The sequence below is a fragment of the Phenylobacterium sp. genome, assembly GCF_036821595.1.
Taxonomy (GTDB): domain Bacteria; phylum Pseudomonadota; class Alphaproteobacteria; order Caulobacterales; family Caulobacteraceae; genus Phenylobacterium.
In genome coordinates this window covers 54,246-109,093 of the sequence record NZ_DAISJG010000008.1, presented here as the reverse complement: position 1 = coordinate 109,093, position 54,848 = coordinate 54,246, and the positions used below count along the sequence as shown (strand labels likewise).

Below are 54,848 nucleotides of genomic sequence, written 5' to 3'. Positions count from 1 at the left end.
CGACGTTCTTCAGCTCCTCCGGCGGCTTCAGCCGGATCATCCGGCCGAAGTCGATGCCGATGAAGGCCACGATGTCGGCGATGGTGATCCGGTCGCCGGCCAGCCACTCGCTCTCGGCCAGGCGGCGGTCGAGCACCTTCAGCGCCTTCAGGCCCTGCTCCTTGTTGTACTCGGCGATAGTCGGGTTCTGGGTCTCCAGGGCGGCCAGCGCCGGGTGGGAGTGGCGGACGCCGATCATGAACGGCGTGGCCACCAGCATCTCAGCCCGGCGGGTCCACATCTCGATCACCGCCGTCTCCTCCGGCGTGCGGCCGAACAGGTTGGGCTCTGGATACCGGCTCTCCAGGTAGCGGCAGATGGCGATGCTCTCGGTAACGCAGGTCCCGTCGTCCATCTCCAGCATCGGCACGTTCGGCAGGCCGGCCTTCTTCAGGTAGTCCGGCTGCTTGTGAGTCCCCTCCATGAGATTGAGGGTGACGATCTCGACGTCGTGAATCCCCTTCTCGGCCAGGAACCAGCGCACCCGGCGCGGATTGGGGGCGAGCGGCGTGTCGTAGAGCTTCATGGCGGACCTCCCTGTCGTGCAAAAAAGTGCACGACCGGTCACCTCAGTCAAGCCGGCTCAGCCGAACAGCGCCGGCGGCAGGAGGCCCACCACCGAGGCGGTGAGGCAGGTGGCGAGGAAGCCCGCGAACATCGCCTTCCAGACCATGCCGACGATCTCGTTGCGCCGCTCGGGCACCAGGACGGAATAGCCGGCCAGGTTGATGCCCACGGAGGCCACGTTGGCGAAGCCGCAGAGCGCATAGGTCATCAGCACCCGGGTGCGCTCGCTGATCTCGCCCACCGGCACGGCGCCCAGGTTGATGAAGGCGGTGAACTCGGTCAGCACCAGCTTCACGCCCAGCAGCGAGCCCGCCTTCATGGCGTCCTCCCACGGCACGCCGATGGCCCAGGCGAGCGGGGCGAACAGCACGCCCAGGATGCGCTCCACCGACAGCGGCGCGCCCATCACGTCGGGGGCGAGGCCGAGGATGCCGTTCACCATCGCCACCAGGGCCACGAAGACGATCAGGGTGGCGGCCACGTTGAGCACGATCTGCAGGCCGTCGCCGGTGCCCTTGATCAGGGCGTCCACCGAGCTCTCGTAGCGCTTGGCCTGGGCCGGATCGAGGTCCTGCGGCTGCTCGGCGGCCGCGTTGCGGGGCACGATGATGCGCGCCAGCAGCACGCCCGCCGGGGCCGAGACGATCGAGGCGGTGAGCACATGGGCCGCGGCGTTGGGCAGCACGTCGCGCAGGATGGTCGCATAGGCCACCATGGTGGAGCCCGAGACGCAGGCCATGCCGACAGCGATCAGCAGGAAGAGCTCGGAGCGCGACAGGCTCGGCAGGTAGCTGCGGATGAAGATCGGGCCCTCCACCTGGCCCATGAAGATGGTGGTGGCGGTGGCAAGCGCCGGGGCGCCGCGCAGGCCCATGGTGCGCTCGAAGACGAAGCCGAAGAGCTGGGTGATCCACTTCAGGATCCGCCAGTGCCAGAGCAGGGCGGCGAGCGCGCAGACCACCAGGATCACCGGCAGGACGCGGAAGGCGAAGACGAACAGCGAGCCCGGGTTCACCAGCTCATAGGGCTGCTGCGGGGTGCCGGCCAGGAAGCCGAAGACGAAGCTGACGCCGGCCTGGGTGGAGTTGGCGAGCCCGTCGACCACCGTGCCGACGCCCGCCAGCCCCGCGCGCAGCGCCGGCAGGCCGAACAGGGCGAGCACCAGGACCGCCTGCAGCAGGATCGCCCCCACCGCCAGTTTCCAGGGGAAGCGGCTGCGGTCCTCGGACAGCGCCCAGCAGGCGAGCAGCACCAGGGCGAGCCCCGCCAGGCTCTGGGCGTTTTCCGGACCGAACATGCGAAGCCCCCGCATCGCCGCCGAGTCAGGCGGCCCGAGCGGCTAAAGGGCGCCAGAAGCCCGGCGAGCGCAAGCGGGCGGCCGGCGCGCCGGCCGTGGCGCGAGGAGATCAGAAAAACTCAGGAACTCGCGAGCGGCGCGCGTCAGTGGACAGGTGTTCGGAGGAACACACCCCCACTCTGAACCTCACGTATACGGATACTTATCCAGATAACTTATGTAATGTTGCGTATTATACCGACCTGCAGGTGCGATCCTGCAGTAGTTGCACGGTATAGGAGAATTATCGAACACCGTTATTTAACGTCCGCCAGTGAAACTGCGTCGCAACATCCACGGAGAAGCCGATGTTTGCGCGCAGGAACCGGGTCGAGCGAAACGACCAGATGGCCGAGCTGGAAGCCAAGGTGGCCGCCATCCAGCGGTCGCAAGCCGTCATCGAGTTCGAACTCGACGGCACGATCATCACGGCCAACGAGAACTTCCTGAAGACCCTGGGCTACACGGCCGAGGAGGTGGTGGGCCGCCACCACAGCCTGTTCGTGGACCGCGACTATGCGGCCAGCCCCGAATACCAGGCGTTCTGGAGCCGGCTGAACCGCGGCGAGTTCTTCGCCGACAAATACCTGCGCTTCGGCAAGGGCGGCAAGGAGGTCTGGATCCAGGCCACCTACAACCCGATGCTCGATCGCGAGGGCAAGCCCTACAAGGTGATCAAGTTCGCCAATGACGTGACTGCGGTCGAACACGAACGGGCGCAGAACGAGAAGGAGCGCCGCGAGGCCGCCGAGCGCCAGGAAATGGCCATGGGGCGCCTGGCCGACGGCCTGTCGGCGCTGGCCGAGGGCGACCTCACCGCGCGGATCGATGGCGACTTCCCTACGGAGTACGCGCGCATCCAGTCCGACTTCAACGCCGCGATCCAGCGCCTCGCCGAGGTGATGGGCGTGATCATCGAGACGGCGGGCAGCATCGGCGCGGCGACCGGCGAGATCGGCCAGGCGGCCGATGACCTTTCCAAGCGCACCGAGCAGCAGGCCGCGAGCCTGGAGGAGACGGCGGCGGCGCTCGACGAGATCACCGCCACCGTCCGCAAGACCGCCGAGGGCGCCACCCACGCCCGCGACGTGGTCGCCACCGCCAAGTCCGACGCCGAGCGCTCGGGCGAGATCGTGCGCGACGCCGTCACCGCCATGACGGAGATCGAGAAGTCGGCCCAGCAGATCAGCCAGATCATCGGCGTGATCGACGAGATCGCCTTCCAGACCAACCTGCTGGCCCTGAACGCCGGGGTCGAAGCGGCCCGGGCCGGCGACGCCGGCCGCGGCTTCGCGGTCGTGGCCTCGGAAGTCCGGGCGCTCGCCCAGCGCTCCGCCGACGCCGCCAAGGAGATCAAGGCGCTGATCTCAGCCTCCACCCAGCAGGTGGGCGAGGGCGTGACCCTCGTGGGCCGCACCGGCGAGGCTCTGGAGCGGATCGTGGCGCAGGTGAGCGACATCACCGGCGTCGTCACCGAGATCGCCGCCTCCGCCGCAGAGCAGGCCACCGGCCTCGCCGAGGTGAACACGGCGGTCAACCAGATGGACCAGGTGACCCAGCAGAACGCCGCCATGGTCGAGCAGTCCACCGCCGCCAGCCACAACCTGGCGCAGGAGACCCACCAGCTCACCGAGCTGATCTCCCGGTTCAAGGTCGAGGGCGGGGCCCCTGCCCGGAACGTCCGCGCGCCGGCCGCCCCCTCCCGCGCCCCCGCCCGAGCGGGCGGGACCTCGCACGCCGAGCTCCGCCGGGCCACGGCGGGCGGCGCGGCCCTGAAGCTCGCGCCGGCCCAGCAGGCCGACACCTGGGAGGAGTTCTGATGGAGGGCGCCCTTACCTCGGGCGGGCCCGCCGAGCTGATCTCCGTCCGCATCGGCGAGCAGCTCTTCGCCCTCGACATCATGTCGGTGCGCGAGATCCGCGGCTGGACGGCCTCCACGCCCCTGCCCCACGCGCCGGAGTATGTGCTGGGGATGATCAACCTTCGCGGCGCGGTCCTGCCGGTGCTGGACCTGGCCGGCCTCCTGGGCCTGACACGGATCGACCCCGACGCCTCGTCGGTGGTGGTGGTCGCCGATCTGGGCGCCCGCGCCGTCGGCCTGCTGGTCGACGCCGTGTGCGACATCATCACCGTGCAGGAAGGCGAGATGAAGCCGCCGCCGGAGCTGGGCTCCGACTACGCGGGCTTCCTCAGCGGGGTGATCACCAACGAGGACGGGATCGTGACCGTGCTGCAGCTGGCCGGAGCCATTCCCGACTCGACGACGCTCGAAGCCGCCTGATCCCGCGGCCGGGACCTGCCCCGCGCAGCGTCCCGGCCGCGCTCGCGCCAGGGGATTACGAAGGTTTAATCCCGCCCCTCGCATCCGCCGGAACCTCCCGCGGCCTCCTTACAGTCGAGAACGGCGCCGTTTCAGGACGTCCCGCGGCCCCCCGGCTTACCGGGATTTAACTGGCCGCGGCCCCCGCCCCGGACGACACCGTTCGCCAACTCGAGGGGGTATCCATGTCGCTGGCCCTGGCCACGCTGCTCTACGAATGGCGCCGCTACACGGCCGCCATGGTCGCGCTGGCCTTCTCCGGCCTGCTGATCCTCGCCCAGGTCGGCATGTTCACCGGCATCGTGAAGGGGGCCACGGCCACCATCGACCGCAGCCGGGCGGACATCATGATCCTGCCGCCCAAGATGGAGAGCCTGATCAACTCCGGCGGCGGCAACCTGCCCGCCCGCCTGCAGCCGCAGATGTACCTGCATCCCGAGGTGGTCGAGGTGGCCAGCTGGGACGGCGACGGCGGCCGCTGGGTGAACTATCCCAAGGACGGCAAGAAGGCCGTCACCACCTTCGTCAACGTCAACATGGTGGACACCCGCCCGGGCGCGGTGAACCTGCCGACCGACTTCAGCGAGGACATCCGCAAGGCGCTGCTGGAGCCCTATTCGGTGGCGATCGACGAGACCCAGCTGAAGCGGCTGGGCGTGAACCTCGGCGACAGCGCCTCCCTGCGCGGCAAGACCGTCCACGTCCGGGCGATCCTCCACGGCTATCCGGACATGAACAACGCCAGCGTGACCATGTCGCGCGACACCTTCCGGCTGCTCGGCATGGCCTACAAGGACGGCAAGAGCGGCCCGCTGATGATCCGCGTGAAGGACCCGGCCCGCGCCGAGGCCGTGCGCGACGAACTGAACGCCAAGGCCAACGGCGCCTACCGCGCCTGGACCCGGCCCGAGCTCGCCAAGGCCAACGAAGGCGCGCTGATGAAGGAACAGATCATCGGCATCTTCCTGGGCTTCTCGGTGTTCCTCGGCTTCCTGATCGGCGTCGGCATCACCTCCCAGACGCTGCGCGGCGCGATCCTGTCGTCGATCAAGGAGTTCGCCAGCCTCAGGGCGCTGGGCGTCTCCATGGGCTCGCTCAGCCTGATCGTCATGGAGCTGTCGTTCTGGGTGGGCGTGGCGGGCCTGATGGCCACCGCCGTCCTGACCTTCGGCGTCTACCTGCTCGCCACCAACAACGGGCTGCCGATGGGCTTCCCGCCGGGCTGGGTGATCGGCGTCGCCATCCTGCTCCTCGTCATCTCCATCGCCTCGGGCCTGCTGGCCCTGGGCATCCTCAAGAAGAGCCAGCCTGCGGACCTCCTGAGATGAGCAAATCCGAACGCGCCATCGCGGCCAACGGCCTCTTCAAGCGGTTCAAGACCGGCCGCACCCACATCGAGGTGCTCAAGCGCGTCGACTTCGACGCCCTGCACGGCGACGTCACCATGGTCATGGGCCCCTCCGGCTCGGGCAAGTCGACCCTGGTGGCGGCGCTGTCGGGCCTGCTGAAGCCGGACGAGGGACAGGTGACCTCGCTGTCGCAGGAGATCTGGAAGCTGTCGGCCGGCAAGCGCGACCGCTTCCGCCTCGACCACTGCGGCTTCATCTTCCAGGGCTTCAACCTGTTCCCGGCGCTCACCGCCCTGCAGCAGGTCGAGATCATCCTGAAGTACCAGGGCTACTCCAAGACCGAGGCGCGCCGGAAGGCCGCCGACGCCCTCACCGAGGTGGGGCTGGAGATGCGCATGAACCAGCGGCCGTCCGAGCTCTCGGGCGGCGAGAAGCAGCGCGTGGCCATCGCCCGGGCGCTCGCCAAGGATCCGCGCCTGCTGTTCGCCGACGAGCCCACCAGCGCCCTCGACGGCGAGAACGGCCAGGTCGTCATCAAGCTCCTGCAGCGGGCGGCCAAGCAGCACGGCGCAGCCGTGATCTGCGTGACGCACGACCCGCGGCTGGAGATCTACGCCGACCGCATCATCCACCTCGAAGACGGCCGCATCCTCGATGACCGGCGCACCCGCCCGGCCGAGCCGGCCAAGTCCACCCCGCAACCCGAGCTCGTCGGAGCCTGACGTCCATGTTCGCCTTCATCCGCAACCGCATCGTCCTGATCATCCTGGCCCTCGTCGTCGCGGGCGGCGGCGTAGGCTTCGTCCTGAACAGCCAGGCCCAGGCCAGGAAGGCCGAGGCGGCCAAGGCCCAGGCCGCCGCCGCGCCCAAGAGCCCCTATGCCGCCGTGGCCAACGGCAAGGCGGACGTGGAGGGCGGAATCATCCAGGTGGCCGCCCGCCGCGCCGGCGTCGTCCGCGACGTGCTGGTCCAGGAGGGCGACATGGTCACCCGCGGCCAGGTCCTCGCGCGGCTGGAGGATGACGAGCCCCGGCTGGCCGCCGAGCGCGCCGCCGCCGAAGTCGCCCAGGCCCGCGCCTCGCTCGCCCTGCTGGAGGTCCAGCTCTCCTCGGCCCAGCGCGAGGAGCGCCGGCTGCAGGGCCTGGCGCCCAACAACTTCGTCGCCGCCCAGAAGCTCGACCAGGCCCGCGACGCGGTGCGCGAGGCCCAGGCCAAGATCCTCGCCCAGCAGGCCATCGTCGCCACGGCCCGGGCCCGCCACTCCGAGGCGCGCTACGACCAGGAGCTGTCGGTGATCCGCGCGCCGGCCGACGGCCGCATCGTTCGCCGCTACGCCAATCCCGGCGCCGGCGCCTCGACGCTCAACGTGTCCAACATGTTCGACCTGGAGCCGCAGGCCGGGCGGATCGTGCGCGCCGAGATCGCCGAGGGCGCCCTGCCCTATGTGGTGATCGGCCAGACCGTGCAGATGTCGCCCGAGGCCGACCCGACCAAGACCTACCCCGGCCGGGTGCTGCGCCGCGCCGCGGTCTTCGGCGCCCGCAAGCTGCAGTCGGACGATCCCACCGAGCGCACCGACGACCGGGTGGTCGAGGTGGTCGTCCAGGCCGACGGCGCCCCGTTCCTGATCGGCCAGCGGGTGCTGGTGAAGTTCATGGACCAGAAGCAGGCGAGCGTTCCGGCCACCCCGGCGGGCTGAGGCGCGCCGCCCTCCCCCGCGTCAACTTGACGGTCCCCGTTCCGCGCCGCACAAGGCGCCGACTTCGAACACCTGTTCCAGAGGGGATCAGCACATGGCGGACATCCGCTTCGACGGCAAAGTGGCCATCGTCACCGGCGCGGGCGGGGGCCTGGGCCGACAGCACGCCCTGGAGCTCGCCCGGCGCGGCGCCAAGGTGGTGGTCAACGACCTGGGCGGCTCGGTGGACGGCTCGGGCGGCGGCTCGGAAGCCGCCAACAAGGTGGTCGAGGAGATCAAGGCCGCCGGCGGCGAGGCCATCGCCAACGGCTCGTCGGTCACCGACGACGCCGGCGTGCAGCGGATGGTGAAGGACGCCATGGACGCCTGGGGCCGGATCGACATCCTCGTCGCCAACGCCGGCATCCTGCGCGACAAGACCTTCGCCAAGATGGAGTTCGGCGACTTCCAGGTGGTGGTGGACGTCCACCTGTTCGGCACGGTGAAGCCCGCCAAGGCGGTCTGGGAGATCATGCGCGAGCAGAACTACGGCCGGATCGTGGTGACCACCTCCTCGTCGGGCCTGTACGGCAACTTCGGCCAGTCCAACTACGGCGCGGCCAAGCTCGGGCTGATCGGCTTCATGAACACGCTGAAGCTCGAGGGCCAGAAGAACAACATCCACGTCAACGCCATCGCCCCGGTCGCTGCGACCCGGATGACCGAGAACCTGATGCCGCCGGCGATCCTCGAGCAGCTGAAGCCCGAGTACGTGACCCCGGGCGTCGTCTTCCTCTGCTCGGAAGAGGCCCCCACGGGGGCCATCCTGACCGCCGGCGCGGGCGCCTTCGCCCTGTCGCGCATCGTCGAGACCGAGGGCGTCTACCTCGGCCCCGACGCCTCGGTGGAAGCGGTCCGCGACAACTGGGCCAAGATCATCGACGAGGCGGGCGCCAAGGCCTACGTCAACGGCGGCGAGCAGACCCAGAAGTTCTTCCGCAAGATGCAGGGCGGCTGAGCGCTCCGTCGACGATCACTGCGCGCAACCTTGGCGGGCGGCCCTTCGGGGCCGCCCGTTTCGCATCTGCAATCCAAAACCGCTTGCCGAAGCCCAGGTGAACGCGCGTAACCTAGGTTTCAGCGTCCGTTGAGAGACGCGGTTGGAGGACGAATGCCGGTGGTCAAGGGCAACAAGGCCGCGCCCGATGGCGCACTCTCTCTGCCGGCTGTGCTGACCTTCGCCAGCGCCAGCATCCCCGTCGGCGCCCTGGTGCTGGCGGCCACGGTCCACCTGCCCCGCTACTTCGCCGCCGAGCTGGGCCTGTCCCTCGCCCTGGTGGGCACGGTCTTCGCCCTCGTCCGGTTCATCGACATCCCGGTGGACGCTGTGATGGGCCTGGCGATGGACCGGACGCGCACCCGCTTCGGCCGCTACCGGATCTGGATGGCGGTGGGCGCCCCGGTGCTGATGCTGGGCTTCTACATGCTGCTGATCTCGCCCGAGGGGGTGGGCGCCATCTACCTCGGAGCCTGGCTGCTGGTGATGTATGTCGGCTACTCCGGCATCTACCTCTCGCACCTCGCCTGGGCGGGGCGGCTCGCCGCCACCTACAAGGAACGCTCGCGGGTGTTCGGCGCGATCACCGGCCTGGGCGTCATCGGGGCGATCGCGGTCCTGCTGATCCCCGTGGTCATGACCCAGGCCGGCGCGACCGACGCCGAGGGCGTGCAGGCGATGATCTGGTTCATCATCGGCAGCACCGCGCTCACCTGCATCCTGGTGGTGGCGAGTTCGCCGGAGCGGATCGCCCGCGACCACGGCACGCACTTCGCCCTGAAGGACTACGCCGCCCTGTTCAGCCGCGGCAATGTCATCCGCCTGTTGGCCGCGGACCTGCTGGTGACCCTGGGGCCTGGCTGGATGGCCGCCCTCTACCTCTTCTACTTCAAGGACAGCCGCGGGTTCGACACCGCGGCGGCCAACCTCCTGCTCCTGATCTATGTGGTGGCCGGGTTCGCCGGCGCGCCGCTCGCCGCCTGGCTCGCCAACCGGCTCAGCAAGCACCGCGCGCTGATGGTGAACACCAGCGTCTATTCGCTCGGCCTGATCGTCGTCCCGTTCCTGCCGGCGGGCGACTTCCTGGCGTTCGCCCCCATCATGTTCCTGGTCGGCGCCATGGCCGCCGGCTTCACGGTGATGATCCGGGCGATCTGCGCCGACATCGCCGACGAGCTCCGCCTCGACAGCGGCCGGGAATGGATGGGACTGATGTACGCGGGCATCACCGCCACGTCCAAGCTCGCCACCGCCGGCGCCATCTTCCTGACCTTCAACGTCCTGGCCGCCGTGGGCTATGTGGCCCAGGCCGGATCGGTGAACACGCCGGAGGCGATCCGCGGCCTGGAGATCGCCTACATCGTCGGGCCGATCGTCTTCGTGATGGCCGCGGGCGCCTGCTTCATCGGCTACAAGCTGAGCGCCGATCGTCACGCCGAGATCCGCCGCAAGCTTGAAGAGCGCGACACCCTGCTCGATCCCGCCGCCAGCCTGGAGTCGCTGACCGGCGAGGACCTGGCCCCGGTGAACCGGCCGTCGTGACCCGCCCCGCAGGCGCCCCCACCACGAGCCGCCTGCCGCTGAGCACGGCGCTCGCCTTCGCCGCCACCAGCCTGCCGCTTTCCGCGCTTGGGCTGGCCGTGGCGGTGCACCTGCCGGCCTATTTCGCCGCCAACATCGGGGTGCCGCTGGCGGTCGTCGCCGCGGCCTTCGGCACGGTCCGGCTGATCGACGTTCCCATCGAGGTGGCCCTGGGGCTCGGCATGGACCGCACCCGCAGCCGGTTCGGGCGCTACCGCCTGTGGACCCTGCTTGGCGCGCCGTTCCTGATGCTCGGCCTCTACATGCTGCTGACCGCCGGGCGCGGGGTGGGCAGCGGCTACCTGATCACCTGGCTGCTGGTGATGTACCTGGGCGTCTCGATCCTGATGCTCTCCCACCACGCCTGGGCCGCGACGCTCGCCAAGTCCTACGACGACCGGGCGCGGCTGTTCGGCGTCATGGCCGCCGTGGGGGTCCTGGGCGCGGTCACCGTGCTGGCCATCCCGATCGTCATGGAGCAGCTGGGCTACGGGGAGGCCCAGGGCGTCCGGGCGATGGTCTGGTACCTGATCGTGCTGGCCCCCATCGCCGTCGCCGTCGTGGTCTGGCGCACGCCCGAGACGATCACCCGCGAGGTGCCCGGCCAGCGGTTCCGGCTGCGCGACTACCTGGAGATCGTCACCGACCGCAACATGTCGCGGATCCTGCTGGTGGACCTGATGGTCTCGCTGGGCCCCGGCTGGATGGCGGCGCTCTACATCCTCTACAGCCGCGACTACATGCAGTTCACGGCCGGTGAGGCGAACATCCTGCTGCTGGTCTACATCCTGGCCGGTATCGCCGGCGCCCCGTGCCTGGCCTGGCTGGCCACCAAGATCAGCAAGCACCGGACCGTGATGTTCATCGCGGCGGCCTATTCCCTGCTGCTGATCTCCCTGCCCTTCCTGCCCAAGGGCAGCGTCCTGGCTTCGCTGCCGACGCTGTTCTTCACCGGCTTCATGGCTCAGGGCTTCAACGTGCTCACCCGGGCCATGACCGCCGACGTCGCCGACGAGATGCGCCTGAAGCAGGGCAAGGAGCGCAGCGGCCTGCTCTACGCCATGACCACCCTGACCACGAAGATCGCCGCCGGCGTGTCGATCTTCCTCACCTTCGGCGTGCTCTCGCGGATGGGCTACGACCCGCAGCTCGGCCAGCGCAACTCGCCCGAGGCGATCCAGGCCCTCATGCTGTCGTTCGTGGTCGGCCCGGTGTTCTTCGTGATGCTGGGGGCCGCCTGCCTGATCGGCTATCGGCTGACCGCCGAGCGCGCTGCCGAGGTCCGCCGCCAGCTCGAGGCGCGCGACGCGGTGCTCGACCTCTCGGGCGCCCTGGTCAGCCTCACCGGCGAGGAGCGCGAGGCGCCACGCCCGCCCGGCCCGCCGCAGAGCCGCAAGCCCGGCCCCGCCAGCCTCGCCGAATAGAGACCCCTAGCGGGACGCCAGCCGCTCGGCCATCTGGAGGAAGGCCCGGGCCGCCGGGCACTCCGGCGCGGTGGCGACCAGCGGCCGGCCCTCGTCGCCGCCCTGTCGCAGGGCGATGTCGATGGGGATCTCCGCCAGCAGCGGCACGCCCAGCCGGTCGGCCTCCGCCTTGCCGCCGCCCTGGCCGAAGATCGGGATCGGGGCGCCGGTGGCCGGATCGGGGAAGAAGGCCATGTTCTCCACCACGCCCAGGATCTCGGCTCCGGTCTTGGAGAACATCGTGGCCGCCCGGCGAGCGTCGATCAGGGCGATCTCCTGCGGCGTGGAGACGATCACCACCCCGTCCAGCTTCAGCCGCTGCACCAGGGTGAGCTGGATGTCGCCGGTGCCGGGCGGCAGGTCGATGACCAGCACGTCCAGCGGCGCCTGTTCCGAGCCCCAGTTCGAACCCATGAGCGTCCGCAGCGCCGACGACGCCATCGGCCCGCGCCAGATGTTGGCCGTCCCCGGCTCGACGATGAAGCCGATGGACATCACCTGCAGGCCCCAGGCCTCCACCGGGTTCAGCTTCTTGTCGGCGTCGAAGGTCGGCTCGGCGTCCTCGATGCCCAGCATGGTGGGCGCGGAGGGCCCGTAGATGTCGGCGTCCAGCAGGCCCGCGCGATAGCCCAGCGCCGCGAAGGCGGCCGCCAGATTCACGGCGACGGTGGACTTGCCGACGCCGCCCTTGCCGCTGGCGACCGCGATGACCTTGCGGACGTGCGGCGGCTTCTCGGCCTCGGGCATGTTCCCGAGCCTGGCCTGCGGGTCGTCGGAAACGCGCGCGCGGCGCGGCGCGGTCTTCAGCTCCGGCGGCGGCCCTTCGGAGGTCAGGATCACCTGGGCGCGGTCCACCCCCGGCACGGCCGCCAGCGCCCGCTCGGCGGCGTCGCGCACCGGGGCGTAGAGCTCGATGTCGGCAGGGGCGACTTCCAGCATGAAGGCTGCGCGGTCGCCGCGGACCACCAGCCCGCGCACGAGGCCCGCCGCGGCCAGGCCCTGGCCGGATTTCGGGTCCCGCACATGATCCAGCGCCTCGAGGATCACGGCCCTTTGCGGACCGGCCGGTTCGCTCATGACGCCCCTTTGTCTTGCTTTGCCCGGGAAGGGGTCTCATATCCGGCTGACTGCGCCGGTTTACAAGCCCATGGGGGTTTGCCCGACACGGCCGCGCCTGGACACGAAAACAACAACCTTGACCAAGACGCGACCCGCCTGATGCCCTGGAACGATAACGCCAACCCCGGCCCCTGGGGCTCCCCCGGGGACGACGGCGACCGCCGAGACACCCCGCCCAAGCGTCCGCAAGGCGGCGGCCCCCGCGGGCCGCAACGGCCCGGCGGCCCCGACCTCAATGCGAGCTTCGAGCAGCTGCGCCGGCGCTTCGGCGGCTATTTCGGAGGCCCTGGCGGCGGCGTGCGGCCGGGGGCGATCGTGGCCATCGCCGGGGGCGCCTTCGCGCTCTGGGCGCTCTCCGGCATCTACGTCGTCCAACCCAACGAGGAGGCGGTGGTCACCACCTTCGGCGCCTACACCCGCAACGAGGCGCCCGGGCTGCGCTATCACCTTCCGTTCCCCGTCGAGCGCGTCGTGAAGGTGCCCGTCACCACCCTGCAGCGGGTGGACGTCGGCGGCGTGGGCGAGAGCAATGTCCCTCAGGAGAGCCTGATGCTCACCCGCGACGAGAACATCGTCGACCTGGACTTCAGCATCACCTGGCGCGTGTCGGACGCCGACCAGTTCGTCTTCCGCATCCGCGACCCCGAGGCCTCGGTGAAGGCCGTGGCCGAGAGCGCCATGCGGGAGATCGTCGGCCGCACCGACCTGGAGCCGATCCTGACCTCCGGCCGGGGGCAGGTGCAGCTCCAGACCGCAGCGCTGATGCAGCGGACCCTGGACTCCTGGGGCGCCGGCATAAGCGTCGTCGAAGTGCAGATCCGCGACGCCGGCCCTCCGCAGGAAGTGGTCGCCGCCTTCCGCGACGTGATCACCGCCGGGCAGGACGCCGAGCGCGCGATCAACGAGGGCCGCACCTACGCCAACCGGGTCGTCAACGAGGCGAAGGGTGACGCCGCGCGCATCACCCAGTCCGCCCAGGCCTACCGCGAGCAGTCCGTGCGCGAAGCGACGGGTGACGCCTCGCGCTTCAACGCGATCTATAACGAGTACCGCCGCGCGCCGGGCGCCACCCGGGACCGCCTCTACATCGAGACGATGCAGCGGGTCCTGGCGCGCTCCAACAAGGTGATCGTGGACGCCGAAGGCGCGTCCGCCCCGATCATACTGCCGCCCGACGTGTTCCGCCCGCGGAGCGCGACGCCGCCCGCGGCCGCCGCGCCCCCGGCTCCCGACGTCCGGGTCCAGCCGCAGACGAACGCCCGCGCGGGAGCCGCCCAATGATGCCTCGCCGCACGATCCTGTATGCGATCCTGGCGCTGGTCCTGGTGGTCCTGCTCGCCAACACCCTGTTCGTGGTCGACCAGCGCGAGCAGGCGCTCGTCCTGCGCTTCGGTGAACCTGTCCGGGTGATCAACCAGCCCGGCCGAACGGAAGCCGGCCTCAAGGCCAAGGTCCCGTTCCTGGAGAACGTCATCAAGTTCGACAAGCGCAACCTGGCGCTTGAAGCGCAGCAGGAGGAGGTCATCGTCGCCGCCCAGGAGCGGCTGGTGGTGGACGCCTTCGTGCGCTACCGGATCATCGACCCGCTGCAGTTCTACCGCACCCTGCGTGACGAACGGACGGCTGTGGACCGCATCGAACGGCTGCTCAGTTCGTCCCTGCGCCAGATCCTGGGCGCCGCGGCCCTCGAGGACGTCGTGGCCACCCGTCGGGCGCAGCTCACGCTGCAGATCCGCGACGACGTTGCGCGTCGCGCCGTCTCCTCCCGGTTCGGCATCGAGGTGATCGACGTCCGGATCCGCCGCGCCGATCTCCCGCCCCAGAACCAGGAAGCGGTGTTCCGGCGGATGGAGAGCCAGCGGCAGCAGCGCGCCGCCGAGATCCGCGCCGTGGGCGAACAGCAGAAGCGGGAACTGATCGCGTCCGCCGACCGCGAGGTGACCATCACGCTTTCCCAGGCGCAGGAACTGGGCGAGACCACCCGAGGCGAGGGCGACGCCCAGCGCACGCGGATCTTCGCCCAGGCCTACGGGAAGGACCCGAGCTTCGCCGCCTTCTATCGGTCCATGCAGGCCTATGAGGCCAGCCTCGGCCAGGGCGAGACCACCATGGTCCTGTCCCCCGACAGCGCCTTCTTCCGCTACTTCGAGCAGGGGCCCTCCGGCGGCCGCCGGTGACGTCCCCGCTCGTCCGGCCGGACCTGCGCTGGATGGCCTCCTACGTGGAGGCCATGCGCGAGGGCTATTCGCGCGACAACCTGCGCGTGGAGACGCCCGAGACGATCGCGGCCATCGCCGCGGAGCCGGAGGCGTTCGTGCGCCAGCTCCTCGCCCCGCCGACCACCATCGTCCTGCCGGACGGCTCGCTCGGCGAGCGCGTGCCGGAGACGCACTTCTGGGCTGTGGAGGGCGATCGGTTCCTCGGCTCGATCAGCGTGCGCCATCGCCTGAACCCGGTGCTGGAGAAGTGGGGCGGCCACATCGGCTACGCCGTAAGACCCTCGGAGCGCCGGCGCGGCGTGGCCGGCGCCATGCTCGCCGAGGCGCTGGCGTGGTGCCGCGAGACCCTGCCGCTGGATCGGGTGATGCTCACGGTCGCGGAGGACAACCCGGGGTCGCAGCGGGTCATTGAGAAGAACGGCGGCGTCCTCGAGGACACCATCCCGCACCTGTGGGTCGAGGGCGCGCTCGGCCGCCGCTACTGGATCATCCTGCGCTGACCGGTTGACGCTGGGGATTACAGGTGTAGTTTCGTCTCTGGATTACGAATGTAGTCTGGAGACCAAGCCATGCTGCGCCTGACCCTGGCCGCCCTCGCCTTCCTGGCCGCAACCCACGCCGCGGCCGCGGACGCGCCGCAGCCCGTCGAGATCCGCGTCTGGCGCGCCGACCTCGACCTGACGACGGAGGAGGGTGCGCGGATCCTGCTCCGCCGCCTCGCCGGCTCGGCCCGCGAGGCCTGCGCCCACGCCGAGAGTCCGCTGTTCCCGCGGGCAAGGGGCTACGCCCACCGCTGCCGCCGCAAGGTGATCGAGCAGGCCCTGGAGACGCTCGACGAGGCGGAGGTGACCCGCACCTACGCCGTCCTGATCGCGCGCGGCGGCCTGGCCGAACTGACCCGCTAGCCCTGGCGCCGCAGGAGGTCGTGGACCTCGTGCAGGTCGCGCGCGATGCGGACGCACAGCGCATGCATCTCCTCGGTGGGATGCAGCAGGTCCGGGACCATGATGGTCATCATTCCCGCCCCCGCCGCGGCGCGCACGCCGTTGTGGCTGTCCTCCAGCGCCAGGCAGTCCTCCGGCGCCACACCCAGCGCCTCGGCCGCCTTCAGATAGGGATCGGGATTGGGCTTCGGCCGCGGATAGTCGCCGTTGGCCAGGATGGCGTGGAACCGGTCGAGCAGGCCATGGGCGCTCATGTGGTGCTCCACGTCGTGCCGCCGCGAGGAGGTGGCGATAGCCCGCGGCAGGCCCTGGCGGTCCAACTCGTCCAGCACCTCGAGCACGCCCGCCTTCAGCGCCACCTCGGCCTGGACGATCCCATAGAACCGCTCCGTGGACAGCCGGCGGAGCTCGTCGGTGTCGAAGGCCTCGCCGAAGTGCTCGCGCAGGACCACCGCGCTGCCCATCCAGATGTGGCCGATCATCCGGTGGAGCACCGCCTCGGGCAGGTCATGGCCCATGTCGCGGCAGGTGAGCGTCAGCGCCTCGCAGTAGACCCGCTCGGTGTCCACCAGCAGCCCGTCCATGTCGAAGACGACGGCCTTGACCGGGCGTGGCAGGCTCATGGCGTCAGTCCGTGACGAACTCGTCGGCCGCGTAGCCCTGGAAGTAGAGCACGCTGGTCAGGTCCCCGTGGTCCACCTTGGCGTGGGCCTCGGCCGCGACGACGGGCTTGGCGCGGTAGGCGACGCCCAGGCCCGAGGCCTTGATCATCGCCAGGTCGTTGGCTCCGTCGCCGATGGCCAGGGTGTCGGAGAGGTCGATCCCCAGCGACGCGGCCTCCTCCTTCAGCGCCGCCAGCTTGGCCTCGCGGCCGAGGATCGGCTCGCCCACCGTGCCGGTCAGCGCGCCGGCGGCCTCGTTCAGGGTGTTGGCGCGGTCGGCGTGGAAGCCGGCGGCCTGCGCCACCCGGCGGGTGAAGAAGGTGAAGCCGCCGGAGACCAGCACGCAACGCGCGCCATTCGCGGCCATGGTGCGCACCAGGGTGCGCGCGCCCGGATTGAGCCGCACGCGTTCGTCATAGGCCTGCTGCAGCGCGGTGGTCGCCAGCCCCTTCAGCATCCCCACCCGCTCACGCAACGCGCCTTCGAACTCCAGTTCGCCGCGCATGGCCCGCTCGGTGATCTCGGCGATCTCGGCCTTGAGCCCGGCGTAGTCGGCGAGCTCGTCGAGGCACTCCACATTGATGATCGTGGAGTCCATGTCGGCCACCAGAAGCCGCTTGCGCCGGCCCGCGGCCCGCTGCACGCACCAGTCCACCGGAGCGACGGCGAGATCGTTGGCGACCTCGGTGCAGAAGGTCTCCAGATCGTCGACCTCCAGCAGGAAGTCCTCGGCGAAGGTCTCGTCCTCGGAGAGGATCCGCTGCTCGATGACGCTTGCCTTGGCCAGCGCTTTGAGATTGGCGGAATAGAGGCCCGTGGTGGGCGGAACGACGTAGGTGAAGGCGATCTGCATGGAGCCCCGCATCTGGCTGATCGCCGGCCCCACGGCAAGCGGCAAGTCGGCGCTGGCGCTGCGGCTGGCCGAGACCCTGGGCGGCGAGATCGTCAACGCCGACTCCATGCAGCTCTATGCGGGGCTGCGGGTGCTCACCGCCGGACCTTCGCCGGAGGATACGGCCCGCGCGCCTCACCATCTGTTCGGCATGGTCGACCCGGCGGAGGGATGGTCGGTGGGCCGCTGGCTGCGGGCGGCGACCGAGGTCCTCGCGGACATCAGCACGCGCGGACGCCACGCCATCGTGGTCGGCGGCACCGGACTCTACTTCCGGGCGCTCACCCGCGGCCTGGCCGAGGTGCCGGACGTGCCGGCCGAGGCCCGGCGCGCGGCGGGGGCCGACTTCGAGCGCCTGGGCGAAACCGGCTTCCGCGAGCGCCTGGCCGCCCACGACCCGGCCGCCGCGGCCCGCATCGCGCCGGGCGACCGTCAGCGCCTGGTCCGCGCCTGGGAGGTCTGGGCCGCCACGGGCACTCCGCTCACCGACTGGCAGCGCACCGGCGATCCGGCGATCCCTGAGGGAAGCTGGACCGCTGCGGCGCTCGAGCCGCCGCGCGCGGCGCTCTACGCCCGCTGCGACGCGCGCCTGGACGCCATGGTCGCCGCCGGCGCGGTGGACGAGGTGGCCGCGCTCGTGGCCCGCGACCTGGCTCCCGACCTGCCGGCCATGAAGGCGGTGGGGGTGCGGGAGTTCGCCGCGCACCTCCGCGGGGAGGCGACCCTTGCCGAGGCCGTCTCCCGAGCCCAGCAGGAGACCCGCCGGTACGCCAAGCGCCAGATGACCTGGATGCGCGGCCAGATGGCCGGCTGGCCGCGCATCACGGCCGAGGACACCGGGGCGCAGTGGAGGCAGTTTATTGCGCTGGAACCCGTCTTGACGCCCACCTAGGAGCATGCGAAAGCCCTGATCCCGCAGTTTGGAAGAACACCCGTGCGCGATATTCTTGTACTCGTAGGGCGACCGTAGACGGACTGACGAACGCGTCAGGACCGACCGGTCGCTCGTAACCAGGCCCCCCGCGGGCCTTTTTTATTGCTCGAAACGCCCCGAAGGCTCTCCGCCATGACCGCCCACCAGACCATCGAAGCCGACACCCAGACCATCTCCGGCGCCGAGATCGTCGTGCGCGCCCTCCTCGACCAGGGCGTGGAGGTCCTGTTCGGCTATCCCGGCGGCGCCGTGCTGCCGATCTACGACGCCCTGTTCGCGGAGCCGCGCCTGCAGCACGTCCTGGTCCGCCACGAGCAGGGGGCGACCCACGCCGCCGAGGGCTATGCCCGCTCCACCGGCAAATGCGGCGTGGTGCTGGTGACCTCGGGGCCGGGCGCGACCAACGCCGTCACCGGCATCGTCGACGCCCTGATGGACTCCATCCCGATGATCGTCATCACCGGCCAGGTGGCGACCCACCTGATCGGCACCGACGCCTTCCAGGAGTGCGACACCATCGGGATCACCCGGCCCTGCACCAAGCACAACTACCTGGTGAAGGATGTCGCCGACCTGCCGCGGATCATCCACGAGGCGTTCCACATCGCCACCTCCGGCCGCCCGGGCCCGGTGGTCATCGACATTCCCAAGGACGTGCAGTTCGCCAAGGGCGCCTACCAGGGCCCCGCCGAGGTGAAGCACAGCCACAACTACGCCCCGCGCGTGAAGGGCGACGCGGGCCGCATCGCCGAGGCCGCGGCGATGATCGCCAAGGCTCGCCGGCCGATCCTCTACACCGGCGGCGGCGTCATCAACGCCGGCCCGCGCGCCTCCGAGCTGCTGCGCGAGCTGGCCGAGCTGACCGGCGCGCCGGTGACGTCGACTCTGATGGGGCTCGGCGCCTTCCCCGCCTCCAGCCGCCAGTGGCTGGGCATGGTCGGCATGCACGGATCGTTCGAGGCGAACAACGCCATGCACGACTGCGACGTCATGGTCGCCATCGGCGCGCGGTTCGACGACAGGGTGACCGGCCGCCTCGACGCCTTCGCGCCCACCTCGCGCAAGATCCACATCGACATCGACGCCTCCTCCATCGGCAAGAACGTCCGCGCCGACATCGGCATCGTCGGCGACGCGGCCTCGGTGCTCGAGGACCTGATCGCCGTCTGGAAGCAGCGGAAACTGAAGATGGACCAGCAGGCGATGGCCGACTGGTGGAAGGAGGTCGAGGCGTGGCGCGCGCGGGACTCGTTCCGCTACCGGCCCGACGCCAAGCTGATCAAGCCGCAGCATGCCATCCAGCGGCTGTACGAGCTGACCAAGGACCGGGACGTCTACGTCACCACCGAGGTCGGGCAGCACCAGATGTGGGCGGCCCAGTTCTACCACTTCCAGGAGCCCAACCGCTGGATGACCTCCGGCGGACTGGGGACCATGGGCTACGGCCTGCCGGCCGCGGTCGGCGTGCAGATGGCCCATCCGAAAAGCCTGGTCATCGACATCGCCGGCGACGCCAGCGTGCTGATGACCATGCAGGAGATGTCGACGGCCGTGCAGTACGAGCTGCCGATCAAGATCTTCATCCTCAACAACGAGTGGATGGGGATGGTGCGCCAGTGGCAGCAACTGCTGCATGGCGAGCGCTACTCGCACTCCTACTCGTCTTCCCTGCCCGACTTCGTGAAGCTGGCGGAGGCCTATGGCTGCGTCGGCCTGCGGGCCGAACATCCCGACGAGCTGGACGACGCCATCCGCGAGATGATCAGCGTCGACCGGCCGGTGATCTTCGACTGCCGGGTGACCAAGGAAGAGAACTGCTTCCCCATGATCCCCTCGGGCAAGGCGCACAACGAGATGATCATGGCCGAGGAGGCCCGCGACCTGGGCTCGATCATCGACGACGCCGGCAAGCGGCTGGTCTGACGGCGGTCATTCAACTGACGTCGCCGCCGGTCTAGGATGGGCGCCTCAGCCAAGGAGGCGCCCATGTCCGACCACGGCCGTTTCATCTGGTGCGAGCTGATGACGCCCGACGTCGCGGCGGCCAAGGCCTTCTACGTCCAGCTGCTGGGCTGGAGCCTGGAGGAGATGACCGGCGGCGACATGACCTACACCCTCGCCGGCCCCGGCCCCGCCATCGCCGGGATGATGGAGCTGCCGGACGACCTGAAGGCGGCGGGCGTGCCGCCCAACTGGACCGGCTATGTGGACGTGGACGACGTGGACGCGGCGGCCGAGAAGGCGAAGCAGCTCGGCGGGTCCGTGCAGGTCCCGCCGACGGACATCCCGGACATCGGCCGCTTCGCGGTGATCGCCGACCCCGGCGGGGCGGTGATCTCGATCATGACCCCCGCGCCGATGGAGGGCGGAGCGCCGATGCCGACGCCGGGCAGCCCCGGTACGGCCGGCTGGCGCGAGCTCTACGCGGCCGACCTGGAGAGCGCCTTCAGCTTCTATTCGGCGCTCTTCGGCTGGCGGAAGGACGATGACGTCGACATGGGGCCGATGGGCGTCTACCGCCTCTTCGCCAACCAGGACGGACAGGTGGGCGGGATGATGACCAAGCCCGCCGACTTCCCGGTCCCGGCCTGGCTCTACTACTTCGTCGTCGACGACATCGACGCGGGCGCGACGCGGGTGAAGGCCGGCGGCGGCCAGGTGCTCAACGGCCCGATGGAGGTGCCCGGCGGGGACTGGATCGTCCAGGCCGCGGATCCGCAGGGGGCGATGTTCGCCCTCATGGGCAAGAAGACCGCCTAGGCGCCGCACGAGCATCCATGTCCAAGACCACGCCCGCGACCCTGGCGCTGGATCGCGCGGGCGTGACCTACACGCTCGCCACCTACGCCTATGACCCCGGCGCCGACCGGGTGGGCCTGCAGGCCGCCGAAGCCCTGGGCGTCCCGCCCGGGGAGGTGCTGAAGACCCTGATGGTCCGCGCCGACGGGAAGCCGGCCTGCGTGATCCTGGCCTCCGACTGCGAGGTGGCCATGAAGAAGCTGGCGACGGCGCTCGGCGCGAAGTCCGCCGAGATGATGAAGCCGGCCGACGCCGAGCGGCTCACCGGCTACCGGGTGGGCGGGGTGAGTCCGTTCGGCCAGAAGAAGCCCGTCCCGACCGTCCTCGACGCCGCCGCGGCGGGCCTGGCCGAGGTGTTCGTCAACGGCGGCCAGCGCGGGCTGCAGGTGCGCCTCGCGCCCGCCGGGATCGTCCGCGCCACGGGCGCCATCGTGGCGCCTGTGACCTAGGTCACAGGCCGGGCCCCCGACGCGCCTTACCCATTGACCTCGGCGCTCCTGGGGAGGGGCGCCTGACAGTCACGTCAGTTCCTGGCTTCAACCCGTGCGTCCCGCGCGGACCTCCACGCGCGTGCGCAGCATCCAATGGGGAAACGGATGACAACGGGCAGCTACTGCTATTTCCGCAATGGCTACGAGTATATCGAGCACCCGATTGGCGACCGCGGCCGGATGGGCTACCGGCGCGACCGCGCCGAGCCCGAGGTATGGACGCACGCCGGCGCGGGGCTCTCGCGGCTCTGGTTCATGCAGGACTACGGCCAGATCGAGGGCGGCCACCCCGCCCGGCGAATGGTCAGCCTCGCCGCGGTGGACACCGCCGTCCCGGGCATGCCGGAGAACCCGGACAAGTACGCCTACTGGGCGCACGCGCCGCTGCTGCTGGGCGCCTTCCACGACGGCGAGGTGCGCCTCACCGGAACCGGCCCCGATCTCGTCGACGAGGCCCACGTCTGCTGGATCGCCGAGACCCTGGTCCTGCCCCTGCCCAACGGCCGGGGGACGGGGCTGGCCATGCGCTTCGAGTCCTGGGCCTTCCGCGGACGCCGCCTGGGCCACGAGCGGACCAGCCCCCTGGCCGCCAACGCCAGCCCCGTCCGTGACGGGCGCCTGATGACCCATGCCGAGGACGCGCCGCAGGCCTCCCGCGACTCCCTGTGGTGGCTGGAGCCGGCGGAGGTCCCGCACTCGGCGGGCGATATCCGGGTGGTCTGAGCTAGCCGTCCCGACGCGGCCGGATCGCGCCCACCCGTCCCAGCACCTCCGCCGGGATGTGGTAGCGCGCGATCAGTTCGCGGTGGTCGCAGACATCGCAGGCCTCGTGCTGGACGATCAGCCGCCAGGCCGCGTCCGCCGCCTCGTCGAGCCTTCGACTTCGCTCGGCCCCTTCGCCCCCGGCCGCCAGGGCGGCCAGCGCCGCCTCGAGCCGCCGTTCGCAGCGGGCGAGCCCGCCGTCCAGCTCTTCCAGGAGTTCGAAACGAAGCACCGCTTCGCCGGTGTCCACGTGCTGTGGCTCACTGAGGCCCTGCGGCATGCGGAGTGGGGACATGGGTCAACCCCTCGTTCGAGGACTTTCCGACGATACCACCGTTCTTCCGCCGCCGCGCGGCCCTCGCGGCGATTTGAGCGCGGACGGCTCAGCGCGCCCCGATCCGGTTCAGCACCTCGCGGGGAATGGCGTACTGTTCCACGATGGCCTGGCGATCGCGCAGGCCCATCACCTCGCGCTGCACCAGGAAGCCCCACACCGCGTCGGCGGCGGCCTTCAGCGCCTCGGCGCGCCCCTCTCCGCCAGGATGGTCCCGCAGCGCGGCGAGCGCGGCCTCCACCTTGCGCCCCGAGCGGCCGAGCGCATGCGCCTGCTCCTCCAGGAGTTCGTAGCGCAGCACGGCGTCGCCGGTCTCGACGCCGAGGCGGCGGATCAGGCTCTGGGGCATGCGAAGCGAGGACATCGGCCCCATGTTGGCGGCCGATGTCCTCGTGGCAAGCGTCGCCGGTCAGTCGCCGAAGGCCTCGGCCATGACCTCCTCGGCGGGACGCAGGGCGTAGGTCCGGCCGACGTCGACGCTCAGCGCCCGGTCGAGCTCCCAGCCGCTGCGGCCCACGTGCACGCCCATCAGGGCGAGTTCGCCAGCGATCGCGTCGCGGACCGGCTCGGGCACAGCCGCGTTGTCGGCCAGGCGCGCCTCCTCCAGCCGCCAGCCGAAGATGTGGTCGCGGGTGACCTCCACCACGCCCGCCGGCGGGCCCTCCCACAGGTAGTAGGCGGACCAGCCGGTCGCCGCGTGCGGCACGCGGTCGGCCAGGCAGTTGCGGAACCGCCGGGCGACCGCGCGGAGCTCCGCCTTGCTGCCGAGCGGCCGGAGCCTCGGGGTGCCGGGGTGCGGCGGAGCCAGGGGCTCGGGCGAGAGGTCGTCGCGGACCGCCTCGAACATCGCCCGGGCCGAGCCGGTCCGCGCCCAGCGCGCCGCCGCCGCCGTGGCCGCGGCCTCGCCGGAGCGGAGCCGCAGGGCGCCGTAGGCTTCGCGCAGGGCGCCGACGCCGTCCTCGGTGAGCTCGAGCGCCAGGTGCGCCGCCTCCCCCATCGGCTCCGGCAGCGCCGCGAGGCGCCGGACGACCCCGGCCTCGACGACCGCGGCGTGGCGCAGGGCCTTGGCGGCGCGCGGCGCGGCGAGCAGCCGCAGCAGGACCCGGTAGTCCTCGGCGGACCAGGCGACTTCCCCCATGCGGCCGAGCGCGCGCTCCAGCCCCGCCGGGGCCTCGCCCACGGCGGCCGGGATGGCGCGCCGCAGGCGCTCGCCCAGCAGCCGCTCATGCAGCGCCGGGTCGCGCCGGCCGAGCGCCAGAGCCAGGCACACGAGGTGGCGCCGCGCCGCCGGGGCGGTCACGAAGGCCGTGTGCGGCGCCGGCCACAGCCGGTCGACGGCGGACGCGAAGTCGCCGGCCACGAGGGTCAGGAGGGACGTCGGTCCTGCCCTCACGAGGGCGGGGGCGGTCCCTTGAGTCCGGTTGAACATCGGAGGCTCCCGTCGGGAGGCGCGGACGCGCCTCGTTCGGGAGCGGCCGCAGGATCAGATCGAGTGGGCGGGGCGCGCGGCGGCCGGTGGGACGAGGCGCGCAAAGGCGGTTCCGCGGACGCGGTCCCAACCTGTATCTGCGTTGCGCATCGTCATTCGGCGAACTCTCGTATCTGGAGCCGGCCGTTTCCCACGATCCGCCGGAGCCGCGCAAGGTCAAGCCTGTAGCCCGCTAACCATCCGCGGCCGGATGTGGCGCGGAGGCAACGCTCCGGTTGCGGCCGGCCGGCTCCTGTGACACCTCCTGCGGCAAGAGGAACAGACCCATGACCGACGCCCAGCCTGCCTCCGTGTACGACCTGGCCCATGACGAGGAGCCGGAGAGCCTGGCCACCTTCGCGGTGCTGGTGGACAACGAGCCAGGGGTGCTGCACCGGCTGGTCGGGCTGTTCGCCGCGCGGGGCTACAACATCGAGAGCCTCACCGTCGCCGAGACGGACCGGAAGGCGCACACCAGCCGCGTCACCATCGTCACCCGCGGCACCCGCCAGGTGCTGGGCCAGATCGAGGCCCAGCTGGAGAAGATGGTCTCCACCCGCCACGTGCAGGACATCACCCGCGATCCGCACGGCCTGGAACGCGAGCTCGCCCTGGTGAAGGTGCGCGGCACGGGGCCGGACCGGGTCGAGGCGCTGCGCGTCGCCGACATCTTCCGGGCCCGGGTGATCGACACCACCCACGAAAGCTTCGTCTTCGAGGTCACCGGGGCGCCGTCGAAGATCGACAGTTTCATCGACCTCATGCGGCCGCTGGGCCTGGTGGAGGTCTCGCGCACCGGCGTGCTGTCGATCCAGCGCGGCGTCGAGGTCTTCTAGGGAACCGCCTCCCGGCGGTAGGATGTTTCGCGGGCGGGGGCCGGCTTCTTGAAGGAGACCGCCCGCGTGCGCGCCGCCTGCCTCGCCATCGCCCTCGTGACCGCCGCCACGGGCGCCCTGCCCGCCCAGGCGCAGCTGTTCGGCTTCCGCCGCACGCCGCAGGGCCAGGTCCCCGTCGCGCCCGCGCCGGAGAACCTGCCGCCGCACGAGGCCGCCATCTGGCCCTTCCCGCCGCCCGACCCGAAGACCTGGTGGGACGACAAGTGGCCGAAGGCCGCCGAGGCCGCCGATCCGCTGGGCGGTCGCCGCCTCGGCCGCGGCGAGCGGACCGTGGCCATCGACAACGGCGTCGACGCCTCCACCTACCGCCTGTGGGGACTGATGCCGCTGCAGTGGCAGGTCCTGCGCGGCCAGGAGATGATCCTGGAACTGTGGGTCCGCCCCTCCCAGAGCGTTCGCCAGAGCGTGGTGCGGGTGACGGTGCGGCGCGACGGCGACGCCTTCGTCCAGGCCCGCGCGGGCCTCGCCTGCTGCGAGGCCGGCATCGCCCGGCGGGTCGGCTTTGACCGCCAACTGCCCGAGGGTTCGGCCGAGCGGTTCCTGGCTCTGCGCCGGCATCCCATGTGGGCTTCCCGGCGCGAGGTGCGGGTTCAGGAGGGCGGCGGGGCCACGGAAGCGGTCTGCGTGGAGGGAACCTCCTACGACCTGACCCTGGTGGTGCCCGGCCGCTCGGTGGCGTTGCGCCGGGCCTGCGACAGCGCCGAGATCGGTCAGGTCGCCGACGCCATCGAGCCGGTGCTGGGCGCCGCCCTGGGCCACGAGCCCCGCTTCGACGTGATCTTCCCCGGCGGAGCCGACTATTCGTCCGCACGGCGGATGCACGAAGGCCTGCTGCGGGACGGTGGGACCCTGAAGCCCGATCCCGACGCCCGCCCGCAGGCTCCGGCCTTCGAGCCGCCGCCGGAGATCGCCGAGCCTACGTCGCCTGCGCCTGAGCCTGCGCCCCGGCCATGACCCGGCGGCGCACCACGGCCCGGACGGTGGCGTACTGGATGGCGAACAGGGCGAGCTTGGAGGCCATCGGGAAGGTGGCCTTGTAGAGCGGCCAGTGCTCGGGAGCCCAGACCGCGACCACCAGGTTGGCCGCGGCGCTGAACGCCATCAGCCCCGCCCAGACGTAGCCGAACACCACCATGGTCCGCTCGCCGTGGCCGGCGGCGATGGGCGGCATGTAGCGCAGCATCCAGCCCGGCTTCAGCATCACCGCGGCGACGATCAGGTAGATCAGCGACGGCTTGGCCATCAGGAAGCGGGGGTCCTGGAAGAACAGGCTGGCCGTGCCGAACACCAGGACCAGGCCGAGGCTCGCCCATTGCAGGGGCGCGATGGACTTCCCGAGCAGCTTCCAGAGGACGACGTGGGCGACTCCGAAGCCGATGGCCCAGAGCGTGGCGGTGACGGCGTCGGCCCCGAGCGCCAGGAGGGCGGCGAAGAACAGGCTGGAGGCCAGGTCGTTGAACAGCGGGCGGGCGGCGTAGGCGAGGTTTCGCATCGGGGAAAACTCCAGGGAAATCCGATGCGTGCGAGTGTGGCGGCGCAGCGGCCAAGCCGTGAGTCCGCTGGCGAAGCCCGCGCCGCCGTTCACGCAGACGGCGCCGCCGTCCACGCTTCGCCAACGGCGAAAACGGCCGGTGGGGTCTTCAAATCCTAACCCTTGGTCCCTATATTCCTCTGCGTCGGGTTCGCCCGACTATGGAGATAAACGCGCACGAAATAAGCGGACTGGACCCGGGTGCGATTCCCGGCGGCTCCACCAAAATCCTTCCGGGTTATCGCCGGGAAGCCAGTTTCTGGCTTTGGAAGTATGGGGCCGATCAGCATCGACAGACGTGTAAAGGTGTTGCTTTCTCTCGGCCTGACCCACCGCTTCGGGTCTTTAAACTAAATGCGAACGATAACTTCGCTGAGGAAGTCCGCCTCGCCGCGTAATGCGGTGCGGTAGAAATCCGACCTAAGTCCTGGGGGTTCAGATCCTCAGGCGGGGCCCGGAGGGCGCCTGGCAACAGAAGCCCTCCACCTAATTCCGACTTCGCTGGCGCCCTCCATCCCCAGCGAGCAAATTGGGGGCGCCTGGCAACAGAAGCCCTCCACCTAATTCCGGAAGGCGGCTCCCCCGCGGGGCCGCCTTCTTTGCACCCGGGCCCTTGCGCCGCCTTGCGCGTTCTGGCTCACACGCTACCTTTCGCAACTGCGTAAAGTTTCGGAGCCCCCATGGCCCAGGACCCGCCGGCCCAGGACCTGATGCACTACGAGGCGCTGGCCCAGGACGCCCTGCGCGGCGTCGTGAAGGCTGCGTTGAAGCGGGCCGCCGCGCCCGAGGGGCTGCCCGGCGCGCACCACTTCTACATCACCTTCAAGACCGACGCGGCCGGCGTCTCCGGCCCCGCCGACCTGCTGGGCAAGTACCCGGACGAGATGACCATCGTCCTGCAGCACCAGTACTGGGACCTGGCGCCCGGCGAAACCTTCTTCTCGGTGACCCTGCAGTTCGGCGGCCAGCCGAAGCGGCTATCGATCCCCTACGCCGCGGTGACCCGGTTCTACGACCCCTCGGTCCAGTTCCTGCTGCAGTTCGAGCCGCCGCCGGCCGCCGCGCCGGAGGCCAAGGCCGCGCCCCTGCCCGCGCCGGCCGAGGCCGCCGCGCCCGCGCCAGCCGCCGAGGGCGAGGCCAAGATCGTGTCCCTGGACCAGTTCCGGAAGAAGTGAGCCCGCGGATGAGCGACGCCCCCACCGCGGACACCCTGACCGACGACGACATCCTGCAGCGCTTCCTGCGCACCAGGAACCAGCCCACCGGCTCGCAGACGCTCGGCTTCCGCATGGTCGCCGTGAGCCAGGCCGAGCGCAGCGTGGAGGTCGAGTTCGACGCCCGCGCCGAACTGCTGCTCAACCCCATGAAGCAGATCCAGGGCGGCTACCTCTGCGCCATGCTGGATGAGTGCATGAGCGTGGCCTGCATGGTCGCGTCCGGGATGACGGCCGTCGCCCCGACTCTGGAGATGAAGACCAGCTTCTTCCGGCCCGGCATGCCCGGGAAGATCAAGGGGATCGGACGGGTGGTGAAATGGGGCCGGCAGGTCGCCTTCACCGAGGGCGAGCTCTATGACCCGGACGGGCGGCTGCTCGCCAAGGCGACGGGGACGGCGATCCCCACGCCGTTCGCCAACTACAAGAAATGACCCTGGGGCTGTCCCGGCTGGTTGTGCTCCTCGCGGGCCTCTGGCTCGGGACGGCGCCGGCCGCCCAGGCCGGCTCCTTCTCCGATTGGGCCGCCGTCGTGGTGGCGGGCGACTGGCGCGCCCACAACGGAGGCCCCACCGAAACCTTCGACAACGCCCGCCGCGACGTGGCCCAGACGCTCGAGCGGGCGGGCTTCCAGCGCGAGAACCTGCGCCAGTTCTCGGTGCGCCCCGAGCGCTACCGGGACAGCCGGCCGGAGAAGTCGGATCTGGCGGCGATCTTCGCCTCGATGAGCGACCTGACCGCCCGCGCAACCGGCGGCTGCCTGGTCTATCTCACCTCGCATGGCGACCCGAGCGGGGTCCTGGTGGACACGCGGGTGCTGCCGCCGGGCGTGCTCGCGGCCATGGTGGACCGCACCTGCGGCCAGCGGCCGACGGTGGTGGTGATCTCCGCCTGCTTCTCCGGCGTCTTCGTCCCGGCGCTGGCCGCGCCGAACCGGATGGTGCTCACGGCCGCGCGGCGCGACCGCAGCTCCTTCGGCTGCGGCGAGGCGGACAAGTACCCCTATTTCGACGACTGCTTCCTGCAGTCCGCGCCCCAGGCCCGGGACTTCGCGGGCCTCGGCCGGGCGGTCCAGGCCTGCGTCGCCGAGCGCGAGCAGAAGGAGGGCATGAAGCCACCGTCGGAGCCCCAGCTCTGGGTGGGCGCGGCGCTGCGCCCGCTGTTGCCGCTCTACGCCTTCACACCGACGCCCAGCGCGCCGGCCCGGACGCTCGCCACCAGCCCCTGACCCCGGCGGCGTGTGACGGCGAAACTGACGCGCCCTCGGCGACTTTGAGGGACTCACTTTGCGCCCTACACCTGGGCAAGGTTCCATAAAATCAAAGTCGAGACGGGGTTTCCTTGAAGCGGTCCATCGTCAAAGCCGCCGTCGCCGCGCTGGCCCTGCTCATCGCCGCGCCGGCCGCCGTCGCCCAGGATCCGGCGCCCGCGCCCGCCGCGCCCCCGCCGGCCGTCGACCTGCCCGAGGCGCCCGTCCCCTACACCACGATCCGCCCGCAACGACGCCCGCAGTCGAAGGCCGCGAGCCGCCCGCCCGCCGCCGCAGCGGCCGGCTCGACCGCCGCAGCCGCCGCGACGACCGCCGCTCCGGCGCCGGCCGGTCCGGCCGTCGCCGGAGCCGTGCCCACCCTGGCCGGCCAACCCACGAACGTCGCGGGCGCGCGCCTCTCCGCCGGCCAGGCCCTGCCGCCAGCCGAACTGGAAGCCTTCGTCGACGGCATGGTCAGGGACGCCATGGGCCGCGAACACATCGCCGGCGTCACCGTCTCGGTGGTGCAGAACGGCCAGGTGGTGCTGAAGAAGGGCTACGGCTTCGCCGACCTCGATCCGCGCCGGCCGGTGGACCCGGACCGCACCCTGTTCCGCATCGGCTCGATTTCCAAGACCTTCACCTGGATCGCCCTGATGAAGGAGGTGGAGGCCGGCCGCATCCGCCTGACGGCGCCGATCAACCTCTACCTGCCGGAGAAGGTGCGGGTCCGCGACCAGGGCTACCAGCGCGACGTCCAGGTGCAGAACCTGATGGACCATTCCCCCGGCTTCGAAGACCGCGCGCTGGGCCACCTGTTCGAGGGTGATGCCGGCCGCGTCCGCCCGCTCGAGCTCTACCTGCGCCAGGAGCGGCCCCGCCGCGTGGCCGCGCCGGGCGTGGTCTCCACCTATTCCAACTATGGCGTCGGCCTCGCCGGCCAGGCCGTCACCTACGTCAGCGGCAAGCCGTTCGAGCAGCAGGTCGAGGACGAGATCTTCACACCGCTCGGCATGAGCCGGACCACCTTCCGCGAGCCCTACCCCGCCAAGCGCGGCCTGCCGGCGCCGATGCCCGCGGCGCTCGCCGCCGACGTCTCGGACGGTTACCGCTGGACTCCCGCGGGCTTCGAGCGCCGCGGTTTCGAGTACGTGAGCCAGATCGCGCCGGCCGGCGCCGCCTCCTCCACGGCCGGCGACATGGCCCGCTACATGATCGCCCTCTTAAACGGCGGTCAACTGAACGGGGTGGCGATCTACAGCCCGCGCACGGCCCAGGCGTTCCGCACGCCGCTGCGCCCGACGCCCGCCGGGATCAACGGCTGGGCCCACGGCTTCATGATCTACAGCCTGCCGGGGGGCTACCGCGGCTTCGGCCACGGCGGCGACACCATCTTCTTCCACTCCAACATGGTGACGGTCCCGGCGCTCAACCTCGGCATCTTCATCTCCACGAACACCGAGACCGGCGCCCAGCTCGCCGCGCGGTTCCCGGACCGGCTGGTGCGCGCGTTCTACGCCGCGCCCCACACCTTCCCGCGCCCCGGCTCGCCCGAACTGGTCCGGCAGGCGGGCGCCTTCACCGGCTACTATCTGACCAGCCGCCGGGCCTATTCCGGGCTCGAGGGCTTCGTCACCTCGCTGATCGGCGGCGGCCAGGTCTCGGTCACCGACGAGGGCCGGCTGGTGACCGGCGCCGGCGAGGGCGTGCGCGCCTGGGTGCCCGACGGGCCGCTCTCGGAGGGCCGGTTCGTGGCCGTCGACGGCGACCAGCGCATCGCCTTCGTCATGCGCGGCGGCAAGGCCACGGGCTACCTGCCGAGCTTCGGCGGGGCGCGCATGGAGCGCGCGCCGTTCTGGCGCAGGCCGCCGGTGCTCGCCGTCCTCGCCGTCCTGACCGCCATGGCCGCGCTCGCCACCCTCGGCGGCATCTTCCTGCGCAACCGCCGGGAGTTCCGCGAGAACGCCATCCAGGCCCGTGCGGCTCTGGTGCAGAACATCCAGGCCGGCCTGTGGCTGATCTCCATGGCGCTGCTGGCGATGTGGGCGACCAAGGCCGGCGACCTGTCGCAGATCATCTACCGCTGGCCGGGCGCCCTGCTGATCACCGCCTCGGCCTGCGCCCTCGTGGCCGCCGCGCTGACCCTGACCACCCTCGTCGCCCTGCCGGCGATCTGGCGCGGCGGACGGCGGGTGGATTCCTGGACCCACCTGCGCAAGGCCTTCTTCACCGTCACCGTCCTGGTCTACGCAACCTTCTCGGTGGTGCTCGCCCTGTGGGGGGCGCTCAGCCCCTGGAGCGGCTAAGCCTGTTAACACCTGGTCGTCAGGACGCCCGTCGCCGAACTCGGCGGCGGGCGTTTTCTTGTGCGGAAACAATTGCCTGCGCGGAATGTCGCAGGGGCCCGTGATCCGCCCTCGGAAGGACCTTCTTAAAGCCCCGTTTACCAAGACCCCGGTAATTCTTGCCTAGCGGCGGGGCGGCCTGATTTGCGCGCCGCCCTGGGGTTTGGGTTGGGGGAAAGACGCGCTTGAACCAGTTCATGGCGGCGCTTCAGCGATTCGGGATCGGCAGGCTCGCCGCCATCCTCGGCATCGGCGCCGGCGTGGCCGCCGTGCTCGTCGCCGTGACCATGAACCTGGGCGAGCCCAAGGCGCTGCTCTACTCCAACCTCGACCTCAAGGAAGCTGGCTCGATCACCGCCGCCCTCGAGCAGGGGGGCGTGAAGTACGAGGTGAAGGGCGACGGCTCCACGATCCTGGTGCCGCGCGACCAGGTGGCCTCCACTCGCCTGATGCTGTCGTCCAAGGGCCTGCCGACCGCGGGCTCGGTGGGCTACGAGATCTTCGACGAGGCCAATGCGCTGGGTCAGACCGACTTCGTCCAGCAGCTCAACCGCCAGCGCGCCCTGGAGGGCGAGCTGGCCCGCACCATCCGCAGCCTCAACGGCGTCACCTCCGCGCGCGTCCACCTGGTGCTGCCGAAGCGCCAGCTTTTCGACGAGGAAGGCGACAAGCCGTCGGCCTCGGTGAACATCGGGGTGGGCGGGCGCGAGCCGACCGCCGAGCAGGTGCGCGCGATCCAGAACCTGGTGTCGGGCGCCGTGCCCAACCTGAAGCCGGACCGCGTCACCGTCGTCGACCAGCACGCCAAGACCCTGTCCGGCGGCGAGACCGGCATCGCCGCCGAGGCCGACGGCCGCAAGACCGAGGTCGAGCAGCGCATCGCCAAGCAGGTGAAGGCCCTGGTCGAGGGCGTGGTCGGGCCCGGCAAGGCGCGGGTCAACGTCACGGCCGACCTGGAGCTCGCCCGCGTCACCGTCCAGCAGGAGACCTACGATCCCGACGGCCAGGTGATCCGCTCCGAATCCACCACCGACGAGAACGCCCGCGAGAACGAGCCGGAGACCACCGGCGAGGTCTCCGCCGCGGCCAACATCCCGGGCGGCATGGGCGGCGACGCCGGCCGCAACTCGTCCGCCTCGGGCCGGCAGGAATCGACCACCAACTACGAGATCTCCAAGACGATCCGCACCGAGGTGCAGGAGCCCGGCCAGGTGAAGCGGCTCTCCGTCGCGGTGGCCGTCGACGGCGTCACCGCCCCCGGCCAGGACGGCCGCCCCGGCGCCTACACGCCCCGCAGCGCGGAGGAGATGCAGCGCATCGAGCAGCTGGTCCGCACCGCCGTGGGCTTCAGCCAGGACCGCGGCGACCAGGTCAGCGTCATCAACGTCCGCTTCCCCTCCGACGTCGATCCCGCCGGCGTCGAGGCGGCCAACCCGCTGATGGGCTTCGACAAGAACGACATCATGCGCGCCGCCGAACTGGGCGTGTTGGCGATCGTGGCCATGCTGATGATGTTCTTCATCGTCCGGCCGCTGCTGCGCGGGGCCCTGGGCGGCGGGGGCGGCGGCGGCGGCATGCCCGCCCTCGCCGGCCCGCAGGTGACCCGCATGGTGACCACCGCGGACGGGCAGCAGATGCAGATCTCCGGCGACGGCGCGCCGAACCTCGCCCTGCCCGGCCCCATGGGCGACCTCGAGCAGAAGATCGACATCGCCCGCATCGAGGGCCAGGTGAAGGCCTCCTCGATCAAGCGCGTCTCGGAGTTCGTCGAGAAGCACCCGGAGGAGTCGGTCTCGATCCTCCGTAGCTGGCTGCACGAGACCGCCTGATGGCCAAGGGCAAGACAGTCGACGTCGCCGCGCGGCTCACCGGACCGGAGAAGGCCGCGGTCATCCTGCTGGCGCTGGGCGAGGAGCACGCCCAGGTCTGGAAGCAGCTCGACGAGGACGAGATCAAGGAGATCTCGCAGGCCATGGCCAGCCTCGGCACCGTCTCGTCGCAGGCGGTGGAGGATCTCCTGGTGGAGTTCGTCTCCGGCGTCGCCGGCACGGGCGCCCTGATGGGCTCCTTCGAGCAGACCCAGAAGCTGCTCGCCTCGATCATGCCGAGCGACAAGGTCGACCAGCTCATGGAGGAGATCCGCGGCCCCGCGGGTCGGACCATGTGGGACAAGCTCGGCAACGTGAACGAGGCCGTGCTCGCCAACTACCTGAAGAACGAATACCCGCAGACGGTCGCGGTGGTGCTCTCGAAGGTGAAGTCGGACCACGCCGCGCGCGTGCTGGCCGCCCTGCCGGAAGACTTCGCGCTGGAGTGCGTCAACCGCATGCTGCGCATGGAACCGGTGCAGCGCGAGATCCTCGACAAGATCGAGCAGACGCTGCGCACCGAGTTCATGTCGAACCTGGCCCGCACCTCCAAGCGCGACAGCCACGAGATGATGGCCGACATCTTCAACGCCTTCGACCGCCAGACCGAGGCGCGCTTCATCACCGCCCTGGAAGAGCGCAACCGCGAGGCGGCCGAGCGCATCCGCGCCCTGATGTTCGTCTTCGAGGACCTGTCCAAGCTCGACCCGGGCGGCGTCCAGACCCTGCTGCGCGCGGTCGACAAGGACCAGCTCGCGCTGGCCATGAAGGGCGCCTCCGACACCCTGCGCGAGATGTTCTTCTCCAACATGTCCGAGCGGGCGGCGAAGATCATGCGCGAGGACATGGAGACCATGGGTCCGGTCCGCCTGCGCGACGTCGACCAGGCGCAGATGGCCATGGTGCAGGTGGCCAAGGACCTCGCCGCCAAGGGCGAGATCATGCTCGCCGGCAACGGCGGCGACGATGAGCTGGTGTACTGATGACCGGCTCCCTTCCCAAGTTCAGCTTCGACACCGAGTTCGACGAGGGCGGCGCCGTGGCCTACCAGGCGCCGCGCCCGAAGACCGCCTTCACGCCGGAGGAGGTCGAGGAGATTCGTCAGCAGGCCTATGCGGACGGCGAGAAGGCCGGTCTGCAGAGCGTCAACGCCGCCCAGGCCCGCGCCATGGCCGAGGTCGCCGCCGCCTGCCGCCAGGCGCTGCCGAAGCTGGCCGAGGTGGCCCACTCGCACCGGGTGGGTTCGGCCAACCTGGCGCTGGCCTGCGCCCGCGCCATCGCCGACGCCGCCCTCTCCCGCTTCCCCGAGGCCCCGCTGCAGGCGGCCATGGAGAGCCTGGCCCGGGAGATCGAGACGGCGCCGCGCCTCGTCGTCGCCGTGCGGCCGGAGATGGCCGGGCACGTCCAGGAGAAGCTGGGCAACACCGCCGCGGCCGTGGGCTTCCCCGGCGCCGTGCAGGTGCGCACCGAGCCGGCGCTCTCGCCCTACGCCTTCACCCTCGACTTCGGCGACGGCTCGGCCGCCTTCGATCCCGAGGCCGCCGCCCAGCGCGTGACCGAGGCCCTGGAGGCGGCGCTGGCCGCCGAGGGCCTGCACGCCGAACCCCTGATCCCCGGAAGCGAAGGCTAGACGGCCATGTCCGAGAACGACCTGAGGCTCGACGAATTCGCCCCCGGCGAAGGCCCCCTGCCCGAGAACGTGGGCGGCGAGGACAAGACCGCCACCGACCTGGCGCCGGTCTTCGACGTACCGGTGAACATCTCGGCGGTGCTCGGCCGGGCGAGCCTTTCCGTCTCCCAGCTGCTGGAACTGGCCCAGGGCAGCGTCCTGGAGCTCGACCGCAAGGTCGGCGAGGCCATCGACATCTATGTGAACAACCGCCTGGTCGCCCGGGGCGAGGTCGTCATCGTCGACGAGCGCCTGGGCGTGACCATGACCGAAATCATCAAGGACGGCGACGCGGCGGCCTGAAGGCCGGCGTGATTGACTGAAGGAGACTACCCATGCGGCTTCTGGTCGTCGGAAGACTGAACGGACAGCTCTCAACCGCCGTGAAGATGGCGATGAGCGCAGGCGCCAAGGTGAGCCATGTGGAGAGCATCACCCAGGCGACCCACGCGCTCCGCGCCGGCCAGGGTGCCGACCTGCTGATGGTCGACTACGAGCTCGACATCGCCGCCCTGATCGCGGCCAACGAGGCCGAGCGGATCCGGGTGCCGGTGGTGGCCTGCGGCATCGGGGCCGACGCCATCGGCGCCGCGGCGGCGATCAAGGCCGGGGCCAAGGAGTTCATCCCGCTGCCACCGGACGCCGAGCTGATCGCCGCCGTCCTGGCCGCGGTTTCCGACGACAACCGCCCGATGGTGGTCACAGACCCCTCGATGCACGCGGTCATCGCCCTCGCCGACCAGGTGGCCCCCTCCGACGCCTCGATCCTCATCACCGGGGAGAGCGGCGTCGGCAAGGAGGTCATCGCCCGCTACGTGCACCAGAAGTCGCGCCGGGCGTCCAAGCCGTTCATCTCGGTCAACTGCGCCGCCATCCCGGAGAACCTGCTGGAGAGCGAGCTGTTCGGCCACGAGAAGGGCGCCTTCACCGGCGCCGTCGCCCGCCGGATCGGCAAGTTCGAGGAAGCCAACGGCGGCACCCTGCTGCTGGACGAAATCTCCGAGATGGACGCGCGCCTGCAGGCCAAGCTGCTGCGCGCCATCCAGGAGCGGGAGATCGACCGGGTCGGCGGCGCCAAGCCGGTGAAGGTGGACATCCGCATCCTCGCCACCTCCAACCGCGATCTCGCCCAGGCGGTGAAGGACGGCACCTTCCGCGAGGACCTGCTCTACCGCCTGAACGTCGTGAACCTGCGCATCCCCTCGCTGCGCGAGCGCCCGGCCGATGTCACCGCGCTGGCCGAGCACTTCATCAAGAAGTACGCCGCCGCCAACGGGGTGCCCGAGCGGCCGCTGTCGGCCGAGGCCCGCCGGCGCCTGGCCCTGCACCGCTGGCCCGGCAACGTGCGCGAGCTGGAGAACGCCATGCACCGCGCGGTGCTGCTCTCCAACGGCCCGGAGATCGAGGAAGGCGCCATCCGCCTGCCCGACGGCCAGCCGCTGGCCGCCGCCGACCCGGCGACCCGCACCGCCCAGGCCGCCTCCTTCGCCGCCGAGAGTGCCAGCCGCGCCTTCGTCGGCCAGACGGTGGCCGCCATGGAGCAGCAGCTGATCCTCGACACCCTGGAACACTGCCTGGGCAACCGCACGCACGCGGCGAACATCCTGGGCATCTCCATCCGGACGCTGCGCAACAAGCTGAAGGAATACACCGAGGCCGGCGTGTCCGTGCCCGCCCCGCAGATGGGCGCGAGCGCGGCCTAAGCACCGATGTCGGACACGGGGGTCACAGGCCAGGCGACGGGATCGCCGATCAACGCCCGCGAGGTGTGGGGCTGGATCGCGCGCGGCGAAGTCGCGCTGGCGATCGGCATCGCCGCGGTCATCGTCATCCTCATCCTGCCGATCCCGGCCTTCCTGCTGGATCTGTTCCTGGCCATCTCGATCACCAGCTCCGTGCTGATCCTGATGACCTCGCTGCTGATCAAGCGGCCGCTGGAATTCACCGCCTTCCCGACCGTCCTGCTGGTGGCGACCCTCTACCGGCTGGGCCTCAACATCGCCTCCACCCGCCTGATCCTCGGCCACGGGCACGAGGGCGTGCACGGCGCGGGCAAGATCATCGAGGCCTTCGGCAACCTGATGATGGGCGGCAGCTTCATCATCGGCCTCGTGGTGTTCGCCATCCTGGTGCTGGTGAACTTCGTGGTCATCACCAAGGGTTCGGGACGGATCGCCGAGGTGGCGGCCCGCTTCACCCTCGACGCCATGCCCGGCAAGCAGATGGCCATCGACGCCGACCTGTCGGCGGGCCTGATCGACGACACCGAGGCCAAGAAGCGCCGCAAGGAGCTGGAGCAGGAGAGCACCTTCTTCGGGGCCATGGACGGCGCCTCGAAGTTCGTGAAGGGCGACGCCGTCGCCGGCCTCATCATCGTCGCCATCAATGTGATCGGCGGCATCCTGATCGGCGTGATCCAGCACAAGGTGCCGGTCGGCCAGGCCTTCTCGACCTACACCATCATGACCATCGGCGACGGCCTGGTCAGCCAGATCCCGGCCCTGATCATCTCCATCGCCGCGGGCTTCCTGGTCTCGAAGTCCGGCGTCGAGGGCTCCGCCGACAAGGCTCTGGTCGCCCAGCTGGCGATGAACCCCGTCAGCCTCGGCATGGTGGCGGCCTCGGCCGGCGTCATCGCGCTCATCCCGGGCATGCCGCTGATCCCCTTCGCGCTCATCTCGGTCGCGGCGGGCATCCTCGCCTGGCGACGCTCGATCCGCGGACAGCCGCCCCAGCCGGTGGAGATCGCCCCCGCCGAACAGGTCGAGGAGGTCGAGGAGCCGATCGGCCAGACCCTGGCCATCGACGAGATCAAGATCGAGCTGGGCTACGGCCTGCTGGGCCTGATCAACGACCTGGAGGGCCGCCGGCTCACCGACCAGATCAAGGCGCTGCGCCGCACGCTCGCGGCCGATTTCGGCTTCGTCATGCCGAGCGTGCGGATCCTCGACAACATGCGCCTGCCCTCGCAGGGCTACTGCATCCGCATCAAGGAGATGGAGGCCGGCGCCGGCGAGGTGCGGCTGGGCCAGCTCATGGCCATGGACCCGCGCGGCGGCCAGGTGGAGCTCCCCGGCGAACACATGCGCGAGCCGGCGTTCGGCCTGCCCGCCACCTGGATCGACGAGAACCTGCGCGAGGAGGCCACCTTCCGCGGCTACACCATCGTCGATCCCGCGACCGTGCTCACCACGCACCTGACCGAGATCCTCAAGGAGAACATGCCGGACCTGCTCTCCTATGCAGAGGTCCAGAAGCTCCTGAAGGAGCTGCCGGCCGAGCAGAAGAAGCTGGCCGACGACCTGATCCCCTCGGTGGTCACCGCCACCACGGTGCAGCGCGTGCTCCAGGCCCTGCTGCGCGAACGCATCTCCATCCGCGACCTTCCGTCGATCCTGGAGGGGATCGGCGAGGCCGCGCCGCACACCGCCTCGGTCACCAACCTGGTGGAGCAGGTCCGCACGCGCCTCGCCCGCCAGATCTGCTTCGCCAACCGCGGCGACGACGGGGCGCTGCCCATCGTCACCCTGTCGCCGGAATGGGAGTACGCCTTCGCCGACGCCCTGGTGGGCCAAGGCGAGGAGAAGCAGCTCGCCCTGCCGCCCTCGCGCCTGCAGGAGTTCATCCGGGCGGTCCGCGACACCTTCGAACGCGCCGCGCTCTCCGGCGAGACCCCGGTCCTGCTCACCAGTCCGACGATCCGGCCCTACGTCCGCTCGATCATCGAGCGCTTCCGCGGCCAGACCCCGGTGATGAGCCAGAACGAGATCCACCCCCGCGCCCGCCTGAAGACCGTCGGGACGATCTAGCCGGCGGACCAAGCGTCGCGCCTTGGCCGACGTCTGGCCCGTTGCGACCGGGCCCTGCGGCTGGTAGCGGTTCACCCCTGCGGAGCGTTCGAAGCTCCGGCGAGTCTTGGGAATCGGATGCGGCGAACTCTCAAAAGACCTCAGGGCGCCGGCGCGGCGGTCCTGTGGGACCTGCTCACCTTCGAGAAGCTGATGACCAACTCGGTCATCCATCTGATCTACTGGGCGGGCCTGGGCGTGATCGCGCTGGGCGCGTTCGGCTCGATCGGGGCCGCCGTGGGCGTCGCGATCCGCGAGTCCAGCATCTTCGGCGTGCTGCTGGCGATCCCGGTTCTGGTCGGCGGGCTTCTGGTGATCGGCGCGCTGGCGCTGCTGTGGCGCTCGTTCTGCGAGTTCTACGTGGCGATCTTCAAGATCAGCGAGGATCTCAGCGTCCTGCGCAAGGACGTGGAAGCCGAGCGCGCCCGCCAGGCCCAGCCGAGGGCCTGACGCCCGGAGCCGGGGCCGGCCTCAGCGCCCGCCGCCGGCCTTCCTCAAGCCCAGCTCGTCCATCGCCGCGGATTCCACCTTGGCCTGGACCTTGAGCTCCATGAGCCGCGCCTGCTCGGCGATCTGCTCGTACTTCTTCTGCTCCTCGAAGGCCTGGGCCAGCGCGTCGCGCGCTCCGGCTTCCTCGGCCATGATGATCTCGATCTCGCACTGGATTTGCTGCTTGCGGCCCTTCAGGGCGTCGAGGAAGCGCAGCAGGTCACCGCTCGTCGAGGGGTCGGCCTGGGCCGCTTCCGCCTCGCCCTGGGCGAACAGCATGGCCAGCCGCATCTCGGCCTGGCGCCGGCGGTCGCCGATCTCCGCCAGTCGCTTCTGCAGCACCTCCACCTCGTAGGTGGAGAGCTTGATCAGGGATTTCGCCCAGCTCATGCGGCCTCATTCAGGATCTGGGAGAGCTGGGCGAAGGACGCCTCGAGGCCGGTCGCCTCGTCGGGGCTCTGGGACAGGAAGGCCTCGAGGGCCGGGTTGAGCTGGATCGCGCGGTCCACGTCGGGATCGGCGCCGGCGCGGTAGGCGCCGATGCGGATCAGCTCCTCCATGTTCGAATAGGCCGACAGCGACCGGCGGGCGGCGGTGACGATCTCCCGCTCGTGCGGCAGGTGGCAGCCCGGCATGGTCCGGCTGATCGACTTCAGGACGTTGATCGCCGGGAAGCGGCCGCGCTCGGCGATCGCCCGCTCCATCACGATGTGGCCGTCGAGGATGCCTCGGACCGCGTCGGCGATCGGCTCGTTGTGGTCGTCCCCGTCCACCAGGACGGTGAACAGGCCGGTGATCGGGCCGGCCTGGGTCCCGTCGGGCCGGATCGGCCCGGGACCCGCGCGCTCCAGCAGCTTCGGCAGCTCGGTGAAGACGGTGGGGGTGTAGCCCTTGGTGGTCGGCGGCTCGCCCGCCGCCAGGCCGATCTCGCGCTGGGCCATGGCGAAGCGGGTGACCGAGTCCATCAGGCACAGGACTTCCATGTCCTGGTCGCGGAAGAACTCGGCGATGGCCAGGGTCATGTAGGCCGCCTGGCGGCGCTTGAGCGCTGGCTCGTCTGACGTCGCGACCACGACAACCGCCCGGCGCAGGCCCTCCTCGCCCAGGGTCTCCTCGATGAACTCGCGCACCTCGCGGCCCCGCTCGCCGATCAGCCCCACCACGACGGCGTCGCAGTCGGCGTTCTTGGCCAGCATGGAGAGCAGCACCGACTTGCCGACACCGGAGCCGGCGAAGACGCCCAGGCGCTGGCCGCGGCAGCAGGTGGTGAAGACGTTCATGGAGCGCACGCCGAGGTCCAGCCGCTCGCCCACCCGGGCGCGGGCGTGGGCGGCCGGCGGCGGCGCCTTCAGCGGATAGGAGGCCAGGCCGTGGGGCAGCGGGCCCAGGCCGTCGATCGGTTCGCCGAAGGCGTCGATGATCCGGCCCAGCCAGGCCTTGGTCGGCCGCACCGCCGAGCCCTGCGGCTCGATGCGGATCTCCGCCCCGGGGGCGACCCCTTCCACCGGGCCGAACGGCATCAGCAGGGCGCGGGTCTCGCGGAAGCCCACCACCTCCGCCGACAGCGGGACCTCGCCGTGGCGGGTGATCTCGGCGCGCGCGCCGACCGCCAGCCGCGACAGACCGCCCCGGGCCTCGATCAGCAGGCCGTTCACCGCGGCGACGCGGCCCGAGACGCTTAGGGGATCCAGCCGCTCGACCGCGGCCACAAGGCTCTGCACGTAACGCCCTCGAAACGAGGCGGCAGAATCCGTGCTTCGCCCTTAAGAGGTGATGAAGATCGGTGCGGCCGTCCGCCCCCTCACCCCCTTAGGGGGTGGCCGGTGGGGCGCGGCGCCGCAGGGCCGCTGCGCCGAACGGTCGCGCCCTGCCGCCGTTCCGCCTCACGCGCTTCGCGCGACTGTCCAATCACAAAAGATTCAACGGTGCTGCGGCAGACCGTCCGAGCGGTCCCGCTTGTCCCGGAATCTCAAATCAGATTAACCATTCCGAGCAGAGAGCCATCATCCATTAACCAGTCTTAAATTAACTCGCTGGCAGGTTTAACGGCGAGCTTCGGGGCGGATTCCGAGAATCCGGCGGCTGGGCGGGGACGCAGTAGGAGAGCAGAATGCGCGTACTGTTGATCGAGGACGACAGCGCCACCGCGCAAAGCATCGAACTGATGCTGAAGTCGGAAGGGTTCAACGTCTATACGACGGACCTTGGCGAAGAAGGCGTCGATCTCGGCAAGATCTACGATTACGACCTGATCCTGCTCGACCTGAACCTGCCGGACATGAGCGGCATGGACGTTCTGCGCACGCTGCGCGTCGGCAAGATCAACACCCCGATCATGATCCTTTCCGGCACCGCCGAGATCGACACGAAGGTGAAGACCTTCTCGGGCGGCGCCGACGACTACATGACCAAGCCGTTCCACAAGGACGAGCTGGTCGCGCGCATCCATGCCGTGGTCCGCCGCTCCAAGGGCCATGCGCAGTCGGTCATCAAGACCGGCGACATCACCGTCAACCTGGACGCCAAGACCGTCGAAGTGAACGGCATCCGCGTCCACCTGACGGGCAAGGAATACCAGATGCTGGAGCTTCTCTCCCTGCGGAAGGGCACGACCCTGACGAAGGAGATGTTCCTCAACCACCTGTACGGCGGCATGGACGAGCCCGAGCTGAAGATCATCGACGTCTTCATCTGCAAGCTGCGCAAGAAGCTGGCGGCCGCCGCCGACGGCAAGCACCACATCGAGACCGTCTGGGGCCGCGGCTACGTGCTGCGCGACCCTCAGGAGGCCCAGGTCGCAGCGTAGAACGCGACCTGATCATCGAGGAGAGTGGGACGCCCGCCGGTTCGCCGGCGGGCGTTTTCATTTGCCCCGACGCTCGCTAGCTTCGCCGCAACAAACCGTCGGGGAGGACGGCCCATGGGACGAGTACTGGCGCTGCTGGCCGCCCTGGTCGCGGCCGCGCTGATCGCCTGGTTCGACGCCCGCCCGCCGCGGCCGGAGCCGGCGACGGCCCCGGCCGCCGCCTTCTCCGCCGAGCGGGCCATGGCCGACGTGGCGCGGATCGCCCGCGAGCCCCACCCCATGGGCACGCCCGCCAACCATCGGGTGCGCGACCACCTCCTGGCCCGCATGACCGCGCTCGGCCTCGCGCCGGAGGTCCGCCGGGACGACGCCGTCACCCACCGCCAGCGTAACGGCGACACCTTCGTCTCCGGCGGCATGGTGGAGAACCTGGTCGGCGTGCTCCCCGGCCGCGACCCCACCCTGCCCGCCGTGGCGCTGATGGCCCACTACGACAGCGTCCCCGGCTCGCCCGGCGCCGCCGACGACGCCGCCGGCGTGGCCGCCGCCCTCGAGATCGTCCGCGCCATCAAGGCGGAGGGCGAGCCCGTGCGCGACGTCATGGTGGTGATCACGGACGGCGAGGAGAGCGGCCTGCTGGGCGCCAACGCCTTCTTCAGGCGCGATCCCCTGGCGCGCCGCGTGGGCCTCGTCCTGAACATGGAATCCCGCGGCATGTCGGGCCGCGTGCAGATGTTCCAGACCAGCGCCGGCAACGGCGAGCTGATCGACCTCCTGCGCCGCCACGCCGAGCGGCCCTCGTCGTCCTCGCTCTCGGTGTTCGTCTACGAGAACATGCCCAACGACACCGACATGACGGAGTCGAACGAGGCCGGCGTCCCGGGCCTGAACTTCGCCTTCATCGGCCGCCAGTTCGACTATCACGCCGCCACCGCCACGCCCGCCAACATGGACCGCGGCACGCTGCAGGACCTGGGCGTCCAGGTGCTGGCGGTGACGCGCGCCGCGGCCTTCGCCCCGACCCTGCCCGGCAAGGCGCCGGACGCGGTCTACAGCCAGGTGTTCGGCGACCTGATCCTCGCCTACCCGGCCTGGGCCGGCTGGATCGTCCTGGCCGCCGCGGGCGGCCTGATCGTGCTGGGCGTGGTCCGCGCCCGACGCATCGAGGCCTTCCCGTGGCAGGATGTGGCCCGCGGGGCCGGCGCGACGCTCTCCGCCGTCCTCGGCTCGGCCGCGGTGCTGCACTTCGCCCGCCGCGCCACCGGCGCGGACTTCGGCTACTTCGAGCAGCGTTTCCTGCTGGCCCAGGTCAGCCGCTGGGAGGCCGCCGTGTTCCTCCTGGCCCTGGGCTTCCTGCTGTGGTCGGCCTGCGAGCTGGCGCGCGGGCGGCGCAACATCGCCCTGGTGCCCCTGGCCGCCGGCCTGGCCAGCTCGGCCTTCGGCGGGCTCGATCCCCTCGGCGCCGGCCTGGGGGTCGGCGCCGCCGTGGTCGCCGCCCTGACCTACGGCCGGCCCGCCAGCCGCCCCGGCGCGTGGACCGGCGTCCTGGCGCTGAGCTTCGCCGTCGCCGTGGCCGCCCAGATCGCCGCGCCGGCCACCGCCTACATGTTCGCCTGGCCGCTGGCGCTGGCCGGCCTCGGCGGCGCCGCCACGGCCATGGCCGCCCGCCGCGGACTGCCGGCCTACGCCCTCCTCGGCCTGCTCGCGGCGATCGGCCTCGGCTGGGTCGCAGGGACCGCCCACGTCCTCTTCCTGGGCCTCGACATGCCCGAGCTGCTGGCGCTGGCGGTCTGGCTGGCCGCGATCCTCGTCTGGCCGCTGGCCCAGCCTGAGGAAGGCGCGCCGCCCGCCCGCCTGGTCGGGCCGCTCCTGATGGCCGCGGGCCTCGTCGCCCTCGTCGCCGTGCGGCTGAACGATCCGTGGGACGCCCGCCATCCGCGGGCCACCCTGGTCGTCTACCACCTGGACCAGGACACCGGCCGCGCCTGGCGCGCCAGCGTGCTGGAGCGCACGCCCTGGGTGGAGCGGGTGCTCACCGCCGACGGCGGTCGCATCGCGCCCTCCGACCATTGGGCGATCGGCCGCCCGCACATCGCCGCCGCCGCCCGGCCGCTGCCCGCGCCCGCCGCTCAGGCCAGCCTCGCCCGTCAGGCGGACGGCTCGGTGCTTCTGACGGTCGTCCCGCCCGCCGGCGCCCGCGAGCTTGGCCTGAACCTGCGCGCCGACACCCCGGTCACCCTGGAGCAGGTGGCGAGCCTGCCGGTGAAGCTGGCCCTCACGCCGGGCCGCTGGACGCGGGTGAACTGGGAGGCCGCGCCGCAGGGCCTGACGCTGCGCCTGCGGCCGGCGGGGCCCGGGACGCTCGACGTCCGCCACCAGGCCACGATCGACGGCTGGCCGGAGGGCGCGGCCGCCCTGCCCCCGCGCCCCGCCTCGGAGATGCCGTTCGACGTGTCGGACTCCACCCGGGTCAGCGGATCGCGCCGCTTCTCTTGGTGAATGGGCGCGAACCGGCTAATGGGTCCGGCCCATGAGCGACGTCTTGATCTACCACAACCCCGCCTGCGGGACCTCGCGCAACACCCTGGCCCTCCTGCGGGAGAAGGGGATCGAGCCCACGGTGGTCGAGTACCTCAAGGAGGGCTGGACTCGGGACCAGCTGCAGGCGCTGCTGAAGAAGATGGACGCCTCCGCGCACGACATCCTGCGCGTGAACGGCACCAAGGCCGACGAGCTGGGCCTCACCGACCCGGCCGCGTCGGACGACGCGCTGATCGCGGCCATGATCGTCGATCCGATCCTGGTGAATCGGCCTATCGTCGTGACCCCGAAGGGTGCGGCCCTGTGCCGGCCCGCGGAGCTCGTCCTGGGACTGCTTTAGACACCGTGACAAAAGGACCGGGGGCGGCGCACGCCAAACTCGGCCATCTTCCGACCGCCTGGGGAGGCGACGGATAATCGGCTAGTTCGTGGCGATGCCTTAACCATGCATCGTCTAGTACGGGGGCGTGATGCAGGAATTCGACCCGCGACAGACCAACTTCCGGGTGGCGCCGCGCGTGCTCGCCGGGACCGCGGCCGTGCTGGGCCTGTTCGTGGCCTGGAAGGTCACCCAGGGGCCGCAGGGGCCCGACGCCCCGCCGCCGCTCAGCCCCGCCGCCGTCGCGGCCCTGCAGCACACCGCCTTCACCCAGGCCGAGGCCCAGCCCGGCTTCGACCGGCCCGAGAGCGTCGAGGTCAAGGTCCGCCGCGGCGAGACCCTGGAAGGCGCCGTGGAGCGCGCCGGCGTCGCGCCGGAGGAGGCCCGCCAGGCCGTCCAGGCGCTCGCCCAGTCGATCGACACCACCCGCATCCGCGCCGGCCTCGCCTTCGAGGCGGCCATCGCCCGGCCCCGCGCCGACCGCGGCCACGCCCGGCTGATCGGGCTGTCCATGCGGACCGGCCCCGCCAGCACCCTGACCCTGTCGCGCACCTTCGACGGCGCCATGCGCCTGCGCGAGCTCGACGAGCAGATCCGCGCCGAGACCACCGTCGCCGACGGCCAGATCCACGGCTCCCTGTACGAGAGCGCCGCCAAGCTCGGCGCCACGCCGGCCATCACCGCCCAGGTGGTCAAGCTGTTCGCCCACAAGCTGGACTTCCAGCGCGACCTGAAGGCCGGCGACGAGTTCAAGCTGGTGTTCGGCCGCCAGGTCACCGAGAGCGGCCGCACCATCGAGACCGGCGAGCTGGAGTTCGCCGAGGTCAAGGGCGTCAAGTTCTACCGCTTCGAGCGCGCCGGCGGCGATGTCGAGTACTTCGACGAGAACGGCAAGAACATCAGGGGCTTCCTCCTGCGCACCCCCGTGGACGGCGCGCGGATGACCTCGCGCTTCGGGCCGCGCCGGCACCCGGTGCTGGGCTACGCCCGCGCCCACCAGGGCGTGGATTTCGGAGCCGGCCACGGCACCCCCATCCTCGCCGCTGGCGACGGCGTGGTGATGAAGGCCAGCCGCTGGGGCGGCTACGGCAACTGGCTGCAGATCAAGCACTCGGGGGGCTGGTCCACCGGCTACGCCCACGTCTCGCGTTACGCCAAGGGCATCCGGCCCGGCATGCGCGTCCGCCAGGGCCAGGTGGTGGCCTATGTGGGCTCCACCGGCCTGTCCACCGGCCCGCACCTGCACTACGAGGTCTGGCTGAACGGCAAGCGGGTGAACCCCGTCGGCGCCAAGGTGCCCCAGGGTACGGTGCTGGCCGGCGCGGACCTGGCCCGGTTCAAGGCCAACAAGGCGCGCATCGACCGCCTGCTGGCCGGCGAGACCGAGACCCGCCAGCTCGCCCAGGCCGACACCACCGCCGTCCAGTCCCAGCTGCGCCGCTGACGCCCGAGCTTGCCGCGCCGTCGGCCGGCGCGCGATAAACGGGGCCCAGTAGCGTAGGAGCAGGTCATGGCAGGCCCGATCACCGAGCGGATCAGCGAGTTGCTGCGCGACGGCGTCGGCCGGCTGCCGCCCCAGCCGGGCATCGACGACCTGAACTCCGTCCTGCGGCTGCTGGCCCGCTGGCGCTCGCAGCTGATCGCCAACACCTATGTCCGCCACCACGGGCCCAAGGTCCTGCAGGGGCCGTTCGCCGGCTTCGAATACGTCACCATGCAGACCGAGGGCGCGCTGATCCCGCGCCTGCTGGGCACCTACGAGAGCGAACTGCACCCCCACTTCCAGGCCTTCGCCGACGAGGGCGTCGACTGCGTGATCGATGTGGGCTGCGCCGAGGGCTACTACGCCGTCGGTCTGGCCCGCCTGATGCCGGCCGCCACCGTCTACGCCTACGACATCGAACAGCGCGCGCGAGAGGCGTGCGCCCTGCATGCCGAGGCCAACGGGGTGAAGGACCGGGTCGTCGTCGGCGGCGAGTTCGCGCCGCAGGACTTCCAGGGCTTCGCCGGCCGCAAGGTGCTGGTGCTGGTGGACTGCGAAGGCGCCGAGGACGACATCCTGAGACCCGACCTCGGCCCGGCGCTCGCCGGCATGAACGTGATCGTGGAGACCCACGACTGCTTCCGTCCCGGCGTGAAGGCCCGGCTGATCGAGCGGTTCAGCCCGACCCACGACATCACCGTCGTGGACCTGGGCCCCAAGTCCATGCCCCTGCCGGCCTGGCTGCAGGAGTTCGCCCACCTCGACCAGCTGCTGGCCGTCTGGGAATGGCGGTCGGCGCCGACGCCCTGGCTGGTGATGCGTCCCAAGGGTTGACCACGGTCAAGGCGGCGACCCCGCGACGGGCGCCTGATGGCGTCATGCGCCGCCTCCCGATCCTGCTCCTCGCCGCCCTCGCCCTGCCCACCCTGGCCGTCGCGGCCGAGCGCGACGCCTCCGCCGAGCGCGGCAAGGTGCTGGTCCAGCGCCACTGCGCCGGCTGCCACGCGATCGCGACCACCGGGCGCAGCCGCAATCCCGCCGCCCCCCCGTTCCGCGAGCTGCACAGGCGCTATCCGGTGGAGAACCTGGCCGAGGCGCTGGCGGAGGGGATCATCGTCGGCCACCCGGCCATGCCCGAGCTCCGCTTCGGGCCGACCGACGTCAACGCCATCATCCGCTACCTGAAGTCCGTCCAGGTGAGCCAGGCCGCCGGCCTCTAGAACCGGGCCCCGGCGACGAACTTCCAGATGTCGATGCGCTCCAGGGTGTCGAGGTTCTCGCCGCGTTCGTAGGCCACCCCGATCGAGAACCGAGGTTCCGGCAGCCAGCGCAGTCCGACGGTCACCAGCTGGGCGTCGCCGCCGTCCTCGGTCTGGCCGTCGCGCAGCGCGTAGGCGGCGTCGAACTGGACGGCCATCTTGCGGCGCGGGTCGCGCGGCAGCCACATCACATGGCCCGCCAGGTCGTAGCCGAGGCGCGTGAACTCCGGCGCCGTCTGCAGCTTCACCTTCTCGCCGGGGTCGTCGACCTGCATCCAGTCGACCACGCCCGCCAGCGACCACCAGGCGAAGATCCGGGTGTCCCCGGCGTCCTGCAGCGGCCAGGCCACGCGGTAGCCCGGCAGCGGCAGCGGCGGGTCCACGGCCAGCGAGGCCTTGTAGGCCCGCGCGTGGAAGTCGTCGTCGGAGATCAGCTTGCCGGCGAGATCGAAGTAGAAGTGGCGCTCCCGGCCGCCGATCACCGGCGAGGCGCGGCCTGCGAAACCGACGCCCAGGTTCAGGTTGTTCACGTAGCCGCCTTCGACGGGGACGTCCGTGCCCTGCCGCTGGAGCTCCAGGAAGACCAGCGGCTTGCCGCCCCAGGTCTTGCCCACGCCCCGTTCTTCGAAGACGAGGCCGGTGGTGGCGTTGATGGCGTAGCTTTCCACGTCCTTCACGGAGTCGTCGGTGAAGCCGAACTCCGCGAAGCTGGTGTCGTCGGCGGCGCGCACCTCCTCCGGGACGCCCTTGGCCAGGTCGGCAGGCGTCTTGCCGAGCGCCCAGCGGAAGCCCGCCTTCCTGTCGCCGCCCCCGGCCGGGACGACGCGGTCTTCCGGCCGCCGCGGCCCGGTGCCGTCGGGCCGGGCGGGCGGCGTGGTCGTGCAGCGGAAGACGTAGGGCCCCGAACCGGCGAGGATCGTCTCCAGCACCGCCGCGCTCTGGGCGGCGTCCACCGTCTCCCCCGCGGGTCCCCGCACCAGAACCCCGCCCATGCGCAGCGGCAAGGCCGTCCCTGCGGGGCTCAGCCACGACCGCGAATAGCTCCGCAGGACGGAGTAGGCGACGATGTTCGGATCACCGGCCTCCTCGGCGCCGAATGCGGCCGTGGCGACCAGCTTCGGCAGGGGAACGCCGGCGGTCCTCAGCCAGGCCGGTCGCACCGTCACCGGCGCACGCTTGCTGATCGCCGCGCCGAGGTCGGCGGCCGAGATCGCGCCGTCGGCCCCCTCCGCCGTGGGCAGGTCCGGCGCTGGCTTGCAGGCCTTGGCGATGGCGTCGCGGAGCTCCAGCTCGGCGACGCTCGTCTGGGCCCTGACGGCGCTGGCTGCCGTCACGACCGCCGTCACGGTCAGGACCGCGCCCCACCGCCGCGCGGTCACGCCGCCGCCACCTTCTTGAACGCCCAGGACGCGACGTCCGCATAGGACTTGCCGGCGAGCTTGGCGTAGTCGGCGGTCGCGCCCTTCGACAGATCGACCTTCAGGCCATGCTTCTGCAAGAGCAGCACCTGCACCTTCGTCAGCAGCTCGCGCACCCCCTTGCCGTCCATGAACGGCGGCTTCACGGGGTCGAACAGGCTGGGGTCCACGTGCCAGGTGCGGGCCGCCTCGATGACCAGCTCGCCGACCTCGTATTCGCCGATGGGCGGCGTGAGCTGCGGACGCATCACCGTCAGCGCCGGATCGCCGCGGTAGAAGACCGGGACCGCGAAGGTCCAGACCAGCACCAGCAGGGTCGCCGGCAGGGGGTCCCAGATCCCCATGACCAGGTGGAAGACGTCGCCGAAGGAATAGACCCAGATCAGGTAGGAGATCGCCGCGATCAGCACCGCCGACCACTGCGGGCGGTCGTTCTCCTTCGTCGCCCAGGCGCGCACGGCCAGCAGCGCGAAGAAGCAGATCGCCGTCCAGCCGACCCAGGCCACGTCCTCGTTCGGCCCGAGGACGGGCGGGTCCTGCGACGGGGCGCCCACGGCCGGGGTGTGGAAGTCGATGTAGCGGGTCTGGATGGCGGCCTTGCCGCCCAGGTAGAGGCCGACGATCTCCGTCGGGATCAGCTTGACCAGCCGCTCCAGATATTCGCTCGGGGGCTTCGGCTCTTCGACCGCCGCCGTCGCAGCACCGGGCGACGCCCGGCGTATCCGCAATGCTCCGCTCATAGCTGGCCCCCGCCGAGGCTCGCGAATCCCTGGCTCGCGCAACCTGGACGAGAGGCTAGCTTGGCCGTGGCGGCGGCACAACGACCATCGTTATGACACCGCGGGGGTCCGGATCAGGCGTCGAAGACGATCACCGAGCGGGCGATCGAGCCGGTCTTCATCTCCTCGAAGGCCTCGTTGACCTGCTCCAGCTTCAGCCGGCGCGAGATCATCTCGTCGAGCTTCAGCTTGCCGGCCATGTACATGTCGCACAGCCTGGGCATGTCCACCGGGAAGCGGTTGGAGCCCATCAGCGAGCCCTGGATGCGCTTCTCGCCCAGGAAGGCCGCGCCCATCAGGCTGATCGACTGGCCCACGGGGATCATGCCGATGATGTTGGCCGTGCCGCCCCGGCGCAGCATGTTGAACGACTGCTCGGCGGTCTTGGTCATGCCCAGCGCCTCGAAGGAGTGCTGCACGCCGCCCTTGGTCAGTTCGATCACCGCCTTCACGGGATCGACTTCCGAGGCGTTGATGAAGTCGGTGGCCCCGAAGGCCCGGGCGAAGTTCTCCTTACCGGCCACCACGTCGATCGCGATGATCCGGCCCGCGCCGGCGATCGCCGCCCCGTTGATCGCCGACAGGCCGACGCCGCCGCAGCCGATCACCGCCACGGTGTCGCCCGGCCGCACGTTGGAGGTGTGGATCACCGCGCCCACGCCGGTCATCACCGAGCAGCCGATCAGCGCCGCGCGGTCCAGCGGCATGTCCTTGCGCACCGCCACGCAGGCGTGCTCGTGGATCAGCATCTGCTCGGCGAACGACGACAGGTTCAGGTACTGCATCATCGGCCCCTTGGGCGACGTCAGGCGCGGCTCGTCGTCCTGGTCGCGCTTGGTCTCGGGGCTGACGCACAGGCTCATGTGGCCGGTCAGGCAGTGCTCGCAGTGGCCGCAGAAGGCCGACAGGCAGGTGATCACGTGGTCGCCCGGCTTCACGGTGCGGACCTCGGAGCCCACGGCCTCGACCACGCCGGCGCTCTCGTGGCCCAGGACGGCCGGCAGCGGGTGCGGGTAGGAGCCCTCGATGAAGTGCAGGTCCGAGTGGCAGACCCCGGCCGCGGCCGTGCGGATCAGCACCTCGTGCGGGCCCGGCTTGTTGATCTGCACGTCTTCGATCTGAAGCGGCTGGCGGACTTCGCGGAGGACTGCGGCCTTCATGACGGATTTCCCCTTCCCGTTGGGACCCGCTCTCGCGGCGGGCCGGTCGGGATCAGACTTATCGCCGTTCAGATGCGGCGGCCAAGGGGTTTTCCGAAAACGCCTCGACAGCGCCGCCTCCGCCCCGCATGACATGGACCGTCGATGGCCGCCCCGGATCCGATGGACGAGACGCAGCCCAAGCGCGGGCCCCTGTGGGAGGTGTTCCTCGCCTTCTTCCACCAGGGCCTGACCGCCTTCGGCGGACCGGTGGCGCACATCGGCTATTTCCGGAAGGAATTCGTGGAGCGCCGCGGCTGGGTGTCGGAGGCCGTCTTCGCCGACCTCCTGGCGCTCTGCCAGTTCCTGCCGGGCCCCGCCTCCAGCCAGCTCGGCATGGCCATCGGGCTCCGTCGCGCGGGGCTCGCCGGCGCGCTCGCCGCCTGGGTCGGCTTCACCCTGCCCGCCGCCACCGCGATGGTCCTCCTGGCCTACGCCACCCCGGTGCTGAATTCCGCCTGGGGCCAGGGCTGGCTGCACGGCCTGAAGATCGCCGCCGCGGCCGTGGTGCTGCAGGCCGTGGTGGCCATGGCCCGCAGCCTGGCGGTCGGTCCGATCCGCGCGGGCATGGCCATCGGGGCGACCGGCGGCCTGATCCTCGCCCAGGGGCCGGTGGCGCAGATCTGCGCCCTGCTGGCCGGCGCGGCCTTCGGGGCCGCCTTCCTGAAGGAGCCGCCGCCGCAGGCGCCCGAGGCGGCCTCGGCCAATTCCGTCAGCCTGCGCGGGGCGGCCGCGGCCATCGCCGTCTTCGCCTTCCTGCTCGCGGGCCTCCCCTTCCTCGCCCAGCTCCTGCAGAGCCCGACCCTGGGCCTGGCCAGCATCTTCTACCGCACCGGCGCCCTGGTGTTCGGCGGCGGCCACGTGGTCCTGCCCCTGCTGGAGGGCGAGGTGGTCGGCCGCGGCTGGCTGGACGCCGACACCTTCCTGGCCGGCTACGGCGCGGTGCAGGCCCTGCCCGGCCCTCTGTTCAGCTTCGCCGGCTTCGTCGGCGCGGCCCAGGGCGTGGTGCCCGGCGGCTGGGCGGGGGGACTAGTCGCCCTCGTGGCCATCTTCCTGCCGAGCCTCCTCCTCGTCCTCGGCGTCCTGCCGTTCTGGGACGACCTGCGCGGGCGGCCCGGCGCGCGCGGGGCGCTCGCCGGCGTCAACGCCGTGGTGGTGGGCCTGCTGGCGGCGGCGCTGTGGGATCCGGTGCTGACCAGCGCGGTGGGCCGCCCGAGCGACTGGGCGCTGGTCGCCGCGGCCTTCATCTTCCTCACGGTGGCGAAGCTGCCGCCGTGGCTGGTGGTCGTGGGCTTCGCCGCCGCGACAGGGCTCTGGCCGCGATAGGCCTCAGGCCGTCTGCTGGCGGGCCGTGGCGCCCGGGGCCATCGGGGCGAACGCCGTCGCCGGGCGCGGGAAGCGGATCTGCGGCAGCTTCGGCAGGCGGAACGTCCAGGCCGCCTTCTTCTGCGGGATGCAGCTTTCCAGCGCCGCGATCAGCTGCTCGGCCGGGCCGTCGTTCAGGAAGTGGTTGGCGCCTTCCGTTCGCACGAAGTTGATCGGCCGGCGGGTGCGGACCTCCCGGCTCAGCCGCTCCGCCACCTCGATGGGGGCGAAGTCGTCCTTGTCGCCATGGATCATGTGGATCGGCAGGGTCAGCCGCTCCAGCGCGCGCCGGGCGTGCGCCAGCTGCGGCCGCTGGCCCGAGGCTTCCATCACCGCGTGGCGCAGGTCGCGCGGGATCACCTTCAGCGCCTTGGCGCCGGTATCGAGCAGCCAGCGGGCGGTGGAGCCGGTCTCGCCGAAGAAGCCGGAGAGCAGCACCAGCGCCGAGACGCGGCTCGGGTTGGCCTCGGCCATCAGGCTGGCGATGGCCGCGCCGTAACTCTGGCCGACCAGCAGGATCTTCTGGCCCGGCGCGGCGGCGTGCAGCAGGGGCGCCAGAGCCTCGGCCTGGGTGCGGATGTCGGTGACCGCGTGCGCCGGCTCCGAGGCCGCATAGCCGGGTCGATCCACGACGATCATCTCGCGGTCCTGGGGCAGCTCGGCCATGGTCTCGGCCCAGTACTCCGCCCAGGAGGGCGCGCCGGTGATCACCACGATCCGCCAGGGCGCCGGCTCCTCGCGCGGAGTCTCGAGGGCGGAGATCCTCCAGCCGTGGCCGCCGCCCGCATAGAAGCTGGTCCGACGGATGACGGTGTCCGGATAGTCGGCCGAGGTCGGCGCGTGTTCCGTGCGGCCGGTGGCGGCGCACTCGATACACGCCCACCCCATGGCGAGCACACCCTTCGGCCGTTTGCGCGGCACGTTCGCAATCTCCTCAGGTCACCATTGTCACCTGAGGTCGCAAACGCGCGTTTCAAGCCTTGGTTCTGGGCCGGCGAGGCTAAACAGCAGCTTCTTTCGCGGACGTGGCCAGGGTGTCGCGCAACTCCCGCTTCAGGACCTTGCCCGTGGGCCCGATCGGCAGGGCCTCGACGATGCGGACCTCGTCGGGAACCCACCATTTCGCCACCCGCGCCGCGACGTGGGCCTTCAACACTTCGGGATCGGCCGACTGTCCGGCCCGCAGGGTCACCAGCAGCAGCGGTCGCTCGTCCCACTTCGGGTGCGGCACGCCCACGGCCGCGGCCATGGCGACCGCCGGATGGGAGCAGACCGCGTCCTCCAGGTCGAGGGTGGAGATCCATTCGCCCCCGGACTTGATCACGTCCTTGGCCCGGTCGGTGAGCCGCAGGAAGCCGTCGGCGTCGAGGGTGGCGATGTCGCCGGTGTCGAACCAGCCGTCCTCGGTGAACGCCCCGGCCCCGTCGTGCTTGAAGTAGGCCGAGGAGACCCACGGCCCGCGAACCTGCAGCCGCCCGGGGCTCTTCCCGTCGCGCGGCAGCAGGGACCCCTCTTCGCCGACGATCCGCAGGTCCACGCCCCACAGGCCGCGGCCCTGCTTCAGCTTCTGGGCCGGATCGGGCGCCTGGCCCGGCAGCGGGGTGTTGATGACGCCCAGCGGGCTCGTCTCGGTCATCCCCCAGATCTGCCGGACCTCACCGCCCAGCCGGCGCTCGATGCGCTCGATCAGCGCCTGGGTGGGCGCCGAGCCGCCGATGGCGATGGTCTTCACCGAGGTCAACGCCTTGCCCTGGGCCTCCAGGTGGTCGGCCACGCCCACCCAGATGGTCGGCACGCCCAGCAGGAAGGTGACGCCTTCGGCCTCGATCAGCTCCGACACCGCCGGGCCGTCGAGCTGGCGTCCGGGCAGCACCAGGCTCGCCCCCACCAGCGGGGCGGCGTAGGGCGTGCACCAGGCGTTGGCGTGGTACATCTGGGCGCAGGGCAGGACCACGTCGCGGGCCGAGAGGTTGAAGGCGTCCGGGGCGACCAGGGCCATGGCGTGCAGCACCGTCGAGCGGTGGCCGTAGAGCACGCCCTTCGGATTGCCCGTCGTGCCGGAGGTGTAGCAGAGCCCCGAGGCGCTGCGCTCGTCCAGTTCCGGCCAGTCGAACGCCGGCGCATGCGCCGCGATCAGCTCCTCGTAGACCAGGGCGGCCCCCGGCGCGTCGGCCGGCAGGTGCGCCCGGTCGGTCATCGCCACCAGGGTCTTCACCGTCGGCATCCGGCCAGCGAGCTCGGCTGCCTGGCCTGCGAAGGTGATGTCGAAGAACAGGACGCTGTCCTCGGCGTGGTTGGCGACCCAGACGATCTGGTCGCCGTGCAGGCGCGGGTTGATGGTGTGCAGCACCGCCCCGATGCCGGTGACCGCGAAATAGAGCTCAAAGTGCCGATGGGTGGACCAGGCCAGCGTCGCCACCCGGTCCCCCGGCTTCACGCCCATGGCCAGCAGCGCGTTCGCCATCCGCTTGGTGCGCGCCAGGGCGTCGGCGTAGC

The 54,848-nt window shown here is 71.0% G+C and carries 53 protein-coding genes and 1 other RNA gene (2 of these 54 cut by a window edge); 38 read left to right on the top strand and 16 right to left on the bottom strand.

What is annotated here, in order from left to right:
- Both V7Z97_RS06790 and V7Z97_RS06785 read right to left on the bottom strand, forming a co-directional pair.
- Nucleotides 1-565: the 5' portion of a glutathione S-transferase family protein gene (locus tag V7Z97_RS06790; protein ID WP_334162308.1), read on the bottom strand. 68 nt of this gene lie to the left of the window's left edge; 565 of the gene's 633 nt are visible here — the first part of the coding sequence; the start codon lies at nt 563-565; the stop codon falls past the left edge of the window.
- Between the two features lie 57 nt (nt 566-622).
- Nucleotides 623-1,903, bottom strand: a complete 1,281-nt coding sequence (locus tag V7Z97_RS06785; RefSeq protein ID WP_334162306.1) for a NupC/NupG family nucleoside CNT transporter — start codon at nt 1,901-1,903, stop codon at nt 623-625.
- 347 nt (nt 1,904-2,250) lie between these two features.
- Between V7Z97_RS06785 and V7Z97_RS06780 the strand changes: the two genes are divergently transcribed.
- The 8 genes from V7Z97_RS06780 (at nt 2,251) to V7Z97_RS06745 (ending at nt 11,351) form a co-directional block, all read left to right on the top strand.
- Nucleotides 2,251-3,762 carry a methyl-accepting chemotaxis protein gene (locus V7Z97_RS06780; protein WP_334162305.1) on the top strand — a complete coding sequence of 504 codons (1,512 nt, stop codon included), beginning with the start codon at nt 2,251-2,253 and terminating at the stop codon, nt 3,760-3,762.
- On the top strand, nt 3,762-4,223 hold the full coding sequence (locus V7Z97_RS06775; protein ID WP_334162304.1) for a chemotaxis protein CheW: 462 nt from the start codon (nt 3,762-3,764) through the stop codon (nt 4,221-4,223). The genes V7Z97_RS06780 and V7Z97_RS06775 overlap by 1 nt, the downstream gene beginning before the upstream one ends.
- 224 nt (nt 4,224-4,447) lie before the next feature.
- Nucleotides 4,448-5,590 (top strand): ABC transporter permease, encoded by a 1,143-nt coding sequence (locus V7Z97_RS06770; protein ID WP_334162303.1) that lies wholly within the window; start codon nt 4,448-4,450, stop codon nt 5,588-5,590.
- Nucleotides 5,587-6,333, top strand: coding sequence for an ABC transporter ATP-binding protein (locus V7Z97_RS06765; RefSeq protein WP_334162301.1), 747 nt, complete (start codon nt 5,587-5,589; stop codon nt 6,331-6,333). The genes V7Z97_RS06770 and V7Z97_RS06765 overlap by 4 nt, the downstream gene beginning before the upstream one ends.
- A 5-nt stretch (nt 6,334-6,338) precedes the next feature.
- The gene (locus V7Z97_RS06760; RefSeq protein ID WP_334162300.1) at nt 6,339-7,310 is read left to right on the top strand and encodes an HlyD family secretion protein; all 972 of its coding nucleotides are present in this window, start codon (nt 6,339-6,341) and stop codon (nt 7,308-7,310) included.
- 94 nt (nt 7,311-7,404) lie between these two features.
- The gene (locus tag V7Z97_RS06755) at nt 7,405-8,307 is read left to right on the top strand and encodes an SDR family oxidoreductase (protein WP_334162298.1); all 903 of its coding nucleotides are present in this window, start codon (nt 7,405-7,407) and stop codon (nt 8,305-8,307) included.
- 153 nt (nt 8,308-8,460) lie between these two features.
- Complete coding sequence (locus V7Z97_RS06750; protein WP_334162297.1) at nt 8,461-9,888, top strand: MFS transporter; 1,428 nt, start codon at nt 8,461-8,463, stop codon at nt 9,886-9,888.
- Entirely contained in the window at nt 9,885-11,351 is a 1,467-nt protein-coding gene (locus tag V7Z97_RS06745) for an MFS transporter (protein WP_334162296.1), read from the top strand. The genes V7Z97_RS06750 and V7Z97_RS06745 overlap by 4 nt, the downstream gene beginning before the upstream one ends.
- 6 nt (nt 11,352-11,357) lie before the next feature.
- Here the strand turns inward: V7Z97_RS06745 and V7Z97_RS06740 are convergent, their stop codons facing one another.
- Nucleotides 11,358-12,467, bottom strand: a complete 1,110-nt coding sequence (locus V7Z97_RS06740) for an Mrp/NBP35 family ATP-binding protein (protein ID WP_334162294.1) — start codon at nt 12,465-12,467, stop codon at nt 11,358-11,360.
- Between the two features lie 141 nt (nt 12,468-12,608).
- On the opposite strand from V7Z97_RS06740, the gene hflK reads away from it, so the two are divergent.
- From hflK to V7Z97_RS06720, 4 genes are all read left to right on the top strand, one after another.
- Nucleotides 12,609-13,790 carry an FtsH protease activity modulator HflK gene (gene hflK / locus V7Z97_RS06735; RefSeq protein ID WP_334162292.1) on the top strand — a complete coding sequence of 394 codons (1,182 nt, stop codon included), beginning with the start codon at nt 12,609-12,611 and terminating at the stop codon, nt 13,788-13,790.
- Nucleotides 13,790-14,686 carry a protease modulator HflC gene (gene hflC / locus V7Z97_RS06730; RefSeq protein ID WP_334162290.1) on the top strand — a complete coding sequence of 299 codons (897 nt, stop codon included), beginning with the start codon at nt 13,790-13,792 and terminating at the stop codon, nt 14,684-14,686. The genes hflK and hflC overlap by 1 nt, the downstream gene beginning before the upstream one ends.
- Nucleotides 14,683-15,228: a GNAT family N-acetyltransferase gene (locus tag V7Z97_RS06725; protein ID WP_334162288.1), complete on the top strand. Its 546-nt coding sequence runs from the start codon at nt 14,683-14,685 to the stop codon at nt 15,226-15,228. Before hflC ends, V7Z97_RS06725 begins: the two co-directional genes overlap by 4 nt.
- A gap of 69 nt (nt 15,229-15,297) precedes the next feature.
- On the top strand, nt 15,298-15,633 hold the full coding sequence (locus V7Z97_RS06720) for a UrcA family protein (RefSeq protein ID WP_334162287.1): 336 nt from the start codon (nt 15,298-15,300) through the stop codon (nt 15,631-15,633).
- On the opposite strand, the gene V7Z97_RS06715 is transcribed toward V7Z97_RS06720, so the two are convergent.
- Both V7Z97_RS06715 and serB read right to left on the bottom strand, forming a co-directional pair.
- Nucleotides 15,630-16,295 (bottom strand): HAD family hydrolase, encoded by a 666-nt coding sequence (locus V7Z97_RS06715; RefSeq protein ID WP_334162285.1) that lies wholly within the window; start codon nt 16,293-16,295, stop codon nt 15,630-15,632. The genes V7Z97_RS06720 and V7Z97_RS06715 overlap by 4 nt on opposite strands.
- 4 nt (nt 16,296-16,299) lie before the next feature.
- A complete protein-coding gene (gene serB, locus V7Z97_RS06710) occupies nt 16,300-17,187 on the bottom strand; it encodes a phosphoserine phosphatase SerB (protein WP_334162283.1) in 888 nt (295 codons plus the stop codon).
- Here serB and miaA point away from each other — a divergent pair.
- The 5 genes from miaA (at nt 17,186) to V7Z97_RS06685 (ending at nt 22,173) form a co-directional block, all read left to right on the top strand.
- Nucleotides 17,186-18,118 carry a tRNA (adenosine(37)-N6)-dimethylallyltransferase MiaA gene (gene miaA / locus V7Z97_RS06705; RefSeq protein WP_334162281.1) on the top strand — a complete coding sequence of 311 codons (933 nt, stop codon included), beginning with the start codon at nt 17,186-17,188 and terminating at the stop codon, nt 18,116-18,118. The genes serB and miaA overlap by 2 nt on opposite strands.
- Before the next feature lie 174 nt (nt 18,119-18,292).
- Nucleotides 18,293-20,083 carry an acetolactate synthase 3 large subunit gene (locus V7Z97_RS06700; RefSeq protein WP_334162280.1) on the top strand — a complete coding sequence of 597 codons (1,791 nt, stop codon included), beginning with the start codon at nt 18,293-18,295 and terminating at the stop codon, nt 20,081-20,083.
- A 63-nt stretch (nt 20,084-20,146) separates the two neighbouring features.
- Nucleotides 20,147-20,920, top strand: a complete 774-nt coding sequence (locus V7Z97_RS06695; RefSeq protein WP_334162279.1) for a VOC family protein — start codon at nt 20,147-20,149, stop codon at nt 20,918-20,920.
- A 17-nt stretch (nt 20,921-20,937) separates the two neighbouring features.
- Nucleotides 20,938-21,408: a Cys-tRNA(Pro) deacylase gene (gene ybaK, locus V7Z97_RS06690; RefSeq protein ID WP_334162278.1), complete on the top strand. Its 471-nt coding sequence runs from the start codon at nt 20,938-20,940 to the stop codon at nt 21,406-21,408.
- Between the two features lie 147 nt (nt 21,409-21,555).
- Nucleotides 21,556-22,173 carry a hypothetical protein gene (locus V7Z97_RS06685; RefSeq protein ID WP_334162277.1) on the top strand — a complete coding sequence of 206 codons (618 nt, stop codon included), beginning with the start codon at nt 21,556-21,558 and terminating at the stop codon, nt 22,171-22,173.
- Nucleotide 22,174: 1 nt separating this feature from the next.
- Here the strand turns inward: V7Z97_RS06685 and V7Z97_RS06680 are convergent, their stop codons facing one another.
- The 3 genes from V7Z97_RS06680 to V7Z97_RS06670 all read right to left on the bottom strand — a co-directional run bounded on the left by V7Z97_RS06680 (nt 22,175) and on the right by V7Z97_RS06670 (nt 23,975).
- Entirely contained in the window at nt 22,175-22,507 is a 333-nt protein-coding gene (locus tag V7Z97_RS06680) for a DUF6665 family protein (protein WP_334162276.1), read from the bottom strand.
- Between the two features lie 88 nt (nt 22,508-22,595).
- Nucleotides 22,596-22,910 (bottom strand): DUF6665 family protein, encoded by a 315-nt coding sequence (locus V7Z97_RS06675; RefSeq protein ID WP_334162274.1) that lies wholly within the window; start codon nt 22,908-22,910, stop codon nt 22,596-22,598.
- Nucleotides 22,911-22,955: 45 nt separating this feature from the next.
- Nucleotides 22,956-23,975, bottom strand: a complete 1,020-nt coding sequence (locus tag V7Z97_RS06670; protein WP_334162272.1) for a hypothetical protein — start codon at nt 23,973-23,975, stop codon at nt 22,956-22,958.
- A gap of 326 nt (nt 23,976-24,301) precedes the next feature.
- Between V7Z97_RS06670 and ilvN the strand changes: the two genes are divergently transcribed.
- On the top strand, nt 24,302-24,850 hold the full coding sequence (gene ilvN / locus V7Z97_RS06665) for an acetolactate synthase small subunit (RefSeq protein ID WP_325461771.1): 549 nt from the start codon (nt 24,302-24,304) through the stop codon (nt 24,848-24,850).
- 66 nt (nt 24,851-24,916) lie between these two features.
- Complete coding sequence (locus V7Z97_RS06660; protein ID WP_334162271.1) at nt 24,917-25,864, top strand: hypothetical protein; 948 nt, start codon at nt 24,917-24,919, stop codon at nt 25,862-25,864.
- Here V7Z97_RS06660 and V7Z97_RS06655 read toward each other — a convergent pair.
- Nucleotides 25,827-26,402 (bottom strand): inner membrane-spanning protein YciB, encoded by a 576-nt coding sequence (locus V7Z97_RS06655; protein ID WP_334162269.1) that lies wholly within the window; start codon nt 26,400-26,402, stop codon nt 25,827-25,829. The two genes, V7Z97_RS06660 and V7Z97_RS06655, sit on opposite strands and share 38 nt — an antisense overlap.
- Nucleotides 26,403-26,545: 143 nt before the next feature.
- Here V7Z97_RS06655 and ssrA point away from each other — a divergent pair.
- The 12 genes from ssrA to V7Z97_RS06595 all read left to right on the top strand — a co-directional run bounded on the left by ssrA (nt 26,546) and on the right by V7Z97_RS06595 (nt 39,084).
- Nucleotides 26,546-26,928, top strand: a transfer-messenger RNA (tmRNA) gene (gene ssrA, locus V7Z97_RS06650).
- Between the two features lie 193 nt (nt 26,929-27,121).
- Entirely contained in the window at nt 27,122-27,616 is a 495-nt protein-coding gene (locus V7Z97_RS06645; RefSeq protein ID WP_334162268.1) for an SspB family protein, read from the top strand.
- Between the two features lie 8 nt (nt 27,617-27,624).
- Complete coding sequence (locus tag V7Z97_RS06640) at nt 27,625-28,089, top strand: PaaI family thioesterase (protein ID WP_334162266.1); 465 nt, start codon at nt 27,625-27,627, stop codon at nt 28,087-28,089.
- On the top strand, nt 28,086-28,883 hold the full coding sequence (locus tag V7Z97_RS06635) for a C13 family peptidase (protein WP_334162265.1): 798 nt from the start codon (nt 28,086-28,088) through the stop codon (nt 28,881-28,883). Before V7Z97_RS06640 ends, V7Z97_RS06635 begins: the two co-directional genes overlap by 4 nt.
- Before the next feature lie 113 nt (nt 28,884-28,996).
- Complete coding sequence (locus V7Z97_RS06630) at nt 28,997-31,210, top strand: serine hydrolase domain-containing protein (RefSeq protein ID WP_334162263.1); 2,214 nt, start codon at nt 28,997-28,999, stop codon at nt 31,208-31,210.
- Nucleotides 31,211-31,434: 224 nt separating this feature from the next.
- Nucleotides 31,435-33,078, top strand: a complete 1,644-nt coding sequence (gene fliF / locus V7Z97_RS06625) for a flagellar basal-body MS-ring/collar protein FliF (protein WP_334162261.1) — start codon at nt 31,435-31,437, stop codon at nt 33,076-33,078.
- Complete coding sequence (gene fliG, locus V7Z97_RS06620; RefSeq protein WP_334162259.1) at nt 33,078-34,100, top strand: flagellar motor switch protein FliG; 1,023 nt, start codon at nt 33,078-33,080, stop codon at nt 34,098-34,100. The genes fliF and fliG overlap by 1 nt, the downstream gene beginning before the upstream one ends.
- Entirely contained in the window at nt 34,100-34,747 is a 648-nt protein-coding gene (locus V7Z97_RS06615) for a FliH/SctL family protein (protein WP_334162258.1), read from the top strand. Before fliG ends, V7Z97_RS06615 begins: the two co-directional genes overlap by 1 nt.
- Before the next feature lie 6 nt (nt 34,748-34,753).
- Nucleotides 34,754-35,089 carry a flagellar motor switch protein FliN gene (gene fliN, locus V7Z97_RS06610; protein ID WP_334162256.1) on the top strand — a complete coding sequence of 112 codons (336 nt, stop codon included), beginning with the start codon at nt 34,754-34,756 and terminating at the stop codon, nt 35,087-35,089.
- Nucleotides 35,090-35,121: 32 nt separating this feature from the next.
- Entirely contained in the window at nt 35,122-36,489 is a 1,368-nt protein-coding gene (gene flbD, locus V7Z97_RS06605) for a sigma-54-dependent transcriptional regulator FlbD (RefSeq protein ID WP_334162255.1), read from the top strand.
- 6 nt (nt 36,490-36,495) lie between these two features.
- A complete protein-coding gene (gene flhA / locus V7Z97_RS06600) occupies nt 36,496-38,595 on the top strand; it encodes a flagellar biosynthesis protein FlhA (protein ID WP_334162254.1) in 2,100 nt (699 codons plus the stop codon).
- 117 nt (nt 38,596-38,712) lie between these two features.
- The gene (locus tag V7Z97_RS06595; RefSeq protein ID WP_334162253.1) at nt 38,713-39,084 is read left to right on the top strand and encodes a DUF4282 domain-containing protein; all 372 of its coding nucleotides are present in this window, start codon (nt 38,713-38,715) and stop codon (nt 39,082-39,084) included.
- Nucleotides 39,085-39,105: 21 nt separating this feature from the next.
- On the opposite strand, the gene V7Z97_RS06590 is transcribed toward V7Z97_RS06595, so the two are convergent.
- Together V7Z97_RS06590 and fliI are read right to left on the bottom strand one after the other, a co-directional pair.
- The gene (locus tag V7Z97_RS06590) at nt 39,106-39,513 is read right to left on the bottom strand and encodes a flagellar FliJ family protein (protein ID WP_334162252.1); all 408 of its coding nucleotides are present in this window, start codon (nt 39,511-39,513) and stop codon (nt 39,106-39,108) included.
- Nucleotides 39,510-40,844, bottom strand: coding sequence for a flagellar protein export ATPase FliI (gene fliI, locus V7Z97_RS06585; protein ID WP_334162251.1), 1,335 nt, complete (start codon nt 40,842-40,844; stop codon nt 39,510-39,512). Before fliI ends, V7Z97_RS06590 begins: the two co-directional genes overlap by 4 nt.
- A gap of 389 nt (nt 40,845-41,233) precedes the next feature.
- On the opposite strand from fliI, the gene ctrA reads away from it, so the two are divergent.
- The 6 genes from ctrA to V7Z97_RS06555 all read left to right on the top strand — a co-directional run bounded on the left by ctrA (nt 41,234) and on the right by V7Z97_RS06555 (nt 47,552).
- Entirely contained in the window at nt 41,234-41,929 is a 696-nt protein-coding gene (gene ctrA, locus V7Z97_RS06580) for a response regulator transcription factor CtrA (RefSeq protein WP_257816599.1), read from the top strand.
- A 114-nt stretch (nt 41,930-42,043) separates the two neighbouring features.
- Complete coding sequence (locus V7Z97_RS06575) at nt 42,044-44,428, top strand: M20/M25/M40 family metallo-hydrolase (RefSeq protein WP_334162249.1); 2,385 nt, start codon at nt 42,044-42,046, stop codon at nt 44,426-44,428.
- A 31-nt stretch (nt 44,429-44,459) separates the two neighbouring features.
- Nucleotides 44,460-44,810, top strand: coding sequence for an arsenate reductase (glutaredoxin) (gene arsC / locus V7Z97_RS06570; RefSeq protein WP_334162247.1), 351 nt, complete (start codon nt 44,460-44,462; stop codon nt 44,808-44,810).
- A gap of 130 nt (nt 44,811-44,940) precedes the next feature.
- A complete protein-coding gene (locus V7Z97_RS06565) occupies nt 44,941-46,293 on the top strand; it encodes a peptidoglycan DD-metalloendopeptidase family protein (RefSeq protein WP_334162246.1) in 1,353 nt (450 codons plus the stop codon).
- Nucleotides 46,294-46,359: 66 nt separating this feature from the next.
- On the top strand, nt 46,360-47,166 hold the full coding sequence (locus V7Z97_RS06560) for a hypothetical protein (protein ID WP_334162245.1): 807 nt from the start codon (nt 46,360-46,362) through the stop codon (nt 47,164-47,166).
- 44 nt (nt 47,167-47,210) lie between these two features.
- Nucleotides 47,211-47,552 (top strand): c-type cytochrome, encoded by a 342-nt coding sequence (locus tag V7Z97_RS06555; protein WP_334162244.1) that lies wholly within the window; start codon nt 47,211-47,213, stop codon nt 47,550-47,552.
- Here V7Z97_RS06555 and V7Z97_RS06550 read toward each other — a convergent pair.
- The 3 genes from V7Z97_RS06550 to V7Z97_RS06540 all read right to left on the bottom strand — a co-directional run bounded on the left by V7Z97_RS06550 (nt 47,549) and on the right by V7Z97_RS06540 (nt 50,948).
- Nucleotides 47,549-48,970 carry a hypothetical protein gene (locus V7Z97_RS06550; protein ID WP_334162242.1) on the bottom strand — a complete coding sequence of 474 codons (1,422 nt, stop codon included), beginning with the start codon at nt 48,968-48,970 and terminating at the stop codon, nt 47,549-47,551. The two genes, V7Z97_RS06555 and V7Z97_RS06550, sit on opposite strands and share 4 nt — an antisense overlap.
- Complete coding sequence (locus V7Z97_RS06545) at nt 48,967-49,749, bottom strand: hypothetical protein (protein WP_334162240.1); 783 nt, start codon at nt 49,747-49,749, stop codon at nt 48,967-48,969. Before V7Z97_RS06545 ends, V7Z97_RS06550 begins: the two co-directional genes overlap by 4 nt.
- A 113-nt stretch (nt 49,750-49,862) precedes the next feature.
- The gene (locus V7Z97_RS06540; protein ID WP_334162238.1) at nt 49,863-50,948 is read right to left on the bottom strand and encodes a Zn-dependent alcohol dehydrogenase; all 1,086 of its coding nucleotides are present in this window, start codon (nt 50,946-50,948) and stop codon (nt 49,863-49,865) included.
- 162 nt (nt 50,949-51,110) lie between these two features.
- On the opposite strand from V7Z97_RS06540, the gene chrA reads away from it, so the two are divergent.
- Complete coding sequence (gene chrA / locus V7Z97_RS06535; protein ID WP_334162237.1) at nt 51,111-52,313, top strand: chromate efflux transporter; 1,203 nt, start codon at nt 51,111-51,113, stop codon at nt 52,311-52,313.
- Between the two features lie 3 nt (nt 52,314-52,316).
- Here the strand turns inward: chrA and V7Z97_RS06530 are convergent, their stop codons facing one another.
- Together V7Z97_RS06530 and V7Z97_RS06525 are read right to left on the bottom strand one after the other, a co-directional pair.
- Nucleotides 52,317-53,273 carry an alpha/beta fold hydrolase gene (locus V7Z97_RS06530; RefSeq protein ID WP_334162236.1) on the bottom strand — a complete coding sequence of 319 codons (957 nt, stop codon included), beginning with the start codon at nt 53,271-53,273 and terminating at the stop codon, nt 52,317-52,319.
- A 79-nt stretch (nt 53,274-53,352) separates the two neighbouring features.
- Nucleotides 53,353-54,848, bottom strand: partial view of a long-chain fatty acid--CoA ligase gene (locus V7Z97_RS06525; RefSeq protein WP_334162235.1) — the 3' portion only. 121 nt of this gene lie beyond the right edge of the window; only the last 1,496 of its 1,617 coding nucleotides appear in the window; its start codon lies off the right edge, out of view — the gene reads right to left on this strand; the stop codon is at nt 53,353-53,355.

What these genes read in the sequence shown, in the direction of transcription:
- flbD (WP_334162255.1), top strand. Translation starts at nt 35,122, where the DNA reads ATGCGGCTTCTGGTCGTCGGAAGACTGAACGGACAGCTCTCAACCGCC.
- flhA (WP_334162254.1), top strand. Translation starts at nt 36,496, where the DNA reads ATGTCGGACACGGGGGTCACAGGCCAGGCGACGGGATCGCCGATCAAC.
- arsC (WP_334162247.1), top strand. Translation starts at nt 44,460, where the DNA reads ATGAGCGACGTCTTGATCTACCACAACCCCGCCTGCGGGACCTCGCGC.
- V7Z97_RS06750 (WP_334162297.1), top strand. Translation starts at nt 8,461, where the DNA reads ATGCCGGTGGTCAAGGGCAACAAGGCCGCGCCCGATGGCGCACTCTCT.
- V7Z97_RS06645 (WP_334162268.1), top strand. Translation starts at nt 27,122, where the DNA reads ATGGCCCAGGACCCGCCGGCCCAGGACCTGATGCACTACGAGGCGCTG.
- V7Z97_RS06615 (WP_334162258.1), top strand. Translation starts at nt 34,100, where the DNA reads ATGACCGGCTCCCTTCCCAAGTTCAGCTTCGACACCGAGTTCGACGAG.
- V7Z97_RS06545 (WP_334162240.1), bottom strand. Translation starts at nt 49,749, where the DNA reads ATGAGCGGAGCATTGCGGATACGCCGGGCGTCGCCCGGTGCTGCGACG.
- miaA (WP_334162281.1), top strand. Translation starts at nt 17,186, where the DNA reads ATGGAGCCCCGCATCTGGCTGATCGCCGGCCCCACGGCAAGCGGCAAG.
- V7Z97_RS06685 (WP_334162277.1), top strand. Translation starts at nt 21,556, where the DNA reads ATGACAACGGGCAGCTACTGCTATTTCCGCAATGGCTACGAGTATATC.
- V7Z97_RS06740 (WP_334162294.1), bottom strand. Translation starts at nt 12,467, where the DNA reads ATGAGCGAACCGGCCGGTCCGCAAAGGGCCGTGATCCTCGAGGCGCTG.
- V7Z97_RS06760 (WP_334162300.1), top strand. Translation starts at nt 6,339, where the DNA reads ATGTTCGCCTTCATCCGCAACCGCATCGTCCTGATCATCCTGGCCCTC.
- V7Z97_RS06560 (WP_334162245.1), top strand. Translation starts at nt 46,360, where the DNA reads ATGGCAGGCCCGATCACCGAGCGGATCAGCGAGTTGCTGCGCGACGGC.
- V7Z97_RS06775 (WP_334162304.1), top strand. Translation starts at nt 3,762, where the DNA reads ATGGAGGGCGCCCTTACCTCGGGCGGGCCCGCCGAGCTGATCTCCGTC.
- V7Z97_RS06540 (WP_334162238.1), bottom strand. Translation starts at nt 50,948, where the DNA reads ATGAAGGCCGCAGTCCTCCGCGAAGTCCGCCAGCCGCTTCAGATCGAA.
- V7Z97_RS06670 (WP_334162272.1), bottom strand. Translation starts at nt 23,975, where the DNA reads ATGTTCAACCGGACTCAAGGGACCGCCCCCGCCCTCGTGAGGGCAGGA.
- V7Z97_RS06655 (WP_334162269.1), bottom strand. Translation starts at nt 26,402, where the DNA reads ATGCGAAACCTCGCCTACGCCGCCCGCCCGCTGTTCAACGACCTGGCC.
- fliN (WP_334162256.1), top strand. Translation starts at nt 34,754, where the DNA reads ATGTCCGAGAACGACCTGAGGCTCGACGAATTCGCCCCCGGCGAAGGC.
- V7Z97_RS06640 (WP_334162266.1), top strand. Translation starts at nt 27,625, where the DNA reads ATGAGCGACGCCCCCACCGCGGACACCCTGACCGACGACGACATCCTG.
- V7Z97_RS06770 (WP_334162303.1), top strand. Translation starts at nt 4,448, where the DNA reads ATGTCGCTGGCCCTGGCCACGCTGCTCTACGAATGGCGCCGCTACACG.
- V7Z97_RS06635 (WP_334162265.1), top strand. Translation starts at nt 28,086, where the DNA reads ATGACCCTGGGGCTGTCCCGGCTGGTTGTGCTCCTCGCGGGCCTCTGG.
- ybaK (WP_334162278.1), top strand. Translation starts at nt 20,938, where the DNA reads ATGTCCAAGACCACGCCCGCGACCCTGGCGCTGGATCGCGCGGGCGTG.
- serB (WP_334162283.1), bottom strand. Translation starts at nt 17,187, where the DNA reads ATGCAGATCGCCTTCACCTACGTCGTTCCGCCCACCACGGGCCTCTAT.
- V7Z97_RS06565 (WP_334162246.1), top strand. Translation starts at nt 44,941, where the DNA reads ATGCAGGAATTCGACCCGCGACAGACCAACTTCCGGGTGGCGCCGCGC.
- V7Z97_RS06755 (WP_334162298.1), top strand. Translation starts at nt 7,405, where the DNA reads ATGGCGGACATCCGCTTCGACGGCAAAGTGGCCATCGTCACCGGCGCG.
- V7Z97_RS06680 (WP_334162276.1), bottom strand. Translation starts at nt 22,507, where the DNA reads ATGTCCCCACTCCGCATGCCGCAGGGCCTCAGTGAGCCACAGCACGTG.
- V7Z97_RS06765 (WP_334162301.1), top strand. Translation starts at nt 5,587, where the DNA reads ATGAGCAAATCCGAACGCGCCATCGCGGCCAACGGCCTCTTCAAGCGG.
- V7Z97_RS06575 (WP_334162249.1), top strand. Translation starts at nt 42,044, where the DNA reads ATGGGACGAGTACTGGCGCTGCTGGCCGCCCTGGTCGCGGCCGCGCTG.
- ctrA (WP_257816599.1), top strand. Translation starts at nt 41,234, where the DNA reads ATGCGCGTACTGTTGATCGAGGACGACAGCGCCACCGCGCAAAGCATC.
- V7Z97_RS06785 (WP_334162306.1), bottom strand. Translation starts at nt 1,903, where the DNA reads ATGTTCGGTCCGGAAAACGCCCAGAGCCTGGCGGGGCTCGCCCTGGTG.
- chrA (WP_334162237.1), top strand. Translation starts at nt 51,111, where the DNA reads ATGGACGAGACGCAGCCCAAGCGCGGGCCCCTGTGGGAGGTGTTCCTC.
- V7Z97_RS06695 (WP_334162279.1), top strand. Translation starts at nt 20,147, where the DNA reads ATGTCCGACCACGGCCGTTTCATCTGGTGCGAGCTGATGACGCCCGAC.
- V7Z97_RS06555 (WP_334162244.1), top strand. Translation starts at nt 47,211, where the DNA reads ATGCGCCGCCTCCCGATCCTGCTCCTCGCCGCCCTCGCCCTGCCCACC.
- V7Z97_RS06675 (WP_334162274.1), bottom strand. Translation starts at nt 22,910, where the DNA reads ATGTCCTCGCTTCGCATGCCCCAGAGCCTGATCCGCCGCCTCGGCGTC.
- V7Z97_RS06700 (WP_334162280.1), top strand. Translation starts at nt 18,293, where the DNA reads ATGACCGCCCACCAGACCATCGAAGCCGACACCCAGACCATCTCCGGC.
- hflC (WP_334162290.1), top strand. Translation starts at nt 13,790, where the DNA reads ATGCCTCGCCGCACGATCCTGTATGCGATCCTGGCGCTGGTCCTGGTG.
- V7Z97_RS06590 (WP_334162252.1), bottom strand. Translation starts at nt 39,513, where the DNA reads ATGAGCTGGGCGAAATCCCTGATCAAGCTCTCCACCTACGAGGTGGAG.
- ilvN (WP_325461771.1), top strand. Translation starts at nt 24,302, where the DNA reads ATGACCGACGCCCAGCCTGCCTCCGTGTACGACCTGGCCCATGACGAG.
- V7Z97_RS06715 (WP_334162285.1), bottom strand. Translation starts at nt 16,295, where the DNA reads ATGAGCCTGCCACGCCCGGTCAAGGCCGTCGTCTTCGACATGGACGGG.
- V7Z97_RS06720 (WP_334162287.1), top strand. Translation starts at nt 15,298, where the DNA reads ATGCTGCGCCTGACCCTGGCCGCCCTCGCCTTCCTGGCCGCAACCCAC.
- V7Z97_RS06780 (WP_334162305.1), top strand. Translation starts at nt 2,251, where the DNA reads ATGTTTGCGCGCAGGAACCGGGTCGAGCGAAACGACCAGATGGCCGAG.
- fliG (WP_334162259.1), top strand. Translation starts at nt 33,078, where the DNA reads ATGGCCAAGGGCAAGACAGTCGACGTCGCCGCGCGGCTCACCGGACCG.
- V7Z97_RS06595 (WP_334162253.1), top strand. Translation starts at nt 38,713, where the DNA reads ATGCGGCGAACTCTCAAAAGACCTCAGGGCGCCGGCGCGGCGGTCCTG.
- hflK (WP_334162292.1), top strand. Translation starts at nt 12,609, where the DNA reads ATGCCCTGGAACGATAACGCCAACCCCGGCCCCTGGGGCTCCCCCGGG.